At 32.3% G+C, this 57,671-nt stretch carries 57 protein-coding genes and 1 riboswitch (1 of these 58 running past the window's edge); of the genes, 11 read left to right on the forward strand and 46 right to left on the reverse strand.

What is annotated here, in order from left to right:
• From ABDJ34_RS02510 to ABDJ34_RS02595, 18 genes are all read right to left on the reverse strand, one after another.
• A partial coding sequence (locus tag ABDJ34_RS02510; RefSeq protein ID WP_412701425.1) for a leucine-rich repeat protein occupies positions 1 to 1,222 on the reverse strand: 1,222 nt, incomplete at its 3' end.
• Positions 1,223 to 1,251: 29 nt separating this feature from the next.
• Positions 1,252 to 1,509, reverse strand: a complete 258-nt coding sequence (locus ABDJ34_RS02515) for a hypothetical protein (RefSeq protein ID WP_002838952.1) — start codon at positions 1,507 to 1,509, stop codon at positions 1,252 to 1,254.
• A 17-nt stretch (positions 1,510 to 1,526) separates the two neighbouring features.
• Positions 1,527 to 4,493: a C40 family peptidase gene (locus ABDJ34_RS02520; protein ID WP_412701253.1), complete on the reverse strand. Its 2,967-nt coding sequence runs from the start codon at positions 4,491 to 4,493 to the stop codon at positions 1,527 to 1,529.
• Between the two features lie 9 nt (positions 4,494 to 4,502).
• Entirely contained in the window at positions 4,503 to 5,468 is a 966-nt protein-coding gene (locus ABDJ34_RS02525) for a DNA-methyltransferase (RefSeq protein WP_412701254.1), read from the reverse strand.
• A complete protein-coding gene (locus ABDJ34_RS02530) occupies positions 5,440 to 7,935 on the reverse strand; it encodes a VirB4-like conjugal transfer ATPase, CD1110 family (protein WP_412701255.1) in 2,496 nt (831 codons plus the stop codon). Before ABDJ34_RS02530 ends, ABDJ34_RS02525 begins: the two co-directional genes overlap by 29 nt.
• Complete coding sequence (locus tag ABDJ34_RS02535) at positions 7,932 to 8,270, reverse strand: PrgI family protein (protein WP_002838958.1); 339 nt, start codon at positions 8,268 to 8,270, stop codon at positions 7,932 to 7,934. Before ABDJ34_RS02535 ends, ABDJ34_RS02530 begins: the two co-directional genes overlap by 4 nt.
• Positions 8,270 to 8,527 carry a hypothetical protein gene (locus ABDJ34_RS02540; protein ID WP_048951842.1) on the reverse strand — a complete coding sequence of 86 codons (258 nt, stop codon included), beginning with the start codon at positions 8,525 to 8,527 and terminating at the stop codon, positions 8,270 to 8,272. The genes ABDJ34_RS02535 and ABDJ34_RS02540 overlap by 1 nt, the downstream gene beginning before the upstream one ends.
• Before the next feature lie 17 nt (positions 8,528 to 8,544).
• Positions 8,545 to 9,408 (reverse strand): VirB6/TrbL-like conjugal transfer protein, CD1112 family, encoded by an 864-nt coding sequence (locus ABDJ34_RS02545; protein ID WP_035110169.1) that lies wholly within the window; start codon positions 9,406 to 9,408, stop codon positions 8,545 to 8,547.
• Position 9,409: 1 nt separating this feature from the next.
• A complete protein-coding gene (locus ABDJ34_RS02550) occupies positions 9,410 to 9,625 on the reverse strand; it encodes a Maff2 family mobile element protein (RefSeq protein ID WP_002838961.1) in 216 nt (71 codons plus the stop codon).
• Positions 9,626 to 9,949, reverse strand: coding sequence for a hypothetical protein (locus ABDJ34_RS02555; protein WP_002838912.1), 324 nt, complete (start codon positions 9,947 to 9,949; stop codon positions 9,626 to 9,628).
• A gap of 190 nt (positions 9,950 to 10,139) precedes the next feature.
• Positions 10,140 to 11,003: an Abi family protein gene (locus ABDJ34_RS02560; RefSeq protein WP_412701256.1), complete on the reverse strand. Its 864-nt coding sequence runs from the start codon at positions 11,001 to 11,003 to the stop codon at positions 10,140 to 10,142.
• Between the two features lie 155 nt (positions 11,004 to 11,158).
• The gene (locus tag ABDJ34_RS02565; protein WP_412701257.1) at positions 11,159 to 12,961 is read right to left on the reverse strand and encodes a VirD4-like conjugal transfer protein, CD1115 family; all 1,803 of its coding nucleotides are present in this window, start codon (positions 12,959 to 12,961) and stop codon (positions 11,159 to 11,161) included.
• 44 nt (positions 12,962 to 13,005) lie between these two features.
• Positions 13,006 to 13,212: a hypothetical protein gene (locus ABDJ34_RS02570; RefSeq protein WP_049555303.1), complete on the reverse strand. Its 207-nt coding sequence runs from the start codon at positions 13,210 to 13,212 to the stop codon at positions 13,006 to 13,008.
• A gap of 197 nt (positions 13,213 to 13,409) precedes the next feature.
• Complete coding sequence (locus ABDJ34_RS02575; protein ID WP_270598251.1) at positions 13,410 to 13,901, reverse strand: PcfB family protein; 492 nt, start codon at positions 13,899 to 13,901, stop codon at positions 13,410 to 13,412.
• A gap of 14 nt (positions 13,902 to 13,915) precedes the next feature.
• Positions 13,916 to 14,773, reverse strand: coding sequence for an ATP-binding protein (locus ABDJ34_RS02580; RefSeq protein WP_412701258.1), 858 nt, complete (start codon positions 14,771 to 14,773; stop codon positions 13,916 to 13,918).
• A gap of 14 nt (positions 14,774 to 14,787) precedes the next feature.
• Positions 14,788 to 15,765, reverse strand: a complete 978-nt coding sequence (locus ABDJ34_RS02585; protein WP_412701259.1) for a replication initiator protein A — start codon at positions 15,763 to 15,765, stop codon at positions 14,788 to 14,790.
• Positions 15,766 to 16,432: 667 nt separating this feature from the next.
• Complete coding sequence (locus ABDJ34_RS02590) at positions 16,433 to 16,723, reverse strand: CD1845 family protein (RefSeq protein ID WP_395464576.1); 291 nt, start codon at positions 16,721 to 16,723, stop codon at positions 16,433 to 16,435.
• Between the two features lie 43 nt (positions 16,724 to 16,766).
• Positions 16,767 to 17,966, reverse strand: coding sequence for an ABC transporter transmembrane domain-containing protein (locus ABDJ34_RS02595; RefSeq protein WP_412701260.1), 1,200 nt, complete (start codon positions 17,964 to 17,966; stop codon positions 16,767 to 16,769).
• Between the two features lie 206 nt (positions 17,967 to 18,172).
• Between ABDJ34_RS02595 and pdxR the strand changes: the two genes are divergently transcribed.
• The 3 genes from pdxR to ABDJ34_RS02610 all read left to right on the forward strand — a co-directional run bounded on the left by pdxR (position 18,173) and on the right by ABDJ34_RS02610 (position 22,158).
• Positions 18,173 to 19,552, forward strand: a complete 1,380-nt coding sequence (pdxR, locus tag ABDJ34_RS02600; protein WP_412701261.1) for a MocR-like pyridoxine biosynthesis transcription factor PdxR — start codon at positions 18,173 to 18,175, stop codon at positions 19,550 to 19,552.
• A 58-nt stretch (positions 19,553 to 19,610) separates the two neighbouring features.
• Entirely contained in the window at positions 19,611 to 21,050 is a 1,440-nt protein-coding gene (locus ABDJ34_RS02605) for an aminoacyl-histidine dipeptidase (protein WP_412701262.1), read from the forward strand.
• 136 nt (positions 21,051 to 21,186) lie between these two features.
• A complete protein-coding gene (locus ABDJ34_RS02610) occupies positions 21,187 to 22,158 on the forward strand; it encodes a hypothetical protein (protein ID WP_412701263.1) in 972 nt (323 codons plus the stop codon).
• Positions 22,159 to 22,205: 47 nt separating this feature from the next.
• Here the strand turns inward: ABDJ34_RS02610 and ABDJ34_RS02615 are convergent, their stop codons facing one another.
• The 10 genes from ABDJ34_RS02615 to yqeC form a co-directional block, all read right to left on the reverse strand.
• The gene (locus ABDJ34_RS02615) at positions 22,206 to 23,393 is read right to left on the reverse strand and encodes a MalY/PatB family protein (protein WP_412701264.1); all 1,188 of its coding nucleotides are present in this window, start codon (positions 23,391 to 23,393) and stop codon (positions 22,206 to 22,208) included.
• A gap of 87 nt (positions 23,394 to 23,480) precedes the next feature.
• A complete protein-coding gene (gene mscL, locus ABDJ34_RS02620; RefSeq protein WP_316533095.1) occupies positions 23,481 to 23,882 on the reverse strand; it encodes a large conductance mechanosensitive channel protein MscL in 402 nt (133 codons plus the stop codon).
• Positions 23,883 to 23,899: 17 nt separating this feature from the next.
• Positions 23,900 to 24,346, reverse strand: a complete 447-nt coding sequence (locus tag ABDJ34_RS02625) for a hypothetical protein (RefSeq protein ID WP_110058430.1) — start codon at positions 24,344 to 24,346, stop codon at positions 23,900 to 23,902.
• Between the two features lie 341 nt (positions 24,347 to 24,687).
• On the reverse strand, positions 24,688 to 25,770 hold the full coding sequence (gene trpS / locus ABDJ34_RS02630; RefSeq protein WP_094208128.1) for a tryptophan--tRNA ligase: 1,083 nt from the start codon (positions 25,768 to 25,770) through the stop codon (positions 24,688 to 24,690).
• 2 nt (positions 25,771 to 25,772) lie between these two features.
• Positions 25,773 to 26,996 (reverse strand): CapA family protein, encoded by a 1,224-nt coding sequence (locus ABDJ34_RS02635; protein WP_412701265.1) that lies wholly within the window; start codon positions 26,994 to 26,996, stop codon positions 25,773 to 25,775.
• Between the two features lie 7 nt (positions 26,997 to 27,003).
• Complete coding sequence (rlmH, locus tag ABDJ34_RS02640) at positions 27,004 to 27,483, reverse strand: 23S rRNA (pseudouridine(1915)-N(3))-methyltransferase RlmH (RefSeq protein WP_002835724.1); 480 nt, start codon at positions 27,481 to 27,483, stop codon at positions 27,004 to 27,006.
• Positions 27,484 to 27,738: 255 nt separating this feature from the next.
• Entirely contained in the window at positions 27,739 to 28,131 is a 393-nt protein-coding gene (gene rpsI / locus ABDJ34_RS02645; protein WP_094203000.1) for a 30S ribosomal protein S9, read from the reverse strand.
• An 11-nt stretch (positions 28,132 to 28,142) separates the two neighbouring features.
• Positions 28,143 to 28,574 (reverse strand): 50S ribosomal protein L13, encoded by a 432-nt coding sequence (rplM, locus tag ABDJ34_RS02650; RefSeq protein ID WP_002838046.1) that lies wholly within the window; start codon positions 28,572 to 28,574, stop codon positions 28,143 to 28,145.
• 188 nt (positions 28,575 to 28,762) lie between these two features.
• On the reverse strand, positions 28,763 to 29,056 hold the full coding sequence (locus ABDJ34_RS02655) for a cupin domain-containing protein (RefSeq protein ID WP_227904619.1): 294 nt from the start codon (positions 29,054 to 29,056) through the stop codon (positions 28,763 to 28,765).
• 9 nt (positions 29,057 to 29,065) lie between these two features.
• Entirely contained in the window at positions 29,066 to 29,764 is a 699-nt protein-coding gene (yqeC, locus tag ABDJ34_RS02660; RefSeq protein ID WP_412701266.1) for a selenium cofactor biosynthesis protein YqeC, read from the reverse strand.
• Between the two features lie 109 nt (positions 29,765 to 29,873).
• Here yqeC and ABDJ34_RS02665 point away from each other — a divergent pair, with 109 nt between their 5' ends.
• Both ABDJ34_RS02665 and ABDJ34_RS02670 read left to right on the forward strand, forming a co-directional pair.
• Positions 29,874 to 30,074, forward strand: a complete 201-nt coding sequence (locus tag ABDJ34_RS02665) for a hypothetical protein (RefSeq protein WP_094223895.1) — start codon at positions 29,874 to 29,876, stop codon at positions 30,072 to 30,074.
• 23 nt (positions 30,075 to 30,097) lie between these two features.
• The gene (locus ABDJ34_RS02670) at positions 30,098 to 30,775 is read left to right on the forward strand and encodes a hypothetical protein (RefSeq protein ID WP_412701267.1); all 678 of its coding nucleotides are present in this window, start codon (positions 30,098 to 30,100) and stop codon (positions 30,773 to 30,775) included.
• A gap of 35 nt (positions 30,776 to 30,810) precedes the next feature.
• On the opposite strand, the gene ABDJ34_RS02675 is transcribed toward ABDJ34_RS02670, so the two are convergent.
• On the reverse strand, positions 30,811 to 32,421 hold the full coding sequence (locus ABDJ34_RS02675) for a hypothetical protein (RefSeq protein WP_412701268.1): 1,611 nt from the start codon (positions 32,419 to 32,421) through the stop codon (positions 30,811 to 30,813).
• On the reverse strand, positions 32,414 to 33,115 hold the full coding sequence (locus ABDJ34_RS02680) for an ABC transporter ATP-binding protein (RefSeq protein WP_154272513.1): 702 nt from the start codon (positions 33,113 to 33,115) through the stop codon (positions 32,414 to 32,416). Before ABDJ34_RS02680 ends, ABDJ34_RS02675 begins: the two co-directional genes overlap by 8 nt.
• Before the next feature lie 86 nt (positions 33,116 to 33,201).
• Between ABDJ34_RS02680 and ABDJ34_RS02685 the strand changes: the two genes are divergently transcribed.
• Positions 33,202 to 33,756 (forward strand): CD3072 family TudS-related putative desulfidase, encoded by a 555-nt coding sequence (locus ABDJ34_RS02685; RefSeq protein ID WP_094208113.1) that lies wholly within the window; start codon positions 33,202 to 33,204, stop codon positions 33,754 to 33,756.
• Between the two features lie 31 nt (positions 33,757 to 33,787).
• Here ABDJ34_RS02685 and ABDJ34_RS02690 read toward each other — a convergent pair whose 3' ends face one another.
• Entirely contained in the window at positions 33,788 to 34,327 is a 540-nt protein-coding gene (locus tag ABDJ34_RS02690) for a CD3073 family putative ECF transporter S component (RefSeq protein ID WP_353316604.1), read from the reverse strand.
• Between the two features lie 159 nt (positions 34,328 to 34,486).
• Between ABDJ34_RS02690 and ABDJ34_RS02695 the strand changes: the two genes are divergently transcribed.
• Both ABDJ34_RS02695 and ABDJ34_RS02700 read left to right on the forward strand, forming a co-directional pair.
• On the forward strand, positions 34,487 to 35,584 hold the full coding sequence (locus tag ABDJ34_RS02695) for a cell wall-binding repeat-containing protein (protein ID WP_412701269.1): 1,098 nt from the start codon (positions 34,487 to 34,489) through the stop codon (positions 35,582 to 35,584).
• Between the two features lie 189 nt (positions 35,585 to 35,773).
• Positions 35,774 to 35,938 carry a hypothetical protein gene (locus ABDJ34_RS02700; protein ID WP_154272516.1) on the forward strand — a complete coding sequence of 55 codons (165 nt, stop codon included), beginning with the start codon at positions 35,774 to 35,776 and terminating at the stop codon, positions 35,936 to 35,938.
• 74 nt (positions 35,939 to 36,012) lie between these two features.
• Here ABDJ34_RS02700 and ABDJ34_RS02705 read toward each other — a convergent pair whose 3' ends face one another.
• Genes ABDJ34_RS02705 through ABDJ34_RS02715 form a run of 3 tightly spaced genes read right to left on the reverse strand, consistent with a single transcriptional unit; the run spans position 36,013 to position 37,734 of the window.
• The gene (locus ABDJ34_RS02705; RefSeq protein WP_412701270.1) at positions 36,013 to 36,543 is read right to left on the reverse strand and encodes a hypothetical protein; all 531 of its coding nucleotides are present in this window, start codon (positions 36,541 to 36,543) and stop codon (positions 36,013 to 36,015) included.
• On the reverse strand, positions 36,543 to 36,845 hold the full coding sequence (locus tag ABDJ34_RS02710) for an MTH1187 family thiamine-binding protein (protein WP_154271497.1): 303 nt from the start codon (positions 36,843 to 36,845) through the stop codon (positions 36,543 to 36,545). Before ABDJ34_RS02710 ends, ABDJ34_RS02705 begins: the two co-directional genes overlap by 1 nt.
• A 19-nt stretch (positions 36,846 to 36,864) precedes the next feature.
• A complete protein-coding gene (locus ABDJ34_RS02715) occupies positions 36,865 to 37,734 on the reverse strand; it encodes a D-alanyl-D-alanine carboxypeptidase family protein (RefSeq protein ID WP_412701271.1) in 870 nt (289 codons plus the stop codon).
• 159 nt (positions 37,735 to 37,893) lie between these two features.
• On the opposite strand from ABDJ34_RS02715, the gene ABDJ34_RS02720 reads away from it, so the two are divergent.
• Complete coding sequence (locus tag ABDJ34_RS02720; RefSeq protein ID WP_412701272.1) at positions 37,894 to 38,283, forward strand: hypothetical protein; 390 nt, start codon at positions 37,894 to 37,896, stop codon at positions 38,281 to 38,283.
• A gap of 45 nt (positions 38,284 to 38,328) precedes the next feature.
• On the opposite strand, the gene ABDJ34_RS02725 is transcribed toward ABDJ34_RS02720, so the two are convergent.
• Positions 38,329 to 39,498, reverse strand: coding sequence for a cation:proton antiporter (locus ABDJ34_RS02725; protein ID WP_412701273.1), 1,170 nt, complete (start codon positions 39,496 to 39,498; stop codon positions 38,329 to 38,331).
• Between the two features lie 40 nt (positions 39,499 to 39,538).
• A riboswitch (Fluoride riboswitch) is annotated at positions 39,539 to 39,613 on the reverse strand.
• Positions 39,610 to 40,026, reverse strand: a complete 417-nt coding sequence (locus ABDJ34_RS02730) for a hypothetical protein (RefSeq protein WP_412701274.1) — start codon at positions 40,024 to 40,026, stop codon at positions 39,610 to 39,612. Its footprint overlaps the riboswitch before it by 4 nt.
• Positions 40,027 to 40,199: 173 nt before the next feature.
• Here ABDJ34_RS02730 and ABDJ34_RS02735 point away from each other — a divergent pair, with 173 nt between their 5' ends.
• The gene (locus tag ABDJ34_RS02735) at positions 40,200 to 40,712 is read left to right on the forward strand and encodes a tetratricopeptide repeat protein (protein ID WP_412701275.1); all 513 of its coding nucleotides are present in this window, start codon (positions 40,200 to 40,202) and stop codon (positions 40,710 to 40,712) included.
• Between the two features lie 15 nt (positions 40,713 to 40,727).
• Here the strand turns inward: ABDJ34_RS02735 and ypfJ are convergent, their stop codons facing one another.
• The 5 genes from ypfJ to ABDJ34_RS02760 form a co-directional block, all read right to left on the reverse strand.
• Positions 40,728 to 41,588: a KPN_02809 family neutral zinc metallopeptidase gene (gene ypfJ / locus ABDJ34_RS02740; RefSeq protein WP_094223914.1), complete on the reverse strand. Its 861-nt coding sequence runs from the start codon at positions 41,586 to 41,588 to the stop codon at positions 40,728 to 40,730.
• A gap of 49 nt (positions 41,589 to 41,637) precedes the next feature.
• A complete protein-coding gene (locus ABDJ34_RS02745; RefSeq protein WP_412701276.1) occupies positions 41,638 to 42,264 on the reverse strand; it encodes a ComF family protein in 627 nt (208 codons plus the stop codon).
• Entirely contained in the window at positions 42,251 to 44,482 is a 2,232-nt protein-coding gene (gene recD2, locus ABDJ34_RS02750) for an SF1B family DNA helicase RecD2 (RefSeq protein ID WP_412701277.1), read from the reverse strand. Before recD2 ends, ABDJ34_RS02745 begins: the two co-directional genes overlap by 14 nt.
• Positions 44,483 to 44,545: 63 nt before the next feature.
• Positions 44,546 to 45,829 carry a UDP-N-acetylglucosamine 1-carboxyvinyltransferase gene (murA, locus tag ABDJ34_RS02755; protein ID WP_170111627.1) on the reverse strand — a complete coding sequence of 428 codons (1,284 nt, stop codon included), beginning with the start codon at positions 45,827 to 45,829 and terminating at the stop codon, positions 44,546 to 44,548.
• Between the two features lie 130 nt (positions 45,830 to 45,959).
• Positions 45,960 to 50,852, reverse strand: a complete 4,893-nt coding sequence (locus ABDJ34_RS02760; protein ID WP_412701278.1) for a cell wall-binding repeat-containing protein — start codon at positions 50,850 to 50,852, stop codon at positions 45,960 to 45,962.
• Between the two features lie 152 nt (positions 50,853 to 51,004).
• Here ABDJ34_RS02760 and ABDJ34_RS02765 point away from each other — a divergent pair, with 152 nt between their 5' ends.
• Complete coding sequence (locus ABDJ34_RS02765; protein WP_094207714.1) at positions 51,005 to 51,556, forward strand: ECF transporter S component; 552 nt, start codon at positions 51,005 to 51,007, stop codon at positions 51,554 to 51,556.
• Positions 51,557 to 51,608: 52 nt separating this feature from the next.
• Here the strand turns inward: ABDJ34_RS02765 and sdaAA are convergent, their stop codons facing one another.
• The 5 genes from sdaAA to ABDJ34_RS02790 form a co-directional block, all read right to left on the reverse strand.
• Positions 51,609 to 52,508 (reverse strand): L-serine ammonia-lyase, iron-sulfur-dependent, subunit alpha, encoded by a 900-nt coding sequence (gene sdaAA, locus ABDJ34_RS02770; RefSeq protein WP_316531494.1) that lies wholly within the window; start codon positions 52,506 to 52,508, stop codon positions 51,609 to 51,611.
• A gap of 9 nt (positions 52,509 to 52,517) precedes the next feature.
• Positions 52,518 to 53,180 carry an L-serine ammonia-lyase, iron-sulfur-dependent subunit beta gene (sdaAB, locus tag ABDJ34_RS02775; protein ID WP_102164111.1) on the reverse strand — a complete coding sequence of 221 codons (663 nt, stop codon included), beginning with the start codon at positions 53,178 to 53,180 and terminating at the stop codon, positions 52,518 to 52,520.
• 110 nt (positions 53,181 to 53,290) lie between these two features.
• A complete protein-coding gene (locus ABDJ34_RS02780) occupies positions 53,291 to 54,829 on the reverse strand; it encodes a cell wall-binding repeat-containing protein (protein WP_412701279.1) in 1,539 nt (512 codons plus the stop codon).
• A gap of 493 nt (positions 54,830 to 55,322) precedes the next feature.
• Positions 55,323 to 57,353 (reverse strand): cell wall-binding repeat-containing protein, encoded by a 2,031-nt coding sequence (locus ABDJ34_RS02785; RefSeq protein ID WP_412701280.1) that lies wholly within the window; start codon positions 57,351 to 57,353, stop codon positions 55,323 to 55,325.
• A 53-nt stretch (positions 57,354 to 57,406) separates the two neighbouring features.
• Positions 57,407 to 57,671: the final stretch of an ABC transporter ATP-binding protein gene (locus ABDJ34_RS02790; protein ID WP_412701281.1), read on the reverse strand. 1,571 nt of this gene lie beyond the right edge of the window; only the last 265 of its 1,836 coding nucleotides appear in the window; its start codon lies off the right edge, out of view; the stop codon is at positions 57,407 to 57,409.

A 57,671-nucleotide genomic window follows, 5' to 3' on the forward strand; every position in this document is an offset into this window, starting at 1 on the left:
TCTTTTCTTTCTCAGCTTCTAACTCCCATTTTGTAGATGAATAATCTTCTTTTAGTTTTGCATTTTCATCTTGTAATCTTTTTAATTCATCTTTAAGCTGAGTAATTTCTGCTATTAGTTCATCATTGTTAGAGTTTTTAAGATCCTCAATTTCTTTATTCAATTGAGCAATCTTATTATCTTTATCTCTAATTTCTTCTTCTAGCTTTGCTTTTTCTAGTTTTAGTTTCTCTCCATTATCTTTGCAAGATTCTAACTTTCCCTTTAATTCATCTATCTTTGATTGGTCTTTTTGTTTTTTATCATTTAAGTCTTTGATCTGATTTTCTAAATCCTTAATGTTTTTGGTTAAATCATCAATCTTATTGTCCTTTTCATCAACATCTTGCCCTGTTAAATCTGTTTGAGTATCAATGGAATATTTATTTGGATTGTAAATAGTCATCTTTCCTTGATACATATCATTGTTATGATCAAATTCAAGTTCTACACTATCTACATTCTTATCAAAGACAAACTCTCCATTTTCAAACCTTAATCCATTAGGTATAAATTTAAATCCTTGATTTCCGTTGAAACCAAAATGATTTTCGTAAAATGGATTTTGTTTTGGTCTATATTCAACTTCTTGATTATGGAATACTCCCTTACTGTTAATATTTGGATTGCCTAAAACTTTTATAGTGTGCAATTTATTTCTTGAAAAAGCATACTGTTCAATTGTCTTCACAGACTTCGGTATAGTTATTTCTTGGAGGTTATTTCTTTCAAAAGCATTATGTTCAATATTTACCAAAGAATCAGGTAAAGTCACTTCTCTAAGTCCACAATTGAAAAATGCTAAACCACCAAGATAAGTTAGACTATTTGATAGTTTTACTTCATCTATACTTGCTTCATAAAAGGCAGCATAACCTAAATGCTTAACAGAATCAGGAATAATTACTTTATCCCAATGTTTTCCACGTCCAAATTCTCTTTTATATCTAAGTTCATCGTTTGAATGACTTAAAGAATAATTTCCATTTATAGATTTCGTTCCTTCAGGAAATACTAGAATATTTGTCTTCTCTTTCTTTTCTAAGCCCTTATCACTAAAGGCAATTATATTTCCCTCAGAGGAATACATAAAATCATCTTCCGTCCACTCCACCTTATCATCTGTTTTTGCATATACAGGACTTACAGCAACTATATTCACTAGACTTACAAGTAGCATCATTACAGCTAAAATCCCACTGGTTATTTTTTTCATAAATTTTCCTCACTTTCATTTGTATCTTTTCTTTTAAGTTCTTGTCTTTCTCTATTTTCTTCTTCCTTATTTTTTCTAACAATAAATAAAAATTCATCAAGAGATATTTTTCGACTTCGAAATTCCTTGATGACCTCTAAATTTTCTATTTCTTCTTGTTCCTCTGCTAATAACTGAAGTTCTATTTCAATTTCTTCTTTTTTCTTTCTTAAATTCTTCTGTTTTTCTATGTTTCTGATTAATTTTTTATTCATAGATTTTTACTCCCCCCTTATTTTGGTCTACCAAAGGAATAGAAGTGATTTTTCCAATACCTTGAGTTTATACTGGTATATTGGATAGGATCTCCTGCATGGAGCATCATTCCATTTCCGGCATATATTCCTACGTGAGAAATTGGCGTACCAGAATTATATGTGCCTTTAAAGAAAATAATATCCCCAGGTTTTGCCTCGCTTGGAGATATTGGATTACAATAATTTTTATAAATTTGCCAAGCTGTTGTCCTTGGCATTCTTTTTACACCAGACTTTGTATAAGACCAACATACAAATCCTGAACAGTCAAAATTACTAGGTCCGCTTGCGCCAAACACATATCTTTTCCCTATGTGTTTTTCTGCTTCACTAAATAATTGTTTTACTGTAATATCATCAAATTCAATTCCTGGATTTCCAAAGTTTGGATTGTCTATAATCTCTCCCAAGTTCCCATAGCTTGATCCAAAATATCCACTCATATTTCCCTGACTATCAAGTAAAGCTAAATAATGAGCCATATTTGTTTCATAGTTTGCAAATTCTTCTCTTGCTATTTCATCAATGCTTTTCTTTTTTATAGTTAAGGTTAGAATTCTATAGGTATATGGATTTCCTTCACTGTCATATTTTGTAATAGACTTTGAAGTATATTTTTTCTCATACATTTGATTAAATAGTTTTTTTAATTCCTTTTGTATCTCTTCAGCTGACTTAATCTCTCCATATCTTGCTGTTAAATAGCTAAAAAGCTCGTGTAGATCATGACCAACAGAATCTCCTTTTATATGATATTCATCATAATTTGGATAATTTTCTTTAATACTATCTATTTCATCTTGTAATGCATATTCATAACTTGTAAATTCATTATTAATATCCATTAAAACTTCTTCTTTTGATAGATAGCTTGTAGCTATAACATTACTTGTTAATCCTGAAGTAAGACTGCCAACATTGCTAATTCCTTGAAATAGCATAAAAAAAAGTCCTAAAATACAAAGGGCAATTAAAATTTGCTTATATCCTTTGTTTTTTAAAACTTCCAATGTTTTCTTTCCAATATTAGCGAAAGATTTCTTTATTCTTTTTACTAAACCTTCCCCGTGTTTCTTCCTAAAATCTCTCTGAAACTTCTTTTTCATAAAAAATCGATTCAATTTATTAGAGTTTTGATAATTTTTAGTCTTCTTCAATTCTTCAAAATTTCTTTGAAAGAGGAGTTTACTTTCTTTCTTATAAATTTTTCCTTCTAAAGATTTTATTTTTCTTTGAGTTTTTAAAGGTTTTTTTCTTCTAAAATGGCTAATTTCTCTGCCAATAGCTTCGGTAGTTCTACTAAGCTTATAAGCAGCGTTAACGCCTGCATTATCATCTTTCCCACTATATAGATAGTTTGCCGTCATAGCACTTGCAAAAATAATAGGTTTTTCTATACCCGCTTTTTTCGAATTTTTCTTATCCTTAATTAACTCTTTTTCCTTTTTATTCTTTTTCTCATATAGTTTTGATATTTTATCTTCCTTTTTATAAAACTTATCTTTTTCTCTCTTGTTATCTTTTTTAGAATGAAATTTTGTTTTATTTTTTGTGTCTACCTTATTTTCTTCAGATACATTTTTAGAATCCTGTACTTCTTTTTTTGTCCTAGTGTATTCTTTCTTTGGATCAAAATTGCTTTTCTTTATAGTATTATCAAAAGCGTCTTTTGTTTGTATTTTCTTTCCCTTGTTTTTATTAGAAATTTCACTATGATTTAAATCAAGTTTATCTACTTCAAGGTTCTCATTTTTTCTTGCGTTTTTTTCCTGTTTGAATATTTCTTTTTTAGTGCCTATTTTTTCTTGATTCTTTTTATTTATATTATATTTATCTTTATTTTTTTCAGATTCACTTTTAAATCCTTTAGATAGGCTATCCTGTCTAAATTTCCCACTAGAAACCCTACCCATTAGCATATTTTTTTCTTCTAAATTTCTAACTTTGCCTTTGAAATATTTGCTATTTTGTTTTTTATTAGTATTCAGGTCTTTAATTATTTTTTTATCTTCTTCATTTGCCTTATATGATAGACCTTTTCTTCTAAACTTCCCATTTAAAGATTTTAATTCTACTTTTTCCCCTTTATCCTTAAACTGACTTTGAGATTGATAAAGTTTTTTTAAGGTATTTTTTTGAAAGCTTTCTTTCCCTTTCTTACCAAGAATAGAATAACCATCCCATTTTTTTCTTTGCACATTAGAAGATGGTAAATACTTATAGTCATCTCTTGTGTTCCTATATGATACATTGCTATCACTAAAGTTCATGTCATAGCGATCTATGACACCATCATTATCTGAGTCCTGCGATAAGGGATCATATGTTGAACTTACCTCTATATTAAAATTCTTATCTTCTTCTTTTCTAAATCTCCTTATTTTTTTCTCTTGCACGCCATTAAAACTTTCACTCTCAACGTTTTTCTTCCATTTTAAATTACTATTCCCCTTGTAATTTTTTTGGGGAGAAGTGCTACTTTTTAAATTAGAGCTAGTTGAATTTGGTCTATCATTAAAATCTTCTTTAAAGTTACTTAGCCTGTATTCTGTTTCTTGCCCGTAATATTCACCATATCTACTTTCCTCATTTTCTTCCATTTTTCTATGCTGCTGTTGCGAATATTCTGGCTGATATTCATTATGATAGAAAGTTTCTGAAAATTTTTCCTCATGGTTTTTTCTTTGTCTTCTTCCTCTATTTGACTTATCTTTTTCGTTGAGTAAATCCTGACTATTTTCTTGCAAATGAGATGAATAATACTTGGAGTTTTCATCATTATTGTCTATGTTATTCCTGCTTTTTACTTTATTAATTTCTTTTTTTGAAAAATCTGATGTTCTCTCTGTACTACTGAATTTTTCATTGCTTTCTTCTTTCTTTTCTGATATAAGTTTGGTCTTTGGTACATCTCTTGGGTTTACTTTCCCTTTCTTTTTCATATTTACCTCCTATTTCATATTTTTCTCTATCCTTTCTTTAGCTATTTGACAGTAGTCTTTGTTTATGTCAATTCCAATATATTCTCTGTCCATCCTAATAGCTACCATTCCAACAGTTCCTGAACCCATAAAAGGATCAAGAATTAAGCCTTTTTTAGGACATCCTGCTTTTATACAAAGTTCTACCAGTTTTGGTGGAAATACCGCATAGTGTTTTCCTTTAAACGCACTGGTGTTAATAGTCCAAATATCTCTATTGTTTCTAAACTTAGGGACATTATCTCCTATATATTCTCCATACTCTCTTGCTTCATTTATGCTCTGTCTTTTAGCTCCTGTGCCTTCTTGTAAATACTTATTATTATTTCCCCTTGCCCTCATATATCTTTTTTTGCTTATTTCTTTTATTGGTTCTTTCATAGCGTCAAAGTTATAGAAATACTTTCTTGCTTTTGATAGTAGGAAGATATGTTCATAGGATCTTGATGGTCTATCTCTACAAGACTCAGGCATGGCATTTTCCTTATGCCAAATAATATCACTTCTTAAATACCAACCGTCCTCTCTTAATTTTAAAGCTAGTTGCCAAGGTATCCCCATTAAGTCTTTTGCCTTGTAGCCACTGAGTTTTTCTGTAATAGACTCTTTTTGACCACTTCTTCCTTCTGTGTTTTTAGGATCTTTATATTCTTTTTTGCTTCTTGTGCCTGCATAAGAATCTCCAATAACTATCCAAAGTGTTCCTTCTTTTTTTAATACTCTTTTTACTTCTCTAAAGACTTCAATTAATTTATTTAAATATTCCTCCGGACTTTCTTCTCTTCCAATTTGTCCTTCTGCTTTATAATCTCTAAGTCCATAATATGGAGGAGATGTAATACAGCAATCAAATGTTTTATCTGGAAATTCCTTTAGAGCAGAAATTGCATCTAAATTAATAATATAGTTAGTTTTTAACTTCTCTCTGTCTATCAATTTCTATCCCTTCCTTTAATTCTTCTGGTTTAGTTGTCATTAACTTATACAATTTTGTATCTTTAGGGAATCTATCTACAAAAGGTACTATTGTGTTTCCGTAGAATAGTAATCCCTCTCCCTCATTGGAATTTGTTACGTAGGATAACTGATAAAGAGATATATTTAACTTGTTCGCTAAAATTTCCCTATCACCACTAGCTTGATTAAGCATTAAGATAAAATCTGTGTTATCAAATATATTTTCTATTTCAGGACTGGCTAAAAGGTCCTTTACATTTTGTGTTAATCCTGTTGGAATCCCACCCCATTTTCTAAATCTTTTCCAGATTTCTATGGAATATGAAGCTGTTTGTTCTTCTCTTAAAAGCAAATGGAATTCGTCACAGTAATATCTGGTTTCCTTCTTATTCCTATTAATAGTTACTCTGTTCCATACTTGATCTTGAACAATTAACATACCTATTTTTCTAAGTTGCTTTCCTAATTCCTTAATGTCATAGCAAAGAATTCTATTGCCTGTATCTACATTAGTCCTATGGTTAAATACATTAAGACTACCTTTGACATAAATTTCCATTTCTACTGCTAATTTTTTCCCTACCTTTTCTTCTTGTTTTAAAAGTAAATTATATAAATCTTCTAAAATTGGCATATTTTCAGGAATAGGATTGTCGAAGTAATTCTTATATAATATTGGAAGGCATCTATCAATTACTGAAGTTTCTTCTGCACTTAACCCTTCCTTTCCTACTACAAGTTCAAACAGTGAAAGAATAAAGTCAGACTTTAAAGATAAGGGATTGTCTTCATCGGCATAGTCTACATTTATATCCAACGGGTTTATATAATCCTTACTTGTTGGCGATATTTTTATAACTTCTCCGCCTAGTGCCTTAGTTAAATTTCCATACTCCCCTTCCGGATCACATATAATGATGTCATCTTGTGTGATTAAAAAAGCATTGGTAATTTCTCTTTTAGCCGAAAAAGATTTACCACTACCAGGCGTTCCAAGTATTAAACCGTTTGGATTCTTTAAAAGCTTTCTATCCGTCATAATAATGTTACGACTTAAAGCATTTAATCCGTAGTATAAGCTCTCTCCTTCTAAGCACAGCTCTTCTGTTGTAAAAGGAATAAAGACTGCTGTAGAGCTAGTTGTAAGTCCTCTTTTTATTTCGATTTCATTTTTTCCAAGTGGCAGGGAGGAAATTAGTCCTTGTTCCTGTCTATAGTTAAGATTTTTCAATACACAATTATGTCTACCTGCTATTGAATTTAGTTGAAAAATTATATTACTCAATTTCTTTCTACTTTTTTCCATATTTGTAAACAAAATAGTTATGACAAACATTCTCTCATTATGATTTTGAAGTTCTACTAACAGTTTCTTAGCATCATTACCATAGGTAATTAAATCGCTTGGAAGAATATCAATATCATATCCTGATCTTATAGCCTTCTTATTTTCTTCAATTTTCATTTTATCCAAGTCCGTTATTTTTCTTTTAATCATCTTTATAGCTTCTGTTTGATCAATGGAATTCATATGAAATGTTACAATCATATTTTCTTCAACCCCTAAAAATTCTGATAATAATCTATCTGATAATTCAGGTGCTAGAATTTGCAGAAAGTTTACTTCTCCAAAGTATTCTCCAATTTTAAATTGATTGTGAGATGAAAAGTTAAATGATGCTGGTACTATATAATCCTTAGTAGATAGTCCACTATATTTTAGGTCTTCAAAGGAAAAAACAAAATTCTTATTCGGATTTAAGATATCGTGAATAACCTTTAACCTTTCATATCCACTTAATACATAAGCTTTTACTCCCATCTGCTTAAAGTTATTTAATATATCCATTTCCATTCTTTCAAGTCTTGTAGTTGCCTCTTTTAAATCTTGTGCTTGTAAGCTAAAGGTGATATACATATATTTAGTAAGTCCATTATTTCCTTTTTGACTCTGATTTTTTAGCATTTCCCTGTACTCTTTTCGTATTTCATTATATGAATCGTTTCTATCCGGAACATTGATGTTTTTTTCTACTTCTTCATTTTTTCCTATGCGATTAATATATGAAAGTTCTATATCAACACTTGGATCAAAATAGTTTAAAAAACTTGAAAATTCATTAAATATACTTTCCTTATCTTCTTCTGTTGAAAGCTGGTAGTTAATATCTAAAAAACGTATCATTTTATTAAATTTGTTCTTCTCAACTTGGCAAATCCCATTTCTCAACATTCTTAAATAAGGAATTGTTTCCTGAACGCTCTTTTTCTTCTTCCCACCAAAAAAGGAAAGCTTCTTTTTGGGCTTTCCTTTTTCTTTAGAAATATTTGCTTTTTTCATCTTTTTTTGACTTATACTAATGCTTTTTAAATCTTCTTTTTGTTTTTTTAAATTCCTTTTTTCTTGATTTAATTTTTTCTGTTGTTTTTTCTGTATTTGATTCATTTACTCCTTTCCTTTCTTTGTTTCTTTATATCATAAATACATTCTGTCTTGTATATCCTTATACTTGTCTGTCTTTTCTTATCTATAATATACTTTAAATATTTTTCAAAATAGATCCCGTCCTTTTCATAAAGAGTTGCAAATATTATAGGAAAAGACACACCTATCATAATTAACATAGATAGGTCATTAGGCAGCACTTTTTTTACCATTAAATATACTGGAAAGCCTATTAGACCTGCAATTGTAAAGCCAATTAATTGTCTTTTTGTTAGATTTAGAGCTACCTTTGTTTTTACTTTTGTTAAGTCCTTTGGGACATTTACATAAGCCATTATTCTAAACCCTCTAAGTAAAAGCCATATATATCTTCTCTGTTCAAATCTTCTAATGATTTTCCCATATTCACTGCTATTTCTAAGACTTTTTCATTCGTTTCTTCTCTATTATCTAAAACTTCCAATGTTTTTCTTATAATCATTCTATTTTGTATTTCTCTTGTAATATATCCCCCTATTAAAATTATTGGGAGTCCTATTGTTCCAAGTGTTTTTAAATTAATTTTTTTGTCCTTTTTTCTTCTAATTTTCATCATCTTCTCCTTTTTTATTAATGAGCATTTAAAATTGATTTTGCAATACTTCCTGATTTCATCATAGTTATACCAAGTATTAAGGTGTATCCTAGTAATTCAAAAATACTTTTGTGTATGTCTGATATATTTAAAGTCTTAACAAGTACGGCATAAATTCCTACGCATATAAGTAAGAATAAACCTTGCAAGCCAAGTGCGAAGAGCCCTCTTATATAGTTTGTTCCAATACTTCCCCATTCTTTATTACCCATTGTGGCAAAAGGTATGGCGCAAACTGAAGTATAAATATATATTTCTATCATCCTGCCGTATAGAATAACTGTAATGAGTATTGATATCCCTTGAATTATCATCTTTACAATTGCTGTCTCTAGTACTATAGTCATTAATTTTCCTATTGACTCTCCTTTTAGGCTATCTACCATATTAGCTATATCACCTGGAGAAACTTTTGCACTAGCATTTGCCACACCTGCTGCCTTTCCTATTAAATTCTGTGCCACATCAAAGACCGCCATTGAAAACTCAAAAGCATGAGATACAAGCCATACAGCAATCCACATCTTGATGATGTACTTAAAAAATTCAAAGGTATCCGTATCATGCATATTATTTTTGTTCATTACCATTTGAATTAATTCAATACATAGTACAGCCGTTATGATAAGACCTGCTATGGGAAGTATAACATTTTCTGAAATGGATTTTATGAAGTGAAAAACCTCCGAGTTCCATCCACTCGGAGTCTTTCCTACCTCATTTGCTATCGTTGATACTTTGTCATTTATATCAAGGAGCATTCCGCTTAAATTTTCCTTGATCATATCAATAAGTATCTCCGAAAAAAACTCTTTGATCTTATCTACTATATTAAACATTTTATTTTAACACGTTTGCTAATAGCGGTATTAGTTTTAAACCTATGAGTACAATTCCCCCTCCAGCCATAAGCTGCTTAATACCTTGAGATTTAGCACCAGGGTTGTCATTCCCATAACCTTCCATCAGGTTGATAACACCCCATGCTCCAAGCCCTGCACCAATTGCTGTAACTAATATTTTTAATACATTTACTGCTTGTGTAAAAAATTCCATTTATATTTCCTCCTCTTTTTCTTCTTTTTCAATTTTATTTATGTGCTTTACGATAAAATTTTTAAATGTCTTGTCTTCTTTTTTTGTTTCCTTAAAATATCCAAAAATATGGATGTATTCTCCACTTTTAAATTCCTTCACACTTTTTGCCTTTTCTCCGTAGAGATTACAGTAGATATATTCTTTTTTAACCTTTCCTTCTTCTTTGTTCTTTCTAACTATTGTGAAGTTAGCTACTTCTTTTTCTCCTTCCTTTGTATCTATTGCAGTTGTTTTTATTTCTCCTACTAGATTTCCATTAATATTTAGCATTTCTCTTTCCATTTGTTCTATCTCCTTTATTCCATAAAAAAAGCGATAGTTTTCTCTATCGCTTCTACTTCTAATTAATTAATATTTCATTTTTCTCTGTATCTTATTTTTTCGGCTCATCTCGTATATATTTCATTCTTCCTCCTTTGGGCATAAAAAAACACCGAAATGTTTTTTTCGGTGTAAATTTCTCTATTTAATTTTATGGTTTTAGTAATTCTTTCCAGTTTTCTATAAAGCCAACATGCCTTAGTTCAATATTTTCATATCTTGCTATTAGTTCCGTTAGATCATGATAAAATTTTTTGTAATTTTCTTCTTCAGAAACTATTTTAAGATTTACTAATGTAGCAAATATTGTGTTGTTTGAAATATTCTTTTTTAAATATTCTTTATATAGCTTTGGTGATTTTGTAAGCTTTGCTCCATATAGCCTGCCATAATGGGCACATATATTTCTTATATAGGCAAAATTTTCTATCCAAGATTCAAAGTAATGGTAGTCTGTATGAAAGACTTTTGCAATTTTACTTTTATCTTCATTTTTCATATTCTTATACATTTTAGATAAAGTTCCAAAACTTGCTACTTCTATCACTGCATATAGCGGAATTTCTCCACCTTCATAATTGTCTTTAAAGTTTTTTATAAATGGTGAGCGTCTATTTCTTTTAACTTCCCTTGCTAATTCTTCTAGTACCCTTTCTTGTTCCTTTTGTTTCTCAAAATTATCCATATCTTTATATGAAAAGTTCCCATATCTTAAAGAAAAATAGTTTGTGATAACTGCTCTTAAAGAAACTTCAATATGCTCTATTGTTTCAAATATAAGCTGTCTAAGTTCTCTATCAAATTTATATAAACTTACAATATCTTCAAAACTTATTCCTGATATATATCTTCCATCTTTTTTTAATGTGATACTATAAGCTTTAATCAGCCTGTAATAGGATATTCTTCCAAGAATTTTCTTAGCATAAGTTTTATCTTCTACTAAAAGTCCTAAGTCTATTAAGTTTTTTACTTGATTTTCTATAGTAATCGGTTCTTGATGAATTTTTTTCATTTTTTCTCCTAAAATCAAATGACCCGACTTGGTCCGCATTGTTAAGAGGCGTGTCGGGTACTGTTGACATTATTATATGTTATAAAATATTTTTTGTCAAGTATTTTCTTTTAATCTTTCCTAATATCTATCTTACTTCTTATTTAATTTTAAATTTATTCATCTAATATTTCAACTACCATACTTTCTTTTAACTTAACCTCATCTTTTCTCTGTAGGTATTTCTCTATGTCAAATATATTTCTCTTGTCATAATCTTCAAGGAACTTATAATTCTTATGTTTGGTTATGTCAAATTTATCTGAAAGAAATGGTCTAACTCCTCTTAATTGGTAGATACATTTCCCACCATCCATTACAGTTATTTCATCTTGACTCATTAATTCTTTTCCAGTTTTTTGATAGTTTAAACCAAAACTCTTTTGATTTGATCTTGTTTCTGATGTGTTATATAGGTCTATTGTTTCTTTTCCCAAACTTTCAGATAATTCTTTTAATGTTGTTTTTTCTTTTCCTCCTAGAAAGAGTGTTGAGTCACAATTGCCAACTATAGTATCGGCATTATCTTTATAGATGCTTTTTAGTTGTGATTGTGCTTGTAATATTATACAAGCTGATATTTCTCTACTTCTAATAGTTGCAATAAGCTTTTCAAATTTAGGAATTAAGCCGATATTTGCAAATTCATCAAGTAGGCATCTCACATGAACTGGAAGTCTTCCGCCGTATTCGTCATCTGCTTTATCACATAATAGATTAAATAATTGTGAGTACATTATTGATACTACAAAGTTAAATGTATCATCTGTATCTGATATTATAACGAATAAAGCTGTTTTCTTTTCTCCAAGTGTATCAAGCTCCAGTTCATCTTCTTTCATAAGATCCCTTAATTCTTCAATATCAAAAGGAGCAAGCCTTGCTCCACAGGATATAAGGATTGATTTGGCAGTTTTTCCTGCTGCAAGTTTGTATTTCTTATATTGTTTTACTGCGAAATGGTTTGGCTTTTCTTTTTCTAATGCTTCAAACATATAGTCTACTGCATTTTTAAAATTTTCATCTTCTTCTCTTACTTCACTTGCATCTATCATAGCAAGTAGAGTTGTAAAGTTCTGTTCTTCTTTAGGAGCTTCATACCAGATATATCCTATAAGTGCTGTGTAATAGAGTTTTTCAGCTTTCACCCAAAAATCCTCAGTTGATTTTTCTCCTTCTCCCTTGGTATTTGCAATTATTGTTTGTACTAATTTCAAAATATCTTTTTCACTTTTCAAGTATGCAAAGGGATTATATCTCATGGATTTTTTAAAGTTTATTGTGTTTAGTATTTTTATCTCATATCCATTTCTTTCCGACATTTTCCCACATTCTAGGACTAATGTTCCTTTTGGATCGGTCACTACATATGAAGAGTGCATTTGCATGAGATTTGGCTTTACAAAGAACCTTGTTTTACCACTACCAGAACCTCCAATTACCAATACATTTTTATTCCTAGCATATTTTGGATTTTTAGGTCTATTGTTCATGGTAAGTCTTTCAGTTTGAGTTAGTAGCACATTGTTTTCAAACTTCCTGTCAATGTATGGCTCAATGTCTTTCTCATTTCCCCATCTTGCCGATCCATATTCTCTGCCCTCTCTAAACTTTTTTGCTTTTTTCTTTTTCTGTATAAGGATTAACTTAATAACTACTGATAGAATTAGACCAGGTATCAGGTTTTTTATTTTTAATGATGGAATATAGTTTAAAGTATCTATTTGACTAAAAGCTACTAGAATTCTATCTATTATATCTCCTCCTATATAAGAGTTGACATGGCTTGTAAAGATATTTCCTATATAAAAAAATAAGAGGTAAGGAAGATTTTCTAATACAAATTTCTTCTTATCTCTTATCTTAAAAACATTTTTTATATCTTTTATTATTTCATTTAGTATTTTCGAATTAATCACTTCCTCTCCATAAAAAAGAGTAGATTTCTCTACCCATTAGTATTTTATTTATCTTTTTTATATCTTATTACTGGAACTTGTTTTATTTTTTTACCTATCTTTTTTCTTTCCAAGACAAACATCATATTTTCATTTCTTTTAAAATATCCTAAATCTTTATGATAACTTATACCACACTTGCAATGTAATAGACCTATAAACTGTTGTCTCATCTTTGAGTTACATATAGGACATATTTTTTTATTTGTCATTTTGAACCACCATTATACTTATATTTTACTTTCAAAGGTATTTTTTAGTTTCTTTCCTAATGCTTCTGTTCTCATTTTTTATCTATAGATAAGAGAAATTCTTCTACTGGATGATTCCAATCTTCTTTTTCATAGTATTCAACAATAAAGCTATTCATGCCTTCTCATCATATATATTATATATCCAAGTGCTTTTATTATAAACTTTGTTCCTGATGCTTATGTTTAACCTTATCTCTGTCAATAGTATCTTTGACTTTATCCTTGAAGTTATTAAGCCTTTCTATTACAGATTTTCTCTTTCTTGACTTATCTTTAGTAAATTTCTGGACTGTCTTCTTAAAAGCTTGTTCCATTACTTTTATATCTTTTGCTTGAAAAAAGATAATGTTGTTTCCATTTTCTAAATCTTTCTTTATGGAAAATTTCACCCCATATCTTTTTAATTCTTTTTTCAATGCTTTTAAGTCTATGTCATTTAATTCTAAGGTTTCTACTTTACCTTTTTTTACAAGGTCTTTTACTTTTACTTTTTTAAATTTTTCTAAGGGTCTTGACTGTTCTATCTGTGCTTTATGTTTATTTATCTCTAATATTTTCTTCATCAAATTTATAACTTGCTTGGCTGTAACTATCCCCGCTTTTTTTACTATGGCTATTGTTCTGCTATTTATATCATCATTTTGCATTCAATCACCTACTTTCATTCTTTTTTTAATATTTCATAGGCTAATTTTGATTTCTCCTTCATTTTTTCTATTCTTCTATTTTCTCCTGTAAATATAATGGGACTGCATATTTCAAGTATCCTTGAGTAAATTCTTTTATCTTTTATAGTTTCAGGATTAGTTAAAGCTGATATATTTAAGTTTGTTGTTATAATCAATGGTTTCCCACTTCTATATCTACTATCTATTATGTTAAAGATATGCTCAGCTGCAAAATCTGTATCTCTTTCCATTCCAAAATCATCAATAATTAATAGTTTCTTATGATTTAGGTTATCTATATACTTACTCTTATCAATCTCAAAGTTAGTCATATCATTTAAAATTACTGAAAAATTTGTCATTTTGACTGATATTTCTTTTTCTAGTAAAGCATTTGCTATAGCACTTGCAAGATATGTTTTTCCACATCCCACATTCCCTGTGAGAATTAATCCTATATTATTTTCATATATTTCATCAAATTTTTCTACATAGTTTTTTGCTACTTTTTCATGCTCACTATCTTTGTCCATATTTTTAAAATTCCAATTTAATAGGATGGGATCAGAAAAACACTCTTTTTTTAAGTGTTCAATTTTTAAAATCCTTTTATTTTCTTTTCTTTTTTCTTCCTCTAATTTTTGTCTTTCTTTTTCACATTGACATAAAATACCAACTTTTTTTATTTCTCCAAAGAAGTCTATTTCTTTTTCAATTGGTGTTTTACATTTTGCACAATATTTTAATCCTGTTTCTTGATCTATATAACTCCTATTTTCTTCATCTTTTGATGGACTATTTGTTTCTACATTTTTTATTTTCTGTTCTAGGATTTCTTTTATTAATTCCATATGCTCCTCTCCTATCAAGTATTTAAAATTTCTCTCCATATATCCTCATCGTTACTATAGTCATAGTTTTCTCTTTTCTGATTTTCTCTCTTTATGACTTCTATATTTCTAATATTTTCATCTGCATTGTATAAGAGAGTCAGTAGATAGGCATTAATGTTTCTAATATCCTTTGGAGCATTTTCTCTTAGGTATTTCAAAACATAGTCTATGTGTTTATAGTTAAGACTTAGAAATTTTTCTTTAAAATTTTCATTGGATATATGCCTCCCTCCTATTTTAATGTTTGTAAAGCTAGTTAAGGATTTTACAAGTACATTTATCATTACATCTACTTGCTTCTTTTCTTCTATTCTTACTTTTTCAAAGGTTTCATAAGATATATTCTTTCTTATAGTTTCTTTTAATTCTTCCTCCTCCAAAGTCTTTTTTGATTTTTCTCCTAGCTTTTCTAAGGGGGATATGGGGGTGATATTATTAAAATCAGTATTATTAGTTTCAGTATTATTAATATTAGTATTATTAGAGTCCTCTTTTGAAACTTCTTGAAGTTTATTTTCTAAACTTCCTGAAGTTTGTTTTTTAAACTTCTTGAGGTTTGCTTTTGAAACTTCTGTAGTTTTATTATTTTCTGTGTAAATAAAGTTCTTTACATAGAGTAAATTTGGCTTTCCAAGTCCTAACCTCTTTTTTTCTAATAATCCTATTTCTTCAATTTCTTTCATTACTTTGACCGACTTATTTCTCCCCCAGTTTAATACTTCCATAATTTCTTCTATGGTATAGATGATGTATACCTTGTTTTCTTCATCTAACCATTTATTCTTAATTGACAAGCTCATTCTATCGAGTAGAATTCCATAAAGAATTTTTGCTTCTACGGATAGTTTTTTAAAATTTAAGTCGGTGAATAAAGTTTTGGGAATCCTAAAAAATGAATATTGTTCTGCTTCATTGCCATAATAGTATTCAAATTTAACTATTTCTTTCATCATAGCCCCCTTTCTTTTCAATCGAGTAGGGGCTATTTAATAGCCCCTCTCACACCACCCGTACGTACCGTTCGGTATACGGCGGTTCAATATTTTCTTGTATAATATTATTTATTACTGATGTATCTATTTAACTTTATTCTTTTTATATCTGAACCTTGAGAGATGAATACGTCATTACTTGTGTTCCATCAAGTCATAGTACATCCTTTTCAAATATTACAATAAATATCGTTCCTCCCTTCGCTCCATTTCCATTACAGAAACTTCTTCGCTACTATGGATTCTGCTGACTTCTCACTATTCGTTGTTACTACTATTTCGCTAGCGAGACCTCACGGGATAAGCTCTAATACTTTCATCGTTTACTTGCAGAATTTACGCCTTGGGTTTACGGTTGTCTTTTGGGTCTTTGTTATCTATAGCTAACTTGCCCACCTTTTACGCCTTGTATTCTGTTCCTGTTCGTCAAGCCACGATTTCGCTATTGCTTCTTCTCTCCTACACGTCGCCGTGTAAAACTTGCAAGTCGCTATGGGATTCGTCGACAACTACGCTCCTTAGGGAATTTCACCCCAGCATTAGAACATGCCCGTCATACTATAAAAAGAGATAGCTTTGATTTTGCTATCTCTTTTTCATCGTTTTAATCTATTTATTTTTATATTTAAATTGCTTTTATTCTTTCATTCACCTCTTCTATCACTTCTATAATAAAATATCCTAGCACTTGTAAACCATAAGGACTAAAAAGATATGCTAGTATAATTGCCTCTATAGCGAGTGCTTTTTCTCCATGATAAACAGATCCCAAAAATCCCATAATAGCGATAAATGAAATCAGTTTGAAAAATATTGTGCTGAGACCTAATACAAACGTTAAAAATAGAATTATGATACTTAACGCTATACTAATAGGAAACAATATGATTTTGAAAAAAACTCTAAATATTATCATATTATCTTCAATCCTTATTACTTATGTTTTCTTTTCTTTTTTGTTAATTTAATAAAAAAGATGACAGACTTAATCCTAAATCGTCTTGTTTAAAAATTTTGTGGAAGCCTTTAAACTTTGATTTTAATGGATTTATTGTATCTGTCATCATTATATCACTGTCCCCACTTCCGCTTTCTCCTACAATAGCATATTTTTTACCCTTTTCAAGATCAAGTGAAATACCTTTTAAAACCTCATTATCTCCATATTTAAACGATAAATCTTTAATAGATATTTGATTGTCTAATTTGAATTTTTCATGCTCTTTTGAATTAGTATTTTTTTTAGCAATCATTTTATCTATTCTCTTCATTTCCATTTCAACAGACTTTATACTAATAACATTAGCTGGAATTGTTGTAACAGGATCAACAATATAATTAGATAATTGAATAATTGCCCCTATTTCCCCTGCTGTTATCAGACCTTTGCTTGACAAATATGTAGCTGTTACAAGTGCAGATACTATCCCAAACATTGATATAAAAAATGAAAATATCATATGAAAAACATTGAATCTGTTGGCAAGAAATAATTTTTTTTGATTTATTTTATTTAACTTTTCAAATAGATTTATAATTTTATCCTCAATTCCAAACGATTTTATTGTTTCAAACCCATCTGTAATTTCTTTTGATTTAGCTATGAATTGTTCATTTTCTCCTATGGAATCCATCCTTAATTTTTGATTTTTCTTATTAAAAATCTGTGGAATTATAAGTGGCAATACAGAACAAACAACAATAATCAAGAAAATTATTTTGTTTATGTACAATAAATAGATACTTGCCCCTATAAATAAAATTGCGTACCTAATATTTTTCAAAAAAGGCATTACAAACATATCTTTTAACTTTGTTGTTGTTTGATTAACAGTATTCAAAAAATCAGACGATAACATTTCTCCTTCATTCAAAACATAACTATCAATTATAGATTTTCTGTAATCTATCATAAAGCTTTTTGCAAAGTTATATGACGATTTATTGACAAGATACGTTCCAAAAGGTTTGGTCACGAAAATAATAATAATTGCCACAACTATAACCCATAAATTAAAATTCGTTTTCCCAACCGCTGCATTTATTAGCTCCTTTGATATATAAGCTGCAGCCAAGTTACAAATCAAACTTACGATAGAAGCTAAGACAACAAGTACAAATTCTTTTTTATACGATTTTACAAGCTTAAATCCATGCATTTAAATAAATCTCCCTTTTATTATTAAAACTCAAATATTTTTGTAATATTTTCTTAAAATTATTATACCACTCAAAAAAAAAAAAAAAAAGAAATGTTTTATTTTTAATTTTTATTAGCTGCTATTCCAGTGTATTCAATTTAAACATTGCGATTTGAACAACTTATTCTTTTTCTTATGTTATACTTAATCCAACGGAGGATTTTATGTTCATAAATTTAAACGACAAAGATTATTTGTATAATCAAATTTACGATTCTATAAAAGAAAAGATTAACACGAAACAATTGAAGACCAATGACAAGCTTCCTTCTATTAGAAAATTATCGAATGAGCTGAATATTTCGATAAATACTGTGTCCAATGCCTATTATCAATTGGAAAAGGAAGGATACATTCGCTCCAGTGAGAGAAGTGGTTTTTTTGTGGAAAAATCCGGTCATATTTTGCAAAACGATGCAAACTTTGATGATGAGGATATGATTGTTGAAGAAAAGAATTCTTACCTGTATGATTTTTCATTTTCAGGTGTTGATAAATCTTGCTTTAAATACAAGCAAATCAGAAAGGCTTTCAGGGATTCAATTAACGAAGATGATGATGCTATTTTGGGTAAGGTCGATGGTTTAGGATTATTTTCTTTAAGATGTTCTATTTCAAATTATTTGAAGGATTTTCGTGAGATTATCGTAAATCCCAACCAAATCGTCGTGAGTTCCGGCAGCAATGAGTTGTTGATTTTGATTAAAAATCTCCTTAACAATCCCGTTTTTGGTTTTGAAAATCCTGGATATGCTTATCACGGAATTGGTTTTTACAATAATTTCAACAGTACGCCGATTGATGTGAATGAGGATGGGATTGATATAGATTTTCTGAATCAAACAGATGCTAGTGTGGTAAGTGTGACTCCTTCTCATCAGTTTCCCACTTCTGCGATTATGCCGATTAATAAGAGGATTGATTTGTTGAATTGGGCTTACGAAAAAAATAATCGCTACATAATCGAAGATGACTACGACGCAGAATTCAAATACAAGCTTCGTCCTATCGCACCTTTGAAGACTTTGGATGTGAATGATAAAGTGATTTACATTGGGAATTTTTCACGTACAGTGACTCCAGCGATGCGTGTGAGTTTTATGGTTTTGCCTAAAAATTTGATGAATAAATTTTATTCTGTGCTAAAATCTGAGAGGTGTCCTGTGTCGATTTTCGTTCAATCTGCACTGTCCAAATTTATCGACAGCGGAGATTTTGAAAAGCAGGTCAATCAAATGAAAAAAGTTTACGCAAAAAAATACGAGATTATTTTTTCAAAAATTAATGGCTGCAAATTCATTGATTTTGAGAAAACTGATTGTGGAACTTCTGTTGTAATCAAGGTAGATAAGAGGATTGATAGTGATGTTTTTTTGAAAACTTTGAGGGAAAAATCAGTGTATGTCATTCCTATCGATGATTTTTATTTGGATAAAAATATGAACACTAATGTGTTTTTGATTGGGTTTGCGAAGATGAGCTACGATGATATCTCTAATGGTATGGATATTATCGTAAATGTTGTAAATAATCTTGTCAATTAGATTACAAAATAATGTAAAAGAGTTATAATAAAGTAAGAAGATATATAGGAGGTTACTCATGCAAAAATATGAAGATTTAGAACCAAAAAAAGTGTTTTATTGGTTCAAACAATTAAACGATATTCCTCGTGGTTCAGGAAACGAAAAGGCTGTTTCAGATTTTTTGGTTAGCTTCGCAAAGGAAAGAGAATTGGAAGTGTACCAAGATTCTCTTAACAATGTTATTATCAAAAAAGAAGCTACAGAAGGTTACGAAAATTCAGAACCTGTTATTTTGCAAGGACACATGGATATGGTTTGCGAAAAAACTGACGATTCAGATCACGATTTCTTAAAAGATTCTATCTCAATGCACGTTAAAGACGGATATGTTTATGCAGATAACACAACTTTAGGAGCAGATGACGGAATCGCTGTTGCTTTTTGCTTAGCTATTTTAGATTCTGATGATGTTTCTCATCCAAAATTGGAAGTTCTTGTAACAATTGATGAAGAACGTGGAATGGACGGTGCAAACGGTGTGACTGCTGAACATTTAAGCGGAACTCGCTTGTTAAACATCGACACTGAAGCTGAAGGAGACTTCATTGTAAGCTGTTCTGGTGGAGCAAATGCTATCACTACTTTCAAAAGCGAAAAATCAGAAGGTTTGTCAAAAGCTATCGAAATTTCTCTTTCTGGTTTGAATGGTGGTCACTCTGGTCTTGAAATCCAAAAACAAAACAAAAACGCCATCAAAGTTATGGCAAGACTTTTGAACAAAGTTGCTTTGGAAATGGATTTTAGATTGCAAGAAATCTCCGGTGGTTCAAAACACAACGCCATCGCTAAGAATGCTCACGCTATTATCACTGTAGATGATTTGGATAAAGCGATGGATATTTTAAACGAAATTGGTGAATATGTTCGTCACGAAGGTAGAAAAACTGATCCTAATTTGGTTTTAGATATTAAAGAAACAGAAAAAACAGAATTTTCTTATTCGAAAGAAACTTCACAATCAATCGTTAAGTTCTTGTATTTGTTAATCAACGATGTTATTTCTACTTCACAAGACATCGAAGGTTTGGTTCAAACAAGTTCTAACGTTGGTATTGTTGAAGCAGATGACGAAAAAATCAAGGTTACTTGTTGTGTAAGAAGTTCTGTAGAAAGTGAACTTCACAATATGTTCGACAAGATCAAATCATTAGCTTATTTGACTCACGGAACTACTGTCATCGAAAAGGAATACCCAGCATGGGAATTCAACACTGATGGAGAATTGGCAAAGGTTGCTCCAGCATTGTACGAAGAAATGACAGGAAAGAAAGCTAATGTAACTGCAATTCACGCAGGTTTGGAATGTGGTTTATTAAAAGGTGTACTTCCAGATTGTGACATGATTAGTTTCGGTCCAGATATCATTGGCGCTCACACTCCATTAGAACATTTGGGAATTGAATCTACTCAAAGAATGTACGATTACACATTAAAATTATTAGAAAAATTAAAATAATATTTTTGATTATAAGCCATTCACATTTATCGTGTGAGTGGCTTTTTTGTAAGTTTAGTTACAATAAGTCTACGATTGCGATTTGTTCAAAATCATTTGTCCAAATCTGTTATAATAATATAGTCAGGGGGAATTTATGAAAAAGAAATTTACATTAGTGTTATTATCACTACTTATGGTAATAACTTTAAGCGCTTGCTCTCAAGCAAAAGAAAAAGTGAGCCTATTAAACGATTTTAGAAAAACAACTGAATGGAAGAATCAATCTTATGAATTTAAAAACGAAACTTCCAAGCTAAAAGAAATCAAAGTCAAAGCAACACAAGACAAAACGACAGGCGTTGCAATGGCAACTGTTACAAGTGATGTAGCTCAATTAGCAGGTCAAGGCAATAATTTGGGAGAACTACACTTCGCAATCCAAGATGGAAAAGCGTATTTGAATTACGATGCATTTGCTAACAATCTTCCACCAAAAATGAAGGAAGCTTTGATTCAAAAAAACTTGTACTTCAATGTTACTCAAATTTTGCAAAAATTAACTGAACAAAATTTCCAGGCTACAACTGTAAGAGATTTCACAGTATTCATGCCACTTTTATCATCTAATACGAAATTCCAAGTTAAAATCGCAAAAGATTTCGTTGTCGACAACAAGGAATTGAAGGTTACAGATGATGGCAACCACAAATACTCTGTGAATTTAACTGGTGAACAATGGGCAAAAGTTATGGAATATTCAAGAAAAACTTTATTGAAAAACTTCAAAGAATACGCCAAACTTGCCAAGGGAAGTGATCTTACAGAACAAGAACAACAAAAAATCCAAGAAATTGAAAACAATCTAAAATCAGACCAATCCAAAAAAGAATTCGAAGACAAAATGAACACATTAAAGACAACTAACAAAGACGATATGTTCAATTTAACATTTGAATTCAAGGACAAATCATACGATGTTAGCTTAAAATCAACTCCAAAATCAAAAGATACTGAAAGCATTAACATCTCACTAAATTCAAAAGAAGATACATCAATCAATAATCCAAAAGTTCAAGTGGATAATGGTCCATTTGAATACATGCAACAATTTTTGAATGTAAAATAGAACTAAAAAAATCCCGAAATTCAAATGAGTTTCGGGATTTGTTGTGTTTATTTGTATATTTCTTGTAGTAAATTATCCAATCTAACTAATGCGTCTTTTACGACTTTTGTAGGAGCTGCAACGTTAAATCGTACAAATCCATCGCATTCTCCGAAAAATCTTCCGTCAGTGAATACCAAATCAGCTTTTTCGCCCAATGTTTTAAGCAAATCATCGCTGTTTAATCCCAAACATCTGAAATCCATCCACATAACGTAAGTCGCTTGAAGGTGATTTACTATGATTTTAGGATATTTTTCTTGGAAGAAATCGTAGACGATTTTTTGGTTAGTATCTATTACTTCGATTAATTCGTCAAGCCAGTCTTCAGCTTCATCAAAAGCTAATTGTGTAGCTTCAAGTCCCATAACATTTACAGTGTTACTTCTCATAATATCCAAAGTCTTCTTGTATTGAGCCATCATTTCGGAATCGGAAATAATTGTATATCCACAGCAAAGTCCTGCTAAGTTAAAAGATTTTGTTGAAGATTGACACACAACAGCTTTTTCGATTAATTTTCTATCCAAAGAAAGCACAGATGTGTGAGTGTTTCCCGGCATAACAATATCTTGCCAAATCTCATCAACCACAACAATCACATCATTTGCATTTGCAATCGTGATTACTTTTTCCAAATCATCCTTGCTCCACAAAATTCCACCCGGATTGTGAGGATTACAAAGAATAACCATTTTGTTTTCAGACTTTTTACATTCTGATTCAAATTTTTCAAAATCAATTGAGTAATTGTTGCGTTCGTCAGCAATCAAAGGAACATCTGCCATAACTCTGTCGTTAAATTCAATGGCAAATCTGAATGGACCATACACTGGTCTCATAATCATTACAGAATCGCCTTTTTGTGTAAAGGCACTTACCGCAGCGAAGAATCCATCTACAACAGTTGGAACTTCGACAATCCATTCTTTCTTGATATCTGCATTGTGGCGTTTCTTGTCCCAATTTATAATGCTGTTGTAAAATCTGTCTGTAGGAGAGCAATATCCCAAAACCAAATTATCTAAGCGTTTTTTCAAACCATCAATAATTTCTGGTGCGTTTTTAAATTCCATATCCGCAACGCTTAATGGAACTACATCTTTTTTCATATTCGGAAATTGTTCGCTTCTTACAGCCCATTTTCTAGAGCCCATTTCGTTTCTGTCACTAATCGTTTCAAAATCGTATTTCATCATAATCTCCTTATTATAAATTATTATGTTTTCAGTATATCACAAACCCAACAAAAAAAAGAGGATACAATCCCCTTTTCAATCAAATTATTCTGTTAATTCAGATGTACAGTGTGGACATCTAGTAGCAGTAATGTCGATTTCACTCTTGCAATATGGGCAAGTTTTTGTTGTTGGATCAGCTGCCGGTTCTTTATGCAAAGCATCACGACCTTTGTTAATAGCTTTAACCATCAAGAAAACAATAAATGCTATAATGATAAATTTAACCAAAGCATCCAAGAATAAACCATATTGTAACTTAACACCTGCAACAGTTGCTGCCATTTCTTTCATGTTTATACCAGCTGTTGCTGCTCCAATCAAAGGTGCTATAAGTCCATTAATAAGTCCGTCGACCATTTCCTTAACAGCAGCACCCATGATAACTGCAACTGCTAAATCCATTACATTACCTTCAGTAATGAATTTCTTAAACTCTTTGAACATAATACCCCCTATAAAATCTATTCATTCATTAAATTCATTTTTTCCTTTTGTAAATTATACACTTCTTTTTTCAATTGCTTAATAGCAGCGTCGCAATTTCTCTTGTTATTGAGAATTTGCATTTGAATTACAGAATCAAAAACTTTGTTATCAAAATAATCTGCCAAGAAAAATGGTTTTTTATATCTGAAACCAACACTTGGTTTCTTGTCCAAATCAATCATAATATTGTTGAACTTTCTAATCGCCAAGTCAGCCTTCTTCGCTTGATTCTTCGCCTTTTTCAAATTCGATCTTTTAATCATAGTAGTAATAGTCTTACCCTTGAAAATATCGAAAATTCCCCATCCTGATGCTGTACCCAAATAAGATTGCACCTCATTCAAACTAGCTATCGCAATTTCTCCAAGCTTAATAGCTTCGTTTATATTATATAATCTAGATCCTACTTTTGCTCTTAACATAATAATCTTCCTTTCTTCTATTATTTATACCCTTAAATAATAATTTTAAGCAAATGAAAAATCAAATAAAATTTATATTTTATTAATCAATAAAAAATCAACCACCGACGTGATTGACATATATAAAAAATATAGCAAACCTTTCATGCTAAGAATATCATACGGAAAAAATTGTCATGATTTCAAATCGAATAAATCCGTCAAAATCGGACTGCGTAAGTTTCAGCGTGCTTGCGATTTTAGGATTTTGAGATTTAGAAATCATCAATTTTTGAAGTCTAGATATTCGTGTATGATGGTTTGCTATCCATAATCAACCCCTGACGTGATTGACTTCTCATCTATTTGTATTTTTGTTGTTGTTTATTAATCAATTCCACATCTTCAAAGTAGTTGATTCCCATTGCAGCTTTTACTTTCTTCAAAGTTTCTGCTCCAACTTCTCTGGCATCTTCTGATCCTTTTAACAACATATCGAAGATTTCTGGAATGTTTTGTTCGTAGTGTTTTCTTTTTTCTCTGATTGGAGATAATTCTTTTTGCAAAATATTGTTCAAGAATTTTTTGATTTTGACATCGCCAAGTCCACCACGTCTGTAATGATCTTTTAATTCGTCCAAATTTTTGTAATCTGGAAGAAATTCTGAGAAATCATCGTCTGTACAGAAAGCGTCCAAATAAGTGAACACTGTGTTTCCTTCAACTTTTCCAGGATCTGTAATTTGAATGTGGTTAGGATCTGTGAACATACTCATTACTTTTGATTTGACATCTTTTTCAGAATCCGACAAATAAATACAGTTACCCAATGATTTACTCATCTTAGCTTTGCCGTCTAATCCTGGAAGTCTGGAACAGATTTTATTGTCAGGAATTACAGCTTTTGGTTCAACCAAAACTTCTGAGTAATAGTTGTTGAATGTTCTTACTATTTCACGCGTTTGTTCCAACATTGGAAGCTGGTCTTCTCCAACAGGAACTATGTTTGCATTAAAAAGCGTGATATCAGCTGCTTGGCTGATTGGATAAGTCAAAAATCCAACGGGAATGCTCGCTCCAAATTCTTTTTGTTTGATTTCTGCTTTAACTGTAGGATTTCTTTCGAGTCTTGAAAGTGTAACTAAGTTCATATAATAAAACATCAATTCTGTTAGTTGTTCAACGTGTGATTGCACGAATATCGTAACTTTGTTTGGATCAATTCCACAACTTAAATAATCAAGAGCAACTTCAATGATATTGTCACGGACTTTGTCCGGATTATTGAAGTTGTCTGTCAAAGCTTGTGCATCTGCAATCATCACATACATTTTGTCGAAGTTTCCTTCGTTTTGCATGATAACTCTGTTTTTTAAAGATCCCACGTAATGACCTAAATGTAATTTGCCTGTTGGTCTGTCACCTGTAAGTATTATATTTCCCATTTTTACTCCTTGTTAAAAATTTTCTCGTAATGTTGATTTGCTCTGTTCAATTTGGATATTATTTTGTCTTTTCTTGGATAATTTATTTCTGAATTAAGGACTTGTTTAACTGGAACTACGACATATCTTGTAGTCACACTATCTGTGTATTTGTCTACATAGTATGGTTTGTTTTCGAAATTTTTTACAGTCGTCTTGTCCCCAATTTTCTCAATTTTAATATCCGAGTACACTCCAATCTCTACGCCGTAATATTGTCCGTAGGATTCTCTTTGATCTGAAACTAGATTTCCCATTGAATAAACACAATATGATTTTTTGCCGTCGTTTTCAATAACATCAGCATTTTGTATTGTGTGCGGATGCGATCCTATCACCAAGTCAACTCCCATATCTGAAAGTTTCTTGAACGTGTTTTTCTGATAAGAGTTAGGATAATCAGAATATTCCTCTCCCCAATGCATGTAGCACATTATCACATCTGCGTGATTTTGCTTTAAATAATCCACATCTTTTTGGATTTGTTCCATATTTATTAAATTTACCGCAGTATCTCGTCCAGAATTAAGCATAGAATTTTCAAATCCATTGAGCATTTGTGTATATGAAAAAAATCCAACCTTTATCCCTTTCACATCAATGATAAGTGGATTAGTCGATTCGTTCTCCTTGAACGTTCCAGTTCTTTTCAAACCGTATTTTTCAATAGCTTCAATTGTGTGGTCAATTCCTTTCAATCTTCTATCGTAAGAATGATTATTGGCAGTGCTCACCACATCAAAGCCTGCATCTTTTAAAGCTTTTATAACATTTTCGTGCGTTGCAAATTCTGGATAACCACTCATGTCTGATGCATCCTTAGCAATAGTCGTCTCCAAATTGACTATGGATAAATCACTCTTACCCACAATATCTTTAATAACCGCAAAAGAATCCGTAAAATCATAATTTGTAGCTTTTGCTTGGCGAATTTGAGTTATGTGATTCATATAATCGCCCCAACAAGTTATGGTTATCTCTTTCTTTTCCAGATTTTTATTTTCTTTTTCGTTATCTGATTTTTTGTTTGATTTTTCTTCTGATTTTTTAACACTCTTCACTTGAGAACTTTTTTGTGATGCTTGGATTGGAGATTTCCCAGAAATTTCTGAATATCTAAAGCCAATCACACCCACTAAAATCACTATAAGAAAAGCCAATGCAACAGTTGTCTTTTTTCCCTTCATTTTATCCTCACTTATGATATGGTAAATTGTTAATTATTCTGAAACTTCGGTAAATTTGTTCCAACAAAATCAACCTCATCAGTTGATGTGGAAATGTAAACTTGGAAAAAGAAAGCGCATAATCGCTCCTGTCAAGTACACTTTTCCCCAGTCCCAACGATCCGCCGATAACAAAACAAATATTAGAATGACCTTGTACAGTTAAATTTTCAATCTTGGCGGCTAATTTTTCGCTAGTAAGTTGATTCCCCAAAATCTCAAGCGTAATCACGTAGTGATTATCCTTGATTTTCGACATAATTTTCTCCGCTTCCTTGTCCTTCACAATCTCCTTTTCACTGTCGGACAAATTCTCTGCAGCACTCAAATCATCAACCTCAATTATGTTTAGCTTGCAGTGCGCAGATAATCTTTTCGAAAATTCAGCAATGCCTAGTTTTATGTATTTTTCCTTAACCTTACCCACCGAAATAATATCGATATTCAAAATAATCACAACCTTTTTACTTTAATAAGTATATCATATATTGTTTGGGAGTTTAAAATAATAATTGTGTTTTTGCCAATAAAAAACCCACAGACAAAAATCTGTGGAGGTGTATTTCTCCTGGAGAACTAGTATATCATAAGCTTATTAATAATGATGGTGTGAACTTTGGTGTGAATTTTGATAAATAAGCATAAAAAAAGCACTTGATGGTGTGAACCAAAAAGTGCTTTTCCATTGATATATAATTGTTTTCTATCTCTTACTGAATTGTGGAGATTTACGAGCTTTTTTAAGACCGTATTTCTTTCTTTCCTTTTTACGAGGGTCTCTAGTTAAGAAACCTGCTCTTTTTAATTCAGCTCTGTATTCTGGGTCAACTTCTAATAAAGCACGAGCAACACCATGTCTAATAGCACCTGCTTGACCAGTGTATCCGCCACCTTTTACATTAACAGTAACATCATAGCTTTCAGCGTTGTTTGTTAATTCCAAAGCTTCCTTAGCTATAACTCTTAATGTATCGAAGTTAAAGTATTCACTTATATCTTTTTTGTTAATTGTGAATTTTCCACTTCCTGGTACTAAAGTAACTCTAGCAACAGAAGTTTTTCTTCTACCAGTTCCTTGATATCTATTATTAGCCATTTAATTACCTCCTACTTAATTTCCAAAACTTCAGGGTTTTGAGCGATGTGATCGTGATCAGCGCCTCTGTAAACTCTTAATTTTTTAGCCATTTGACGTCCTAAAGAGTTGTGAGGAAGCATGCCAACGATAGCATGAGTTACAGCTCTTTCTGGGTCTTTTTGCATTAAGTCTTTGTAGGTAATTGATTTAAGACCACCAGCGTATCCTGTGTAATGTCTTAATTCTTTTTGTTCTAATTTCTTACCTGTTAATTTAACTTTTTCTGCGTTAATTACAATTACGTAATCTCCAACATCCGCATTAGGAGTAAACATTGGTTTGTTTTTTCCTCTTAAAATAGAAGCAACTTCAGTAGATAATCTACCTAAAACAACATCTGTTGCATCTACTACATACCATTTTCTTTGGATGTCATCTTTCTTAGGTATATAAGTTTTCATTCAATTCATCCTTTCCTTTATTTACAATATTTGGCTACTTGGACATCGCTGCCAAAAAGCGATTGTTTTCTCACCGGGAATTTAGACACGTCGCACACCCGGCCATCGGCGACTTTCTGTATTGTATAAAAGGAAATGACTCCTTTTACATACCAAAATATTATATACTCTCTTGATACAATTGTCAACTATTTTATCGCAAAACACAGCCACACGCATTCATCACTTGTGCTTTTTACTTCGTGAACTACATTTTTAGGAATAAAATACGTATCCATTTCTTTAAGTCTTACATCTTTTCCTTCGACATTTAACATTGCCTCACCCTTAATTATGACAACAAATTCGTCAAAGTCCTGATTATATGGTCCTGATGTTTCGTTTTTCGATTGGATTCTGTGAATGTCAAACTTTTCATTTCTAACAATTGTATCCTTAATAATATGATTCTCATCAAAATTCAAATCTTCAAGTAAATTCATAAAATTCTCCTAGTATATTTTTATAATCTTCCCAAAACTCATCACAAAAATCTTCACGTCTACATAAATTTTACCAATAATATCCATCGCATTTTCAATATCTTGTTTTGTGTCTGCTTTGTTCAAAATCAAAAACTTTTTCGCATCGTACGAATTTTTGAACAGGCCACAATTAGAATTGATGATTTCAGCGTAGCTTTTTGTTGTCAAAATCTTGGGATTTCCAATAATTTTCTCCATATATTCTTTTCTGTGGCAAAATCTCTCATCAAAAGGCTTGTCCACACTATCTAGTCCCATCACACCAACACAATGAGTGATGTTTTTAGGATTTACAGGCTCATCTTCACGAGGAGCTTTGATAGGTCTTGTCTTTGCTCCATCCGTTTCCAAAATTATATTGGAAAACAAACCATCAAGAAAAATTTTGTCGAAAAATTCAGGTTCAAATCCGATTTCTTTTGTATCTGTACGTGATTTCGATGCGAAATATATTTTCCCATCTACAATTTTCGTTTTCTCATTGAATGTGTACAAATAATCAAATTTATCCTCACTCACAATCCCCATTTTAGTAGTCGTACTCACAAGAGATGCTTCATTCATCGATTTGAACTCATTTGCAAGCAAAAAAACGCTCGAAGTTTTCCCGCCAGCACCTTGAACAGCTATCATGTTTTTATCATTTAAGTTCATAAATTCCAACATAATATCACCATTTTTATTATCTCACAAAATTTTCAAATACAAAACCCAATTGAAAATCCTCATAAATGAATTATAATTATTATATAATAATATATAAAGGAAGGCATTTATGAAAATAGGATTCAGAACACCAAGCTTGAAGAAATCATTCAAAGCAAGAACAACTTCAAAGTACAAAAGACAACTAAAGTCTGCAATCGACCCAACTTACGGGAAAAAGGGCATTGGCTGGTTTAAAAACCCCAAAAAAGCTCTTTACAACAAGATTTATAACAAAACAACAAGAAGTATATTTGATATTTTCAAGTAAATAAACATAAAACAGAGGTACATATGAAAAAATTTCTAAAATTATTTGGCATAGCATTTGCAATCGGAATAGCCATGCTAATCATTAGCCTTGTCTTCAAAATCGACGACAAAGTTATGCTTAAATATTATTGGATAATCGGCGGAGTTGTCTTGGCAGTCATTTTAATAGTCAACACAATTTATTACTCCTACAAAACAAACGAATTGAAACACTCAATGAAACTGTTTGAAGAAATGAAATACAAAGATTTCGTCAACGAATTAGAACCTAAAATTCCCAAAATCAAAAACAAACACATACAAACAGTAATGAAAATGAATTTGGGAGCAGGATATTTGGAACTTAATGAACCAAATAAAACATTGGCTACTTATGAAACAATTGCAAAAGACCAATTGAAAAATCAAGACCTTCAATTGATATATTGGCTCAATACAATGATCGCTCAATTCAAATTGAACGATCAAATTAAGTTTAATGAACTATTCACAACACACGAAAAGCTTTTAAAACAATTTGAAAACAGTCCAAATTACGGCGAAAACATCAAACAATTGTATATAATGAAAAACATATTTGACGACGATTTTGTGTTAGCACGAAAAAACTTAAATAAATTGAAATCAAAATCCACAAACCCGAGATTCAAAAAAGAATACAAAAGATTGGAAAATATAATAAAACAACATGAAAAATAAAGGCTGTGAGCGTGAACTCATAGCCTTTTTCATTTCTAACTTTTTCTTAAGTTAAATGTCCTATCCCCCTTAGCCAACACCAAGAAATATCCTACAACTGTATACAACACGCAGATTGCCAATGCTACTAATCCTATGTTGAAATTCAATTTTATTTGAAGGATTATTATTCCCCAGAAAAGTAATGATTCAAAAGTGTTTAATATTGAGTAGACTACGTTTTTGCTTTTGAGTCCAACTGTGAATGGTTGAAGTAGCATGTACATGTAGAGTTGTTTTACTGATTGATACAAGTAGATTATGATGACTGCGACTGCGGCTTTTATTATCAAATCCGTTGTGTTTAATTTTGCGGCGAATATCCAACTTATTATCAACAATAACACCAATCCAAATGTAGGTGCATTATCTTTTAAATTTTGTTTTATTCTAAAATTTAATGTGTCTTTTATGTTTTGTTTATTAGCGTAAATCATTTGTTTCATCAAATATCTATCCATATTCAAAAACATAAATCTATTAAATGATTCTGGGATTGCTATTTGTATTCCGAAATACAACAAGATTATCGGAAATACTGACACTAATATTTTCAAATCACTTGGTTTGGGATTGATTGTGAGTCCTCTTAGTACGATAAATCCAATTACACCAACAGCCAAAATTATTCCCGAACGTATTAGTATCATTTTGTTGTATTTGCGTTTGAATCTGTAGCGGAATATTTTGTTGATGTATTCTATTCCGTTGTAATTATCGTAAATTTTCCCGTTTTCTTGTGCTATTTTTTCGTCGTCGATTTGGTATGCGATTGTGTTGATATCTTTAAATGTGTTGTCGCGGTCGATTATGGATTTGTTTGTGATTTCAATTCTAGCGATGTGTCTGATTTTGTCGGTTCTTGAAATTAAAACAGCACCCACAATGTATGCAACAATCCCGAAAATTAGCGCATAGGCTGAGTAGAATATTTCTACGAAGATTTTAGATTTCGTGCTGTACAATACCAAAAGTCCCATTCCCGACAATAAAATCGCCCACATACAAATGTAATTTGCGGTTAAATGTTTTTTTCTTTTTGTAGAATATGCCAAGATGTTGATGTGTTTTATTAATTTTCTAAATCCAAGGCAGAACACGCACACATTAAGTGCATTCATTGGGTTGATGTCGAATATAGCAAAAAATATCGCAAATATTATTCCTGAGATTGCAAAGCTAATGTCCGATAAATAATCCTGCAAAACTGTGTATTTTTTGGCATCAAGTTTGAGCGCTTTGACACAAATAGAATCCTCATTATCAAAGCTTACGTACATAAATTGTGAAATCATGCTTCCGATTACAACAGACAAATAAAACAGCGTTATAAGTATATTTTCTTGAATAGTCCCTTTGAAAATCTTCGCAGCTCCTATAACTGCTATTCCATAAACTGCTGCACAGTATAAGATTTTTAAAAACAATGTTTTGATTACGTATGAAATGTAAAAAATCGCAGAATATCCAAAGCTCAACACGTCATTTCCGTAAATATCAGATGGGATAATTTTCTTGAAAATTGGGAGTTTACGAAGTTGATACATTGTCTGATTTAGCTTCATCTTCATAACTAATCTCAAATAAGTGCTAAGATAATTACTCATCAGACTCATCCTTTAAAATGTCGTAAAGATCTGCATCGAATTTCTCATCGTTTTTATCCAAATCCAATTTTTGTAACTTTTTGTGATGAAGCAGCACAATTTCTTCGCTCATTTGTTTTGCCAAATCTAACATGTGTGTAGATAGTACAATAATTCTTCCTTGCGATTTCAATTCCATAAGTAATTTTTTAATTTGCGTGCTGATTACAACATCCAAGCTTGTTAACGGTTCATCTAATAACAACACTTTCGGTCTTGAGATGAACAGTGTTATCAAAGAAATTTTGCTTTTCATTCCGTGTGAATAATCTTTGATTAATCTATTTTGATCTTTCTTGGAAAATTCCATCATTTCCATGTAATCTTCAACCGTTTTTATATCGTTTGGAGAATTGATGTCACGATAAAATTTGATGTATTCGTAACCTGTTAGAAATTCAGGAAGAAAATTTTCAGAAAAAAGCATTCCTATGTCTTCTTTATCAAGTTTTTCAGTTGAACCTTCATTTTCCAAGTAGAATTCTCCTGAATCAAAATCTATCTCATCGTATAAGACGTTGAACAAAGTTGTTTTTCCGGCTCCATTTCTACCCAAAACAGAAGTGATGACTCCTTCTTTGAATTCGTAATTTACTTCGTCGAGTACCAATTTGTCGTCGTATTTCTTAGTCAAATTTTTGATTACTAATTTCATTTTATCCTCCTGTTTACTAATGTATTAATTATATCACACATTGTAGTGTTTGAAAAATATGCTATAATTATTTTACAGAGGTGCGTATGCAAGAATATAAAAATATAATTTTGGTGTCACATTGTTTATTGAACGAACTTGCTGTTGTAAAAAACGATGCTGGCAGGAAAGATAATTTGAGTTTGATCAAAAATTTAATGAAAATGAACGTTGGAATATTCCAATTACCTTGTCCAGAAAATAGAATGTACGGGCCCAATCGCTGGGGAAGTGTGTACGAACAATTCGACAATAATTTTTACAGACAAACAAGCCGTGATTTATTAAGCCCAATTGTCAACGAAATCTCCGATTATATCAAGGACGGAGTAAATTTTTTGGGAGTTATAGGAATAGACGGTTCTCCTAGCTGTGGAATCGGGCTTACTTGCAAATCAGAAGAATTCAAAGGAGAAATCTCCGCTATAAAAGACATTGCTCATTGTGTAAATTCCGTAGAAATGACAGATGACAAGGGAGTCTTCATGGAAGAATTGGAAAAATTATTCGAAAACAAAAATATCGAGTCAAAATTTTACGGCTATAATGACAGAAACGTAGATGAAATAACAGAAAAAATCGAACAATCTATAAAAAAATAACGCATACTAGATGCGTTATTTTTGTGCTCATTTACAACATAGCTTTGACTCTTTTGTAAAGCAGCGAAACTATGGAGCAAGTTATTATTTTGTCCACTAAATTACTGGCAACTCTTGGTAAAAAAGCTGCTGAAAAAATAGTTTGGCCAGAGTTTTTGAGTGCAGTGAAGAATACATCATTGAAATCTCCAGTTATTCCACCGTACACAAATACTGCAATTGGCGTACCGATTAACGGAGCAACGATAGATAAAATTATTCCTGTCACGACTGCTGTTTTAAGATCGAATTTTCTCTTCTTTGCTATGAATCCTACAATTAAACCTACTGCTAAGTTCACTAGCAAAAACGGAATTTCTCTAGGGTCTTTCAAAACTCCCAATATAACATTTGTCAATGCTCCTGTGCATGCTCCCCATAATGGTCCTAAAACCACCGCTGTAAATACTGTGCCGACAGTGTCCATAAATAATAGCGGAATTTTCAATCCGCCTACGAAAATTCCTAAAATGATATTTATTGCAATTCCAACTGCTGCAAAAACCATTTTCTTAGTTGAGTTATTTCTCATATTTCCCTCCTTTTGTATTTGTTTAAATTATATCACAAACATTATTCAGAACAAATATTTTTAATTTTAAATTTGAATTTCTACAATTTTTCAACACGTGTTATCAAAAAATAAAAGTATGATATAATTGAGATATAGAATAAATAAAGGAGATTTGTTATGAATTTAAAAAAGAAATTATTAGTAGCAGCTCTTGCTACAGCTATGGTTTTCCCAACAGTATCTATGGCTTCAAAATTAAACGTTCAAAGATACTCAGGAAGTAGCCGTGTTGAAACTGCAGTTAACGTTAGTAAGGACCAATTCTCATCAGCAAAGTCAGCTATTTTGGTTAACCAATTAGCATTCCCTGATGCTTTAAGTGCAACAGTTCTAAGCAAAGGAACTATGCCAGTATTATTCTCTGAATCAAATAACATCAGTGCTGATACATTGAACCAATTAAAATCAATGGGCGTTGAAAATGTTTATGTTTTGGGTGGAGAAAAATCCGTATCAAACGCAGTTGTAAATTCTGTAAAATCAGCTACTAACGCTAAAGTTGTTAGAATTAACGGAGCTGACAGATACAAAACAAACGCTCAAACAATCAAAGACAACGTAAAACAAACTTCAGAAGTTGTAATCGCAAGTGGCGAAATCTACGTTGACGCATTATACGGAGTAAGCTATGCAAACAAAGTTAACGCTCCAGTTATGTTAGTTCAAAAGAACAACATTCCAGCTGAAACTTTGAAAGTTTTAAAATCTATGAATGTAACTAGAATTACAATCATCGGTGGAGAAAAAACTATCACTCCTAAACTAGAAAAAGAATTATCAGAAATAGCTGTAGTAGACAGAATCGCCGGATCAAACAGATACGAAGGTTCATTGAAAGTAGCTAAGGAAGTTTACGGAGACAAGCTTCAAACTGCATTAGTAGCTAGTGGAGAAAACTTCGCAGATGCATTGGTAGCTGCACCAGTAAGTCAAAAATTGGACGCTCCAATCTTACTTGCATCCAAAAATTCAGTAGAAAGTTCTATCGTTTCTTACTTAAGAGACAACAAAGAATTAGCAAACATCAAAGTATTCGGTGGAGTTAACGCTATTGGATCAAAAGTATTCAAAGATTTGGAAAACTCTTATTATACTGTAGGTGAAAACGGAGAAAAAGTTATCGACGGTGGTACAATCATCGTAGAAAAAGTTAAAAACAATTCTACTGACAAACCAACTGCAACAACTCCTGTTGAAACTGGAACACAAAAATAATCTATCAAAACAAAGCTGTGTGAAGTCAAATTCACACAGTTTTTTTGATTCAATTTAACCTAAAATTAAATAATATTTTACATATAAAAAATAATCAATTGATATAATCATATTAGGATAATCTAAACATAAAAATTGTCTTTAAAAAAATGTTTTTGTTAAATTTTTTGACTTATGAAAGGATTAAAAATGAATAAGAAAATTTTGAGAATTATCGTTGGTTTAATATGGATATTAGTCGCTGTTTTTTCTTACAGAAGAGGTAACAATATCGCAACAATCGTATTGGCATTACTTGGACTTGTATTTATTGTCATGGGTTTTAAATCATCTGACACAACAAGTCACAACTAAAAAATGCATCATTAGTAGTAGAAGCTACAATGATGCATCTTTTTTTATTTACACCTATTCTTGCAATAATTTCATCAGCTGAACAAATTATAAAACACATTCGTCGGTATCAAAAACAGATACGGTGCTGTTATTATTGCCAATGTCATGGACACTTTTTTGATTTGATATTCTGACAAATCAGTATTTCTGAACGAAAATTTGCGGTTGAATACATACACCAAAAATCCTGCAAACATAACTGCTAGAATCATAACCAAAATTCCCCAAGGTGTTTCGTAATAATCGTTCATTATCGGAATTGAAATATTATCGTAGAACCATTTTGCAATATTATTTCTTGTTCCATTAATCCCGAATGATAAAATCATCAATACCGCCGTAGCGATAATATCTGCGACAAATCCTAGTGCTACAGTCTTCGCGATTGATTTTTTTATAACCTCCATTGGTTTTTCTATTTTAATTAATTTTAAAGCCAACAAAGTTACCAAGAAATCTACCAAAATATTCAACGGTACAATCGCAACCCAAGTTACTGGATAAAGCCACACAATCCAGACTGGAAATATCACATTATACAGTTTTATAGATTTTTTGTTCATTATTTTAACCTTTTATTCACAGAATCCAGTTTTTGCTCAAATGATGCATCCTTATCTCTTCTGTCGTCAATTTTAATCACAGAATACACTCTGTCCACACCTTCTGTAAACACCGCTTCTTGCATATCACGAACAGCTTTCAACAATTCGTCGATGTCTCCTTGCATCACAGTTCCCATTGGATTTAATTCAACCTTTATATTTTCTTTATTTCTCACATTATCGTAAGCTTTCGCAACGTATTGTGATAAACTTGTAGTTTGTGTTCCTATTGGAACTAATGTTAATTCTAAAATAGCCATTTTAATCTCCTTTTAAATTTTATAAATTCTTCAAAATCTTAATCGTATCTTGGATTTGTCCATCTCCAGGATTTTTAATATCGTCAAAATCAACACCCATCACAATAATGATGTATTTCTTGCCATTTTTTTCGGATAAAGTTGCCCAACAAAGCCCTGCTTTTTCCGTAGTACCACTTTTGCCGCCAATAATTTTGAAGCCATCTTGATCATAATCTTTCAATCTCCCAAGAACTGTACTTTCGATTTCAATTCCTTTTGGATGATCCAAAGTTTTAGTAGAAATGTACTTATCAGTCGTGAAAATCTTGTAGAATTTTTCATTTTTCAATGAATTTTTCAACAAAAACGCCATATCTTTTGCACTCGAATAATGATCATCCTCATCCATTCCCTCAGGATTTCTGAAATTCGTATTAGTTAATCCCATATTCTTTGCGTTTTCGTTCATCAAATCCACAAATTTTTCCTTGGAACCACTTGCATTAATAGCCAAACTGTCTGCACATTCTCCGGCAGAGGCAAGCATTGTTCCATACAACAAATCGTCGAATGTTGTAGGCTCATTGCCATAAAAACCTGCCATTGAAGCGTTTTGTGCAACAAGTTTTTGGTAGCTTTTCTTATCTATCGGAGCTTTTTTATCAAAATCTTCAATTTTTCCTATAGCTGTATACACCGTCATCATCTTGGTCAAAGACGCAGGATACACTTTCTTGTCTGGATTTTTGGAGAAAATTTCCTTTTCATCATCGATTGAGTAAACGTAAATACAATCTGCATTAAAGCTAAGCTTGTCAAATTTATTCTCGTTTGCAAATTTGAAAATGAAGAACACTCCAACGACAATCAACAGAGTAATCCCTGCTATCTCAAGTTTCTTTTTCATAATTCACCCCGTTTGTTCATTTCAATTATACCACTAATTTTTTCAAATAAATCTCATTTGACATATCTTAACATTTTTATCTTGACATTATTTTTTATTTTGATATGATTTAGGTAAATAAATGATTTAGTTAATTAATTATATATCGGAGGTGTTTTAATGAAAAAAATAATGATATTCGTATTGATATTCGTATTGATAATTTTCCTATTAATATATTTCTTTCATACAACTAACAAAGAAGAAAACGTAGTACTATTGGGAGTAGAATGTGACATAACAGATATTAATACCTCTGACAAAATACTTACAATCATAGGCGCAGGAAGTGGTAGGGAAATTATTCAACAAGAGTCAAAAATCGACTGCAAAGATTTAGAAAAAGATGGCAAGATAGTAGAATTTAATTCTTCAAACGAACCAAATATTTTAAAATTCGATGATTTAAAACAATCTGATAGGATTAAAATAAATGTAGATGAAAAAGAACTACAAAACAATAATGAATTTTTGAAAGTAAAACAAATCGAATTGTTAAACAAAAACTAGAATAAATTGGCTACAAACGCCAGTTATTCTAGTTTTTTTAATTTTTTATCTTGTCAACAATTTTTTATACAAATTATCCACCATTATCGCTCCAAATGGTGCAGTGATTAAAATAGAAATAACCGCTACAGTCAATGCCATATCCCCCACTTTCAATCCCATCGATAATGGTATTGCACCGATTGCTGCCTGAACAGTTGCTTTTGGAGTGTAAGCTATCATGCAGAACAATCTTTCTTTTGGTGTTAATTTTGTTTTCAAAACAGATGCGTACACTCCAATCATTCTAAAAATCAATGCACAAATTACCAAAACGACCACCATGATTCCAGAATTTATCGCGTATTTTACATTTACAGTCGCTCCTACTAATACGAACAAGAATATTTCTGCGCCAACCCACAATTTGTTATATTTTTCTGATAATCTTTCCGCCAAATCTTCGTAAATCTTCTTCATAACCATGGACAATGTCATTATTGCGATGAGTCCCGAAAATGGAATTGATGTTATTTTTTCCAATTCTAAAAGCAAGAACGAAATGCTCAAAACAATCAACACTTTCACAGTGTCTCGCATGTGAAATTTCTTGAAAAATCTCACCAACAAAAATCCTATTCCAGCTCCTACGATACTTCCAATTAAAATAGAAAATGGAATGGCGATGAATTTGAACACATTGATGTCTCCTGTTTGTGCGAGAGATGTCAGCGATGTGAACACAACGATGCAGAACACATCGTCGCAGCTACTTCCTGCCAAAATAAGTTGCGGGATTTTGTGTTCATCTCCGTAGCCTTCTTCAATAAGTCGTATCATTCTTGGAACGACAACTGCAGGAGACACCGCAGCGATGATAGATCCGATTATGAACGCGTCCAACACATCCACCTTCAAAAATATCGGTGCTAATATTCCTACAGCACACATTTCAAAAACTGCCGGCACGAAACACATTAACACAGCCGGTCGTCCGATTTTTTTCAAATCATCGATGTCCAGCGACAATCCTGCACGAGTCAAGATTATTACCAGCGCAATAGTTCTCAGTTCAGATGAAATGTCAAGAATTTTCTTGTCAATCAGATTCATGGCGAACGGTCCGAGAGTTATTCCCACGATTAAAAATGCCAATATAGGTGGCAATTTTATTTTTTTGAAAAATTTTCCTAACAACAAGGACAAAATAATTATAATTGCTATACTTTTTAACATATTTCCTCCATTTACATAATAAAAAAGCTGATGAGATCTGTAAAAAACAGAAGTCATCAGCAAAATTTTTGCGTTTTAGTTAATAACAAGGGAGCACTTCATTCCCCACATTTATTTCCATGAAAGTTCAAACTTACCACATGCTTTGTTGTAGTTAAAAACCAAGCGGTATTTCTCAGATTCGTTCAAATAATCAGAAGAATATCCATTCATCTTGTTTAATTCGAACACTTTGTTGCCCAATGAATCTATGAGGCTAACTGTAACGTTGCCGCTTTCCAATTCATTGTCCAATTTAAAATCGTAAAATCCACTTTTTTTGACTTTGAACACTTTTGTAGCTTTTCCGCTAGTTTTTTTCAAACTTGCGTGGATATTATCCTCCAAAATCCCATGTGTCTGATAAAACCACAAGGCAGACATGCTCCTAAAATATCCAACTCCATTCATATACATAAAGTATAACACTGCAACAATTGCAATTACCGAAAAAATAATTAAATAGCTCGGCTCACCGGGTAAATCCATAATAAAAAATCCTCCATATATTTCAAAATTTCTGATAATAATATACCACAACAGCAAGTTTTTTACAATAAACTACGCTTAAATTGCTCAATTTATCATAGAAATCTTACAATCTTTCAATATTGCTTGTAAATAAGTAAAAAATAGGATATATTTTAATTACGGAGGGTTTTATGAGAATAAAAATATCTAACAGTAAACTAATAATTCTTGCAATTCTAACTTTTGTGACAGAAACTATCGCTATTTTTGCGACTCAAAATCTCACAGGAATCAATAGAATTTTCATTATAATTTCATTTACATTAGTCACAACATTCGCACTTTTTCTAAGTTATATCTTGATTCAAGTGCTTCACAATATGATAATGGACAGAAAAATCGCTGGCGAAATCAGAAAATACATGCTGGATTACGAACAAAATGGAAATTTGGACAAATTATTTCAAAATTTCAAAAAAATAAAAGATAAACCAAAAACAGATTATGCAAAAAGCTTGTATTATTTTAACTTGGCGATTGCCTATGTGGAAGATCACCAATTCCAAAAAGCACGAGAAGTATTACAAAAATCCACATTTCAAAAATACAACCAATCATTTAATCAGATTTTTAAAATGCTTTTAAGTGATATCGACAAACACGAAAAAGAATACAACGAAACTAAAAAAACGCCAGAAAATTAATTCTGGCGTCTTGTTTTATTGTATTCTAAGTCCCATTTCACCGAATGAATCTGCATGTTCAAAATCGTGGTATTTAAATCCTCGTTGAAACCATTCGTTTCTAAGTTCGGATGAGCCGTGAGTGAATTTTTCCGGTTGTACATATCCTTGTCCCATTTTTTGAATGTGATCGTCGCCGACACTTTGAACTGCACTTATCGCTTCTTCAATATCTCCTTCTTCCAAGTAGCCTTTCTCTTTAATATAATAACTGAACACTCCTGCAAAATAATCTGCTTGTGTTTCCAAAGCTACTGAATATTTATTGGCATCTTTTTCGTTCAATCTACGTTGAATATTGTGAACTCTATCCAAAATTCCTAGTTCTTTTTGGACGTGGTGGCCAACTTCATGCGCCAGTACATAAGCCATCGCATAATCTCCACCGTCAGCTCCAAGCTTTTGAGTCAACATATTATAAAAAGTTACATCCATGTAGATTGTTTGATCTAGCGAACAATAAAACGGCCCTACGTTTTTGTCAGCATTTCCGCAACCTGTAGACACTGCTCCTTCAAAGAAATGAAGCTTTGGTTCCTCGTAAGTTTTATTTATTTCAGAAAATTTTTCGTGCCACACATCTTCTGTATCCTTCAACACAACGCTTAGCATCTTTTCGGCTTCTTCAACTTCCTTGCTGCTAGCTTTTTCAGAATTGTTAACTTGTTGTTCCTGCTGTGTTCTGTTTTGTTCATTGATAATATCTCGTGGATTTCCTCCAAACAAAGAATACACAATCACAAGCAAAAGCAGTCCGACGCCACCGATTTTAACTGGTCCTCCACCGGATGAACCTCTGCCTACATTTGAACTTCCTTCTCTACCTTGCCATTTCATATTTTGCCCCCAATATATTAATTTTTCGTTAATTTATTTATACCCAATTTTAATATTTTTCATTAGACCTGCTAGACACTGCTACAAATTTTAAATCCACATACTTCTCATTCAAAGTTTTCTTGATTTCTCTTAAAGTGTTCTTCGTAGTCACAATATCGTCCAAAACCAGAATTTTCTTATTTGATAAATCAGCGTTCACCTCAAACGCTCCTCGTAAATTCTCAATTCTTTGAAGCTGCGATAAATTGTGCTGAATTTTCGTTTCCTTCACTTTTACAATTGCATCTGGCAAATACTCCATGTCCAGAATCTTTGCCACTTCCTTTGCAATCTCGTGAATGTGATCAAACCCACGTTTATTTATCGTAGATTTTGTCGAAGGAACTATGAGCAAAGTGTAGTCTTGTAAATTTTTTTGCTTTATTTTATCAGCCACTGCATCTGCCAAGAAATATTTCACAACTTGTTTGCGGCTTAGCTTGTAATCGTAGATGAGTTTCTTCGTCAAACCTTGGTGAAGTAAAGCAAAAAAGCAGTCCGTCCCGTCGATATCCCTGTAGCCGTCCACAAAAACCAATTTGTCAAAGCAATCTTCGCACAACAAATATTTGTACTGTTTTTTCTCGTGACAAATTATACAACGCTTTTGAAATAATAAACTAAAATCCCTCATCTTCGAACATCTCTCTCATCATTTCTTGTTCGTCATCATCTATGTCAAAATCCATGTATTGTTTGATTCTCCTGTCCAGTCCAGAATTTCTCTTCATAATTTTATTGTTAGATATCATTTGACTCAAAATTTTAAGGCTTCCAACCAAAACGACTATTTCTCTCGCTCTTGTGATTGCTGTATAGAGCAAATTTCTCGTCAACAACATAAAAGGAGCTTGTGTGACTGGAATTACCACAATTGGAAACTCACTTCCTTGTGATTTGTGAATAGTAATCGCATAAGACAACGTCAAACCGTCACATTCTTTTTTCGTGAAACTTGCAGTTTTATCGTCGAACAACACATCAATCGTCTCATCAATCGGATCGACGTATGTAACTCTTCCGATATCTCCATTGAAAACGCCCATAGAATCATCGTCAATAAATTCCTTCGTGTACTCATTTTTGATTTGCATAACTTTGTCGTTGAGCCTGAAAATCCTGTCTCTTTGTTCGATTTCTTCTGTCATCGGAGTTTTTGGATTCAAAACTTCTTGCAAAGAAGCATTTAATTCCTTCGTTCCACAGCTAGATTTTTTCATCGGAGTTAGAACAATTATATCGTCAAACTCATCTTTTTTGTAGAAATTAGGAAGTCTCTGTGCACACAAATCCAAAATTGTCTGCTTGGCACGTTCTGGATCATTTTCTTCTATAAAGAAAAAATCCTTGCCCTTTTCATTCAAAATAGGAAACTCTCCGTTGTTAATCCTGTGCGCATTCACAATAATATTGGAGTTTTGCGCTTGACGGAAAATCTTAGTAAGTTTTATCGTAGTGATTTCTCCACATTCTATCAAATCGTTAAGCACGTTTCCAGCTTGTACACTTGGAAGCTGGTCACAGTCTCCCACAAAAACTACTCTCGTATTAGAATCCAACGCTCTTAATAAACTATCCGCGATGAAAATATCCATCATACTAGCTTCATCTATGATTATCAAATCACAATCTATAGGATTATCTTCGTCGTGATCGAAAATCGTTCCATTTTCAACTGGAATGTATCCCAAAATTCTGTGAATAGTCTTCGCTTCTTCGTTACAGCTTTCAGAAAGTCTCTTAGCTGCACGACCAGTAGGCGCTGCAAGAATTATTTCCTTGTCATTATTCTTGAAAATTTTCGTAATATTGTTGATAATCGTTGTTTTTCCTGTACCAGGTCCACCCGTAATTATCAGCATTTTTTCGGTCATAGATTTTTTGATAGCTTCGATTTGCAATTCATCCAAGTGTTCTGATTCTAGTTTTGAAAGCTCGTATTCCACATCGAACTCGTCTTCTATTTCGCTTTGCAAAATATTCGCAATATTCCTCGCACATCTCATCTCTGATTTTTCGATTTGTGGAAGGTAGACTCTGCTCTCATCACCAGTATCATCGATTGCAATAATTCCATTTACAATCAAAGATTCCAACGTTTCTTTTATGTCTTTGATTTCAATATCAAGAAGTTTTTCTACTCCATCTATCAAATCGTCTTCCAAAACGTAACAATTCCCGTTGGAATTTGCTTCCTTCTCCATAAAATATTTGAACGCAGCTTTAATCCTAAAAGGAGAATCTGGTTCAATGTCAATTCTCTGTGCAATGATATCCGCCGTTCTAAACCCAATTCCCCTAATATCGTCTATTAGAGTGTATGGGTTTTGCATGATAATTTTTTTAGTATCTTCCTTGTAAAAATCAGAAATAATATTTGCTTGATGAAGACTTAGTCCCAATGATTGCAAATACAAGAAAATCTCTGCGTATTCTTTTTTCTCGTCGAGCGATTCTTTTATTTTCTTGTAGTTTTTCTTACCAATTCCTTTGACTTGTAATAATTTGGATGGAGAATTTTTCAAAATTTCCATTGTATCTTCTCCAAATTCTTCCACGATTCTTCTTGCAGTTGTCTCTCCAATTCCTCTAATCAAACCACTTTGAAGATAATTAATAATATTGTACATGCTAGGCTTACTGGATCTTTCAACGAAAATTATGTTGTATTGTTCGCCATATTTCGGATCTTGAACTTTATTTGCCTCAATATCCAAGAAATCTCCTGGCATAACCTTGAAACTATTGCCCTTGATAATTCTCTCTTCACCGTCTTTGTCTACAGAAAAAATCCTGAAACCATTGGACTCATTTTCAAATATTATATTTTTGACAGTTGCTGAAAATTTCATACACTCACCTACAAAAAAGAGGGTTGTTCATTCAAATAACAATCCCTCTGTTTATATAATTTATTAATCTTCGATTTCAATTCTTTCGATATTTGCTCCTAATTTCTTGAATTTCGAAACAATATCGTCATATCCTCTGTCAATATGATAAATATCTGTTACATTTGTAGTGCCATCTGCTACAAGTCCTGCTAAAATCAAAGCCGCTCCAGCTCTCAAATCTGTAGATTTAACAGTAGCACCTTGAAGAGAATCGACTCCAGCAATGCTCGCTTCATTTCCTTCAGTTGCAATAGCAGCGCCCATTTTTTGAAGTTGTTCCACATGCATAAATCTATTTTCAAAAACAGTTTCTTCAACACTACTTTGGCCCTTGCACACAGTCATCAACGCCATAAATTGCGCTTGCACATCTGTAGGAAAACCAGGATATGGCAAAGTTTTAATCTTCGTTCCTTTTAATCTGCCAGTGGAAATAACTCTGATAGAATCTTCGTCCTCGTTTTCGATAACCTCGCAACCAACTTCGCGAAGCTTTGCGATAATTGGCATAATATGAGATGAAATACAATTTTTAACAGTAACATCTCCACGTGTAATCGCACTTGCCACCATAAAAGTCGCAGCTTCAATTCTATCTGGAATAATTGTGTGTCTTGCACCATGTAATTTGTCAACGCCGACAATTCTAATTGTAGAAGTACCAGCGCCACGAACCTTCGCTCCCAATTTGTTCAAGAAACTTGCCAAATCTACAATTTCTGGTTCCTTTGCAGCATTTTCGATAACAGTTTCTCCCTTTGCCATCGTAGCTGCCATCATAATATTTTGAGTCGCACCAACACTAGGAAAATCCAAATAAATTTCCCCACCAATCAAACCATCCTTTGCAATAGCTTCTATCTTTTCGTCAGTCGATTCAATCTCAGCACCCAATGCCTTGAATCCTTTTAAATGCAAATCCACAGGTCTCGAACCGATCGCACATCCACCTGGCAAATACGTTTTGGTTTGACCAAGTCTTGTCAACAAAGGTCCCATTACCAAAAATGAAGCCCTCATCTTGTTCATCAATTCGTGTGGAGTCACAGAATTATTGACATTGCTACTATCTATCTCAACCTTATTCTTATCCAAATAAGTTACTTTTGATCCCAATTCTTCTAAAACTTTTAATATAATTGAAACATCCTTTAACTTTGGAACATCTTCTAAAATTATCGGCTCAGTTCCTAAAAGAGATGCTGCTATAATAGGAAGTGCTGAGTTTTTGGCTCCGTCAATCTTGACCTCGCCCTTCAAATTTAAACTTTTTTTTACTTGTATAACTTCCAAAATAACCTCCATCAGTCATTCGTTTTTCTTATTTATATATAAAATATTATATCATATCCATTTATCGTTGACTAATTTTTAAGTGTTTTACAAATCTTTAAAAAAACAAAAGCCTCCTTGGGTAAGGAAGCTTTTAGTTGATTTATTTAGTTTTGTTGTAAACTATAGTATATTCAGGATTGTCTCCGATTTTATTTACTCCTAGTAATGTTTGAAGATTTCTGTAATCTGTATAGTCTACACCACTCTCTAATTTTATTTCATTTTTATCTGAATTACGAACTATTTTAACAGGTCTATAGTTTTCAATCGCATCTGGATAAATTCCCGCTGCGCATTCTCCAAAGAAGCTGTACGATTTCTTTTCTACAGAATCTTTGATTGGTTTACCATCTACATCAACGTAGTTAAGTTTCAACGTTGTTTCTTGGTTTTCCAAGTTAAATTTACCATCATTAGTTTTTCCAGAAGCTAAAATTTTTGCACGAACTACGACATTTTCATCGTAGTTTTTGCCATCTACTGCAACTTTGTAGGTGAATGTGTGATCTCCAATCAAACTTCCCGGTCCAATTATTTCCATAGTTTGATAATTTCCATCGCCATCAATTCCAATCAATGCAGGAACTACCATTTTAAATGCAGCAGCTCCTAATGAAGGTTGGTTTACGATGTACCATTCTACTCCTCTTTCGTCAAAAATTCTAACTCTAGTTTTCGTCGCTTCTAAGTTTGTTCCGTAAACGTGAGTAAATGTCTTCTTGGATTCTTGATTTGTCGGTGTCACTCCGTAAGTTATATCTGGAATTTCTCCTTTATCTGTAGAAGTTGCTCCATAAGTTTGAATTTTCATAAATGCAAGTGTAGAGGCATTTACATCCTCACCGTCTGCAACCAATGAAATTACGATTGAATTCGCTCTGGATCTTGGATTATTTCCAGGTAATTTTCGATAATTTCCATTCGTTTCTGGTTTGTACAAAATTTCGTAAGACACCGTTCTATCTGTTTTGTTTTCTGGAAGGTCGAATGTTATAGTTTGTTCATCTCCAGTTCGAGAAATTGTTCCTATAACTTCTGGTTGTTTTCCTTTTTTTACATCATCTGTCTGTTCTGTCGCAAGTTTTGTTTGCATAACAGCTTTTACTTTTGCGCTACTTGACAAATTCATTCCATTCACTTTAATAGTGACTTTTCTGTTTTTGTTAGTGATTACCTTGTCACCTTCGATTGTAGCTTGACGAACGATTGGTTTTCCGATATTTATATAATAGTCAACGTCTTTATTCAAGTTTTCAGTGCCTTTTTTTCTAAATACGCCTTGATTTATTTTGATTTTGGCTTTATTAAAACCAAGACCTTTTACATCTAGTGGCTTTTCAAGTGTAACTACGAATTTCTTGTCCGACAACTCGACAGTATCGTTGCTTTCTAACTTTTCATAACTTCCATCAGCGTTTTTATCAATGCTAATTCCAGCTTTTAAGCTGTCCTCAAATATTTCTTCGATTTCTTCATCAAAACCAACTTCAATTATCTTGCCATCTTTTGATGCGTGAGCATAACTTGGAAGAATTTCTTCATAAGATACTTTTTCTTCTTCAGGCGTTTCTGGTTTTGGGTCTTCTGCTTTTCCAGCTTGTTGAGTTATTTTAACATCAGATTTAAAAACTTTATCTTTTTTACCTGTTGATGTTGCGTATATTTCGTATGTTTTTCCCTTATCAGTAGTATTTTCTGGAACTTTAATGTTTATAACTCTGAAAGCTTTTGATGCATCTCCAGTAACTTCAATTTCAGGATAAGTTTCTTTTCCATCTTCATCGACCAATTTTACTATAAATTTATCACTAGGAATGTTGTTGATTTGACCAATAACCCTGATCTTAGCAATAGCATCTTTTGCTGGAAGATTCGAAGTTGTGACTTCTTGAATCATCGTGATTTTTTCTTCTTCAGGTGTTTCTGGTTTTGGGTCTTCTGCTTTCCCAGCTTGTTGAGTTATTTTAACATCAGATTTAAAAACTTTATCTTTTTTACCTGTTGATGTTGCGTATATTTCGTATGTTTTTTCTTTATCAGTAGTGTTTTCTGGCACTTTGATATTTATAACTCTGAAAGCTTTTGATGCATCTCCAGTAACTTCAATTTCAGGATAAGTTTCTTTTCCATCTTCATCGACCAATTTTACTATAAATTTATCACTAGGAATGTTGTTGATTTGACCAATAACCCTGATCTTAGCAATAGCATCTTTTGCTGGAAGATTCGAAGTTGTGACTTCTTGAATCATCGCGATTTTTTCTTCTTCAGGTGTTTCTGCAATATTCTTTAAATCTTTCAATTCAATATTATAACTATACACTGGATCAGAGTAAGACTTGCTATCGAATGAATATTCCAATTTCAATCCTTCGATATCTTTTAATGTCATACCATCTTCCAATGTAAGCTTGATTTTGTTGTCTTCAGTTACTTCTGCTTTTACTTTAGGATTATCTGATTTGATTTCTTTGAATTTCGTAAATACTTTGTCTATTAACTTAAATGGATTATCGAATTCTACAATATTTCCGTTTAATTTGACATCTGATACTGTTGTAGATAATTTGTCAGCTTCTAATGAGTAAATACTTTCTGCTTTAAGTGGTGTCAAGTCAGTAATTTGTGTTTCACTTACATTGATATCTCCCAATTGCTTCAAATCTTTTGCTACTGAAATGTCTTTAATAGGATTGGAATGTACATCTAAATTATACAATTCTTCTAAATTTTTAAGTGGTGCTATATCTTTTATTTGATTTTTGGATAAATCTAACATTCCCAATCCCGTTAAATCTTTCAACGCTTCTACTGATGTAAGTTTATTACCAGACAAGTTTACATCATTTAATTTCGTTAACTTAGAAATTGAATCTATAGATTCTAGTCCGTTTTGAGCAATGTATAATTTTGTTAAATTAGTAAGCTTAGATGCGTCTATTTTTGTAATTTTATTATTATTTAGATTCAACGTTTCTAGTTTTGATAAATCTGTAATGGAAGATACATCTTCTATTTGGTTATTTTCTATGTCCAAATAATTCAATTCTTTGTTGTTTTGCAATGGAGATATATCTTTTATTTTGTTATTATTGGCCATTAACCAATTTAATTTCTTGTAATTTTTAGTAACAGAGATATTGGAAATTTCATTATCTCTAATATCAAGGTTTTTAACATTTGTTAAATCTTTCAATACTGATATGTTGTTAACTTTGTTTACTGAAATATCTAAACTTTTAAGATCTTTCAAATTATTTATAATTGATACATCTTCAATTTGATTGTGAGAAATGTATAGTTTTTCCAATAACGGTAAATCTTTTAATGGTGTCACATCTTTGATTGCATTGTGAGATAATCTCAATAATTTTAGCTTCTTCAAATCTTTTAATGGTGTTAAATCTTCAAATGACTTAGAAGAATCTTCTGGATCTCCACTAATTGTAAGTGTTTCTAAATTCTTCGCAGCTTCCAATCCTTTGATGCTGTTAAACTCTAATACATTATAATTTTCATCAAATGATCTATGACCAAAAGATTGAAGTTGTTCCATGTCTTTTACTGTTAAATCTGTTGCATTTGGGTCGATTCTGTAGTTTTTGTCGTATAATTTAAAGTCGAATTCTTTTATATCTTCATCAACTCTATCTTTTCCATTGTAGTTCTTGAAAAAGTTTAGAAGTTTTTCTTTTAATTTTGCATCACCAAATTCGACGATTTTTTCTTCAGGCTTTTCTTCTGGCTTTTCTTCTGGTTTTTTGTGTGCTTTGATGATTTCTTCTTTTAATGCAATAACGCCTTCTACTGTCTTGGCTTTATTGATTTGTTCAATGTACTTTTCTGATGTTATGCCATTTTCCTTCAATTCTTCAATTGCTTTTTCTTTGGCTTCTTTTAATGCTTTTTCTTTGGCCTTGTCTTCCGGTTTTTCTTCTGGTTTGTCTCCTGGCTTTTCTTCTGGCTTTTCACCTGGTTTTTCTTCTGGTTTTTCTTCTGGTTTGTCTTCTGGTTTTTCAGGAGTTGATGGAATATCGGGAGTTGGTGTGACTGATGGTTTATCTTCTTTTTTGTCTTGAATTGTTATTCCTTCTACTATTTTTTCAACGTGTTTCTGTGATACTGATTGTTCTCCACCAACTACTGTGATTTGTTTTGTGTTGTTTTCTTTTACTATTTTTTCGATGAATTCTGTACGATTTGGCTCTGTTAATAGAATTGGCTCGTCGTTTTTGTGTGCCAATGAACTTACGGATAATGCATCAGGATAATTTCTTCCGTCTGCCAAGACAAACTTGTCTAAATTACCAAACTCTTTTGCAATTATCAAAGCTGTTTCGTATCTGTCAGCTCCTGCTAATCTTCTTGTGTTTTCTAATCCTTTTATATTAACAGATTTTTCTCCTCCGAAAATTAAGGAGACCTTGTCCTTTGTGATTCCTTTCGGTAAATTGTGTCCATCTGTCAAAATAATTGGTAAATTTTCTTTTGAGGAAAGTGGTGTTGCACACAATGCATCTGCAAATGTTAATCCACTTGCGAGTGCAACTTTTCCGTTGGGATTTAAGTATTTGTACACTTCAACTGATGTTTCGTATCTGTCAGCTCCTGCTAATCTTTTAACGTTTTTAAGACCTTTGACATTTACAGATTTCTCTCCACCCACTATTATTATTTGTTCTGGACTAAGTCTATTGATTTCGTCCTTGATGACTTGTGGTAGGTTGTCTTTTTGTGTCAGTAATACTGGTGCATTTTCCTTGTTAGCTAGGCTTCCTGCAACCAAACTATCTGCAAAATTTTCCCCACTTGCAAGTACAATCTTTTCAATTTGATGTGGGAATGTTCGTTGACTAATTTTTGCTGATGTTTCGTAACGATCTGAGTCGCTTATTCTGTCTACAGTGATTTTGTTTTGTTCTTCTGCGAGAACTGGTGTGAACGAACTCATCACCATACTAGCAGTAAGAATTACTCCTAAAAATTTCTTCATATTACCTCCTGATTTAAAATCTACACTTTATTATATATTCCCACATCAATATTGACCAGCAATTACTTATTGAAATTTTCTATATATAGATTATCCTTTTAAATTTTTCTGATTAAGTGGTATAATTGTATAAATGATTTAAGGGGGAAAAAATGAAATTAACTACAAAAGATTTGACTAAAATCGGAGTATTTGGTGCTTTGACTATCGTTCTTGGACTTACTCCTTTGGGAATGATTCCGATTGGACCAGTTAGAGTGACTACACTACATATTCCAACTATTGTTGCTGCTTTGGTTGCAGGACCTTGGGTTAGTTTATTCGTGGGATTATTGTTCGGTTTGTTTTCATTGATAAATAATATTATTGCGCCGACAATTCTTTCATTTATGTTCTACAATCCATTGGTTTCTGTGCTTCCAAGAGTTTTGATAGCTGTTGTGACTTATCAAGTTTACAACAAATTAAGAGACAAAAACGATGTGATTCGATACGGAATTCCAGCGATTTGTGGAAGTGTTATGAACACAGTTGGTGTTTTAGGAATGGCGTTTATTTGTCATTCAAAGCAAATCGAAAGCGTTATGCATGTCAAAGCACAATATTTTCTTGGAGGAATTGTCGCTACGAATATGCCTTTTGAAATCGTGATATCATTCGTGTTGGCGATTTTGATTGCAAAAAGTGTAAACAAAAACAAATAGTTCAATTAAAAAATCCACAAGATTTTGAAAATCTTGTGGATAATTTTTTGTTTTAATCTTCGACGTCATCACTGATGTTGCAAGATCCCAAAAATCTTCTTCTGATATCTTGACCAGTTTTTGTTCCTGCAACTCCACCCATTCCTGTTTCTCTCAATGATGGTGGAAGAGTTTTGCCGACTTTTCTCATTGCTTGGCACACTTCTTCGAATGGAACTATACTTGTGATTCCTGCCAATGCCATATCGGCACTAATCATTGCGTTTGTAACTCCCATTGCATTTCTGAATGTGCAAGGATATTCTACAAGTCCTGCGATTGGGTCGCATACAAGTCCCAATACATGTAGTATTGCAAATGATGCTCCGTGGAATATTTGCTCAATAGATCCACCTCTTAAAAATATCAATGCACCTGCTGCCATCGCTGCTGCAGATCCTGTTTCTGCTTGGCAACCTCCGTCAGCGCCAGAAAATGTTGCGTATTTTCCCAACAATTGTCCAACACCGATAGCTACTAACATTGCATCGATAAGTTCGTCGTGTGAGCAGTTGTATCTTTGTTTAAAACTCATAAGAGCTGCTGGCAAAATTCCCGACGAACCTGCAGTAGGTGATGCTACGATTTTTCCCATAGCCGCACTGATTTCCAATGTTGAAAAAGCCATCGCCATTGCTTCTGCTGTAAATTGTCCTACTATTGGTTCATTTTCATTTGCATAAACGTGCATTTTATGTGCAAATCCGTCTATCATTTTTTGATTAGTCACTGAAGGTGTTTCCAAGAAATCTGTCGCAGATTTTTCCATAACATCTAGCATATGTGACAATTCACTTCTGATGAATTCTTCAGATTTGCCAGTTCTTTCGTTTTCTATTTCTATAACGTATTCGTAAAAAGGTCTGTTTTCCCTCTTAACTGTATTGATTATTTCTAATGATGTATCAAACATAAACTCTCCTTAATTTCGTTGAATATATTTTGTGAAAAGAAATCTATCGTCTTTCAATAAATTTTCTGTCAAATCTTCGCCGATATTTTTGTCTAATTCAACAATCAAAGTTACTATTCCGTCATGTTTCAACGTCTTCATTCCTTCGATGTTGTAACCATTTCTGGCAAGTTCTGAAGAAATATCCGCAATAATTCCTCTTACATCCACGTATTTCAATAAAATGGTAGGATAGCTTCCTGTAAATTGAACAGCTATTCCGTTGATATCTATGATTTCAATATTTCCTCCACCGATTGATGAGCCAACGATGTACATAGTAGTTCCATCTTCGTATGTAAATGTAATCTTCGCAGTATTTGGATGCACATCCCCTAAGTCAGCTTCTCTGAAAACATAGTCAATTCCTCTTTGTTCAGCTATCGCAAATGAATCTCTAAGTCTAATGTCATCTGGTTCAATTCCCAATACACCAGCTAATAAGGCTCTGTCTGTACCGTGACCCTTGTAAGTTTTCGCAAATGATCCATGAAGATCAAACTCAACTTTTGTGAACTCATTTCCAGCAATCAAAAGAGCAGTCTTTGCAATTCTACAAGCACCTGCAGTGTGAGAGCTAGAAGGTCCAATCATTACAGGTCCCAAAATATCAAATATATTATATTCTCCCATAAAAACCCCCTAAGTATTTTCCTTAACAATTATATCATATCAAATTCAGTGGATAAAGAAAAACAGGAAAATTTTCCTAAAAAAAGAGAGGCTCAAAGCCTCCCTAAATTTTATTTATGGAATCCTGCTGGATCGTTAGTTTCATCTGCAAACCAAATATCAGCATAACCACCGTTAATTGAAACTCCCATCACACTAATCGTATTCCAGTTTTCTTCTCCAACGATAACTTTGTTGTGACCTTGGGAATTCTTCCAAATATTAAGTGCTCTTGATGCTGCATCATCTGTTGTGAAATCACTCATCGCAGAAATTTCGTATCCGTCAACTTTGAAGTTTGTCAATTCTTTTGGTTTATTCCACATTCCTTCTTGGTATTTGTGATCTGGTGTATACATTACCGGTTTCCATTTTCCGTGATTTGACCAACTGTGAAGATTTGCTGCTATTCCTCTACTGTCCTTCCAACTTTCGCTGTAGTATTTGTTTTGGTCGTTGTTGTGAGTCCTTGCAACAAATGTCAATGACTTAGAAACTTTTAATGGCTTCAATCCTTTTGATTTACGATAGTCGTTGATTTTTTTAGCTAATTCTTCTTCTCTTAATGAAAGAGGTGTGTTGATATTGAAGTTAGAAAGATTAGTGTCTTTTACTCTTTTTCCTTCAGTATTTGGTTTTTGTTCTGGTTTCTTTTCTGGTTTCTTTTCTGGTTTCTTTTCCGGTTTATATTCTCCAGTTAATTTTTCGTATTGAGTTTTTGAAACTGATTTTTCTCCACCAATTATAGTTACTTGTTTAATTCCGTTTTTGTCTATAAAAGATTTTATGCTGTCAATTGCTGAATCGTCAGATAATAAAATCCCTGAATTCATTTTAACTGCAAGTGGTGCTGCTGATAAAGCGTCTGGATAATCTCTTCCATCAGCGATTACAGCTTTTTCAGTTGTACCGATTTGTTTCATTACTTCAATTGAAGTATCATTTCTGTTCTTGCCGGAAATTCTTGCTACATTTTCCAATCCTTTAATACTTACAGAATTTTTGCCGCCAATTATAGTGCTGATATCTTTTGCTTCAACGCCTTTTGGCAAGGTTTTTCCGTTAGTTAATACAAGAGTTTTGTTTTTTGAAATAGCGTAAGGAGCTGCAGACAAAGCATCAGCGAACTTTTCACCATTAGCCAATACGATATTGTTCTTAGCATTTAATGCTTCAGCTACTTTTGTTGATGTTTCGTATCTGTCATTTCCAGAAATTCTAGTGATTTTTTTACCTTGAATTTTTAGTGTTTTTTCTACACTTTCAGATACAGATCCTTTACCACCGATAATGATGATTTCTTTTGCTCCAAGTCTGTCGATTTCTTTTTGCAAATCAGAAGATGCTCCTGCTTTTTCTGTCAATAAAATTGGTGCTTGATCCGCAAAGTTTCCAGCAGTCAATGCATCAGCAAATTTTTCGCCGCTAACCACCACAACCTTGTCACTCTTTGAAAAAGCGTGCTTGCTAATTTCGATTGATGTGTCGTATCTATTATTGCCTTTAATTCTTTGAACATCCACATCTTTTGCTGCAAATGACACTTGTGGAATAATGTTTGCCAATATTACTCCTGCTAACATTAATCCCAATACTTTTTTGTTTTTCATAATTTTTCTCCTTCTCATTATTAATACTAGGTTTCCTTATGTATGGATACCGTTTTTGTATTTACAATTATATTATACATCATAAATGTATTAAAGTAAAAATCTTTTTATGTCGTTATCTCCTATCAAAACAGTCCACAATTTTTTATAACAAACTATTACAATTTTGTGTTTAATTTTTCCAATTTTAAGATTTAGAAATCAACAATCTCAGCGAACAAAATTTAGTGCATGAAGTTTTCAATTTTATCGTTCCTTACTTAAAAGATTTTCAAATATAGCAAACATTCATGCTAAGAATATCATACGGATGAAATTGCTTTGGTTTCAAATCGAAAAAATCCGTCAAAAATTTGATTGCGTAAGAGAAGCGTGCTTCAAATTTTAGGATTTTAAGATTTAGAAATCAACAATTTCAGTAGTCTAGATATTCGTGCATGAAGTTTGCTATTACTATAAATAAAAAATGGTCCCTATAAAAGAGACCATTCATCTATCTTACTACTACTGCCATTCTTCTTGACAAATAATTTTCAGATAATTCACTGTATGATTTTGTGATTTCGTTTGAGTACCAAGGATCTGCAATGTAGAATCTGTTTGTTTTTGGATTGTAGCCGTTGATGCAGATTCCGTGGTTGTTTGCGAAAAATCTCTTTCCGTAAACATTAGTTGACCATTTTGGTTTTTCCCATCTTAATGTTCCGTAGTACATGATTGTGTTACCATTTTGAAGTTCCGCTATTATATCTCGCATATTTGAACCAGAAATATTTTCTGCTTTTCCATTTGCAAATCTGTTTGCAAACTTAGTCATTGGTTCTGGATTCATATATGTCGCCATAACTCTTGTGTGGTAATAAGCATCCCAAACGTAAGGATTTCTTGAAAAACCTGTGTTGTTATTATTAGTGTTCATAGGAAGTTGATTCAAAAATTCGTTGTAAGTGTAACCTAACGCATAACCTTTTGCTTGTAATGCGTGATACATTGCTGTTGGTTCACAACCTATTGGCGCTGCTTTTTGTCTAATTCCACGTTGAGATTTCGGATTCATTTGGTTCATTATATTTGGAACTGTAATGTGAACTGGAGCAAAATCTTTTGGATTGTAGTATTTGAATCCTTCTGGTCTTACCCATCCGTTAATTCCGTTGAATGATAAGTTAACCCATTTATCTTCGACTTTAACAACCTTCAAAATCTTATTAACTGCAACATCGATAATTTTTTTCGCTTGATCTTTCATTTCTGTTAACAAAGAGATAGCTTTGTTGTTAACAACGTAATCTTTTAATCTGAATACATTTCTATCAGTTTTATAAACTTTAATTAAATCTTTCTTTAATAATGCGTTCTTGATATTTGTGAAGCAATCATCAGAGATAGATTTTTCGCCGCCAAATACATAAGATTTTTCTTCTACATTCAAACCTTTCAAGTAGTTTTCATGAGTTTGAGTTTTGTTAGAAGAGTTCGCTTCTTTTTCTAATTGAATGTTATCTTTTGGAACTAAAACAATTGGCGCGTCGATTTTTTGACTAACTGGTGCTGCTGCTAATGCATCTGCATACACTTCTCCTGTTGTAAATATAGCTTTTTTAGCTTTTGGATAAGCTACTTTGGATACTTCAACGCTTGTTTTGTATCTGTCATGACCTGCAATTCTTGTGGATTTCAAATTAAGAATGCTGTCGATTTCTGCTTTTACAGAGTCGCTAATGCTGTTAGTTCCACCTACAATATAACTTTTTAAAATCTTTGTCTTATCGATTGATGATAAATACTCTTTGATTGATGTAGGTAGTACATTTTTTTGTACTAGAAGAATTGGAGATTTTGTTTTGTTTGCAAGTCCAACAGAACTCAAACTGTCTGCATAATTTTCCCCACTAGCAAACACCAATGTGTCAGCATTTTTCTTATTCTTTGCTAATTTTGCGTTGACAGCGTATCTGTCATGTCCGTCGATTCTTTCAACTTCGATTCCCATTTTTTTCAAAAATTCTTCAACATCTTTGCTGATTGTCTTTTCGCCACCAATGATGTGAACTTTTTTGATGTTTCTGTTCTTAAGTTGTTCTTTAGTCTTTTCGTTTAGCTTTGAACCTTCAGTGTACAAAATCGGCATTTTACCGTCAGTGATGTTGCCAGAGCTTATAGCATCCGCAAACACATCGCTTGATGTAAGTACAACTTCTTCTGCCTTGTCGAAAAACTCATCGTGAATCTTATTTGCAGATTCAAACCTGTCATGTCCTTCGACTCTTTCAGCTACGTTTTTGTCCGTAAGAACTTCCTTGTGTTCTTCCTTTTTTGGTTGTTCATTTGGTTGTTCTTCGTCCTTTTTTTCTGTTTGGTCAGCTTTTTCTGTAGAATTTTCTTGTTTTGAACTATTTTCGGGATTTAATTGTTCGTCATTTATTTCAACTATCGGTGAAATAATTTCTTCTTCGGCGTAACTAATTCCTGTTGTCATTGAAAATGCTAGTAGAAAAGCTATCAATAGCTTCTTTTTATTCATACCTTCCTCCTCAATAAAAATTATACCACATATTTAGGAAATAAAATCATTTTTTATACATAAAATTCCGCCTGTGCATCCCACAATTTTTTGTACATTCCGTTCTTGCCTATTAAGCTGTCGTGATCTCCAGTTTCAGCAATTTCTCCCTTGTCGAACACGATAATTTTGTCGGAGAATTTGCAGCTAGACAACCTGTGTGAGATAAAAATTGCAGTTCTGTCTTTGATTATTTCGCCCAATTTCTCGTAAATTTCAGCTTCACTTATAGGGTCAAGGCTCGCAGTCGGTTCATCCAATATCAAGAACGGACTGTCT

It is taken from the genome of Finegoldia dalianensis, assembly GCF_046255015.1.
GTDB classification, from domain to species: Bacteria; Bacillota; Clostridia; order Tissierellales; family Peptoniphilaceae; genus Finegoldia; species Finegoldia magna.

What these genes read in the sequence shown, in the direction of transcription:
- rplM (WP_002838046.1), bottom strand. Translation starts at nt 28,574, where the DNA reads ATGAAAACTTATATACCTAAGAAAGATGACATCCAAAGAAAATGGTAT.
- ABDJ34_RS02530 (WP_412701255.1), bottom strand. Translation starts at nt 7,935, where the DNA reads ATGAATCAAATACAGAAAAAACAACAGAAAAAATTAAATCAAGAAAAA.
- ABDJ34_RS02760 (WP_412701278.1), bottom strand. Translation starts at nt 50,852, where the DNA reads ATGAAGAAATTTTTAGGAGTAATTCTTACTGCTAGTATGGTGATGAGT.
- ABDJ34_RS02735 (WP_412701275.1), top strand. Translation starts at nt 40,200, where the DNA reads ATGAGAATAAAAATATCTAACAGTAAACTAATAATTCTTGCAATTCTA.
- ABDJ34_RS02780 (WP_412701279.1), bottom strand. Translation starts at nt 54,829, where the DNA reads ATGAAAAACAAAAAAGTATTGGGATTAATGTTAGCAGGAGTAATATTG.
- ABDJ34_RS02675 (WP_412701268.1), bottom strand. Translation starts at nt 32,421, where the DNA reads ATGAGTAATTATCTTAGCACTTATTTGAGATTAGTTATGAAGATGAAG.
- ABDJ34_RS02695 (WP_412701269.1), top strand. Translation starts at nt 34,487, where the DNA reads ATGAATTTAAAAAAGAAATTATTAGTAGCAGCTCTTGCTACAGCTATG.
- ABDJ34_RS02765 (WP_094207714.1), top strand. Translation starts at nt 51,005, where the DNA reads ATGAAATTAACTACAAAAGATTTGACTAAAATCGGAGTATTTGGTGCT.
- sdaAB (WP_102164111.1), bottom strand. Translation starts at nt 53,180, where the DNA reads ATGGGAGAATATAATATATTTGATATTTTGGGACCTGTAATGATTGGA.
- ABDJ34_RS02670 (WP_412701267.1), top strand. Translation starts at nt 30,098, where the DNA reads ATGAAAAAATTTCTAAAATTATTTGGCATAGCATTTGCAATCGGAATA.
- ABDJ34_RS02720 (WP_412701272.1), top strand. Translation starts at nt 37,894, where the DNA reads ATGAAAAAAATAATGATATTCGTATTGATATTCGTATTGATAATTTTC.
- recD2 (WP_412701277.1), bottom strand. Translation starts at nt 44,482, where the DNA reads ATGAAATTTTCAGCAACTGTCAAAAATATAATATTTGAAAATGAGTCC.
- ypfJ (WP_094223914.1), bottom strand. Translation starts at nt 41,588, where the DNA reads ATGAAATGGCAAGGTAGAGAAGGAAGTTCAAATGTAGGCAGAGGTTCA.
- ABDJ34_RS02570 (WP_049555303.1), bottom strand. Translation starts at nt 13,212, where the DNA reads ATGACAAATAAAAAAATATGTCCTATATGTAACTCAAAGATGAGACAA.
- ABDJ34_RS02625 (WP_110058430.1), bottom strand. Translation starts at nt 24,346, where the DNA reads ATGTTAAGAGCAAAAGTAGGATCTAGATTATATAATATAAACGAAGCT.
- trpS (WP_094208128.1), bottom strand. Translation starts at nt 25,770, where the DNA reads ATGGGAAATATAATACTTACAGGTGACAGACCAACAGGCAAATTACAT.
- ABDJ34_RS02550 (WP_002838961.1), bottom strand. Translation starts at nt 9,625, where the DNA reads ATGGAATTTTTTACACAAGCAGTAAATGTATTAAAAATATTAGTTACA.
- ABDJ34_RS02655 (WP_227904619.1), bottom strand. Translation starts at nt 29,056, where the DNA reads ATGAATTTACTTGAAGATTTGAATTTTGATGAGAATCATATTATTAAG.
- ABDJ34_RS02560 (WP_412701256.1), bottom strand. Translation starts at nt 11,003, where the DNA reads ATGAAAAAAATTCATCAAGAACCGATTACTATAGAAAATCAAGTAAAA.
- ABDJ34_RS02515 (WP_002838952.1), bottom strand. Translation starts at nt 1,509, where the DNA reads ATGAATAAAAAATTAATCAGAAACATAGAAAAACAGAAGAATTTAAGA.
- mscL (WP_316533095.1), bottom strand. Translation starts at nt 23,882, where the DNA reads ATGTTCAAAGAGTTTAAGAAATTCATTACTGAAGGTAATGTAATGGAT.
- ABDJ34_RS02610 (WP_412701263.1), top strand. Translation starts at nt 21,187, where the DNA reads ATGAAAAAGAAATTTACATTAGTGTTATTATCACTACTTATGGTAATA.
- ABDJ34_RS02715 (WP_412701271.1), bottom strand. Translation starts at nt 37,734, where the DNA reads ATGAAAAAGAAACTTGAGATAGCAGGGATTACTCTGTTGATTGTCGTT.
- sdaAA (WP_316531494.1), bottom strand. Translation starts at nt 52,508, where the DNA reads ATGTTTGATACATCATTAGAAATAATCAATACAGTTAAGAGGGAAAAC.
- pdxR (WP_412701261.1), top strand. Translation starts at nt 18,173, where the DNA reads ATGTTCATAAATTTAAACGACAAAGATTATTTGTATAATCAAATTTAC.
- ABDJ34_RS02580 (WP_412701258.1), bottom strand. Translation starts at nt 14,773, where the DNA reads ATGGAATTAATAAAAGAAATCCTAGAACAGAAAATAAAAAATGTAGAA.
- ABDJ34_RS02700 (WP_154272516.1), top strand. Translation starts at nt 35,774, where the DNA reads ATGAATAAGAAAATTTTGAGAATTATCGTTGGTTTAATATGGATATTA.
- ABDJ34_RS02685 (WP_094208113.1), top strand. Translation starts at nt 33,202, where the DNA reads ATGCAAGAATATAAAAATATAATTTTGGTGTCACATTGTTTATTGAAC.
- rpsI (WP_094203000.1), bottom strand. Translation starts at nt 28,131, where the DNA reads ATGGCTAATAATAGATATCAAGGAACTGGTAGAAGAAAAACTTCTGTT.
- ABDJ34_RS02725 (WP_412701273.1), bottom strand. Translation starts at nt 39,498, where the DNA reads ATGTTAAAAAGTATAGCAATTATAATTATTTTGTCCTTGTTGTTAGGA.
- ABDJ34_RS02745 (WP_412701276.1), bottom strand. Translation starts at nt 42,264, where the DNA reads ATGAGGGATTTTAGTTTATTATTTCAAAAGCGTTGTATAATTTGTCAC.
- murA (WP_170111627.1), bottom strand. Translation starts at nt 45,829, where the DNA reads ATGGAGGTTATTTTGGAAGTTATACAAGTAAAAAAAAGTTTAAATTTG.
- ABDJ34_RS02635 (WP_412701265.1), bottom strand. Translation starts at nt 26,996, where the DNA reads ATGAAGGGAAAAAAGACAACTGTTGCATTGGCTTTTCTTATAGTGATT.
- ABDJ34_RS02730 (WP_412701274.1), bottom strand. Translation starts at nt 40,026, where the DNA reads ATGGATTTACCCGGTGAGCCGAGCTATTTAATTATTTTTTCGGTAATT.
- ABDJ34_RS02785 (WP_412701280.1), bottom strand. Translation starts at nt 57,353, where the DNA reads ATGAATAAAAAGAAGCTATTGATAGCTTTTCTACTAGCATTTTCAATG.
- ABDJ34_RS02535 (WP_002838958.1), bottom strand. Translation starts at nt 8,270, where the DNA reads ATGGCTTATGTAAATGTCCCAAAGGACTTAACAAAAGTAAAAACAAAG.
- ABDJ34_RS02680 (WP_154272513.1), bottom strand. Translation starts at nt 33,115, where the DNA reads ATGAAATTAGTAATCAAAAATTTGACTAAGAAATACGACGACAAATTG.
- ABDJ34_RS02555 (WP_002838912.1), bottom strand. Translation starts at nt 9,949, where the DNA reads ATGGAAAGAGAAATGCTAAATATTAATGGAAATCTAGTAGGAGAAATA.
- ABDJ34_RS02595 (WP_412701260.1), bottom strand. Translation starts at nt 17,966, where the DNA reads ATGCATGGATTTAAGCTTGTAAAATCGTATAAAAAAGAATTTGTACTT.
- ABDJ34_RS02520 (WP_412701253.1), bottom strand. Translation starts at nt 4,493, where the DNA reads ATGAAAAAGAAAGGGAAAGTAAACCCAAGAGATGTACCAAAGACCAAA.
- ABDJ34_RS02590 (WP_395464576.1), bottom strand. Translation starts at nt 16,723, where the DNA reads ATGATAATATTTAGAGTTTTTTTCAAAATCATATTGTTTCCTATTAGT.
- ABDJ34_RS02615 (WP_412701264.1), bottom strand. Translation starts at nt 23,393, where the DNA reads ATGAAATACGATTTTGAAACGATTAGTGACAGAAACGAAATGGGCTCT.
- ABDJ34_RS02540 (WP_048951842.1), bottom strand. Translation starts at nt 8,527, where the DNA reads ATGAAAATTAGAAGAAAAAAGGACAAAAAAATTAATTTAAAAACACTT.
- ABDJ34_RS02665 (WP_094223895.1), top strand. Translation starts at nt 29,874, where the DNA reads ATGAAAATAGGATTCAGAACACCAAGCTTGAAGAAATCATTCAAAGCA.
- ABDJ34_RS02710 (WP_154271497.1), bottom strand. Translation starts at nt 36,845, where the DNA reads ATGGCTATTTTAGAATTAACATTAGTTCCAATAGGAACACAAACTACA.
- ABDJ34_RS02545 (WP_035110169.1), bottom strand. Translation starts at nt 9,408, where the DNA reads ATGTTTAATATAGTAGATAAGATCAAAGAGTTTTTTTCGGAGATACTT.
- ABDJ34_RS02605 (WP_412701262.1), top strand. Translation starts at nt 19,611, where the DNA reads ATGCAAAAATATGAAGATTTAGAACCAAAAAAAGTGTTTTATTGGTTC.
- ABDJ34_RS02705 (WP_412701270.1), bottom strand. Translation starts at nt 36,543, where the DNA reads ATGAACAAAAAATCTATAAAACTGTATAATGTGATATTTCCAGTCTGG.
- ABDJ34_RS02690 (WP_353316604.1), bottom strand. Translation starts at nt 34,327, where the DNA reads ATGAGAAATAACTCAACTAAGAAAATGGTTTTTGCAGCAGTTGGAATT.
- ABDJ34_RS02575 (WP_270598251.1), bottom strand. Translation starts at nt 13,901, where the DNA reads ATGCAAAATGATGATATAAATAGCAGAACAATAGCCATAGTAAAAAAA.
- ABDJ34_RS02585 (WP_412701259.1), bottom strand. Translation starts at nt 15,765, where the DNA reads ATGAAAGAAATAGTTAAATTTGAATACTATTATGGCAATGAAGCAGAA.
- yqeC (WP_412701266.1), bottom strand. Translation starts at nt 29,764, where the DNA reads ATGTTGGAATTTATGAACTTAAATGATAAAAACATGATAGCTGTTCAA.